The following is a 56576-nucleotide window of genomic DNA, read 5'->3' as shown; positions in this document are numbered from 1 at the left end:
CATTTCCATTGCGCGTTCCTCCATGCCATCAGTTTGCGTATGCTAACCACAATATACTATATCAGGCGCTTACGGACAAGTAATATATTCTCATTCAGGATGATATAAACTTGAAAATAGCCGAAATGTCAGGTACAGTTTATTCTGGTGAATTGTAGGCTGAGTTCCTCCTGAATGGCTGATTGTCAATATGGCCAGGCAGCAGACCTGGCAGGCGGTAAGCGGCCAGAGGCCGCCGGCATCATGCCGGCGGCCTCTGGCCTTTCTGCAACCTTCCAGAACGACGCCTAAAAAACCGATTATTCCAGCCGCCAGCCCTCAGCCTGCTCCCGGACCTGAACAAACCGGCGGTAGAGGCCGTCCTGAGCCATCAGCGCATCGTGAGTCCCCTGCTGAACGATCCGTCCCTGGTCCACCACCACGATCTGATCCGCGTCCCGGACGGTGGAGAGCCGGTGGGCGATGGAAATAAGCGTTTTGCCCGCCGTCAGCTCCCGGATGGCGGCCAAAAGCAGATGCTCGTTCTCCGGGTCCACACTGGAAGTCGCCTCATCCAGAATCACGATGGGGGCGTCCTTCAGAATGGCGCGGGCAATGGAGACCCGCTGCTTCTCGCCGCCGGAGAGGGTGGAGCCGCCCTCTCCCACCATCGTATGATAGCCGTCGGGCAGCGCCATGATAAAGTCGTGGCACTGGGCGCGCCTGGCCGCCTCCACCACCTGCTCGTGAGTGGCGTTGGGATTGCCGAATTTGATGTTGTTCTCAATGGAGTCGTGGAAGAGATACACATTTTGGAAGACCATGGAGAGGTTTTTCAGCAGGCTGTCGGCGGTGCAGTCCTTCACATCCGTGCCGCCCACGCAGACACTCCCCTCCTGCACATCCCAAAAACGGGCGATCAGGCTGCATAAGGTGGTCTTTCCAGAGCCGGACGGCCCCACCACGGCGCAGGTAGTCCCCTGGGGGATTTTGAGAGAAACATGGTCGATGACCTTCCGGCCTCCTCCATAGGAGAAGGATACATCCTTCAGCTCAATGTCGAAGCGGCCGGGAGCGAGGGCCTTGTCCGTCCGGTCCAGGGAGGGGATGTTGGTCACCGCCTCCAGCCGGTCCAGCTCGGTGGCGATCTTCTTGTCCAGGAAGGAGCCGTCCCCCATGACCTCCATCTCGGAGTAGAGGATAAAGGACGCCACCAGGAACAAAAAGCAGTAGGTCAGGGAGATGGCCCCCTGCAGATAGAGGAAGGTGGACAGGAACATGAGGGCGCAGCCGGTGAGCTTGAACACCAGAATATAGAGCCGCAGGGCGGGCAGGGCTGCCTTCTCCTGATCCAGCGCCGCCTTCTGCCGCCGGCGGAAGGACTGATACACTGCGCTGTCCTGCCCTACCGTCTGGGAGAAGGAGCGCAGCACCGCGATGCCCCGGATGTACTCCAGCGACTGGGTGACCAGCTCCTCCTGCGCCTCCTGCACCTTTGGGGTGTGCTCCGCCGCGGCTTTCTGCACCATTCCCAGCACATAGAGGCCCACCAGCAGGCCCGCCAGGGACAGCAGGGAGAACCAGGGGCTGAAAAACAGCATCATTACAATGATGATGACCGACATGGACACGCCGCCGGTGATGTCCGTGATAAACAGCATGGAATACTGCTCCAGCTCCACCACCGTGGAGGTGAGGGTGGTCTGGATGGTGCCCAGGCGCTGGTCGGAGAAGTAACCCATGGGGGCGCTTTTCATCTTCTCGCCGATAGCCAGCCGGTAGTCCCGGAAGATGTCGAAGCCCTTGGCGCTCATGGAGATGTCCTCCAGCCACTGGAACAGGAAGCGGCCGAACACGCTGGCGATCAGGATGCCGAGGCCCTGTCCGATCACCTCGGCGGTGAGGCTGTCCAGATGGGAGATCACCACATAGACCGCCATGAGCATCATGGCCATGGAAAAGGTTTTCAGGATGTTGCAGACAATGCCCGCATAGATGTATTTTTTCTGGTCTCCGGCAATATCCAGAATCCGTTTGATGGTATGGAACATTCAGTTGGCCTCCTTTCCGGCAAAAGCCGCCGTGCTTTGATACTGCTCCCACATGGTCCGGTACAGGGGGCAGGTGTTAAGCAGCTCCTCCTGCCGGCCGCAGGCTGCAAGGCGCCCCTGGTCGATCACCAGAATTTGATCCGCGTTCTGGATGGTGTTCAGCCGGTGGGCCACCACGATCAGGGTCTTGCCCCGCACCAGACGGGAGATGGCCTGTTGGATCTGCGCCTCGCTCTCGGGGTCAGCGAAGGCGGTCGCCTCGTCCAAGATGATGACGGACGCCTTTTTGAGCATGGCCCGGGCGATGGTGATGCGTTGGCGCTCTCCGCCGGAGAGCCGGTCCCCGGCGTCTCCGGCCAAGGTATCGTACCCCTGCTCCAGATTCATGATAAAGTCATGGCAGTTGGCGGCCCTGGCCGCGGCTTCCACCTCCGCGTCAGTGGCGCCGGGGTCGCCCATGCGGATATTCTCCCGGATGGACCTGTCAAAGAGGAAGTTGTCCTGGGCCACATAGCTGATCTCCCCCATGAGCTGGTCAAAGGGAATATTTTGGATGTCCTGCCCGCCAAAGGAGACCGTCCCGCCTGTGGCGTCCCAGAAGCCGGCCATCAGCTTGGCAATGGTGGATTTTCCGGAGCCGGAGGGCCCCACAATGGCGGTGATCTGCCCGGTGCGGGCGGTAAAGCTCACATCGTGGAGGACCTCCTTCTTCCCATCATAGGAGAAGCACACCCGGTCAAAACGGAAGGAACGCTCTCCCAGCTTCACCGGCTTTTCAGGCCGGCGCTGCTCCGGCGTGGCGAGAAAGTCCTGAATGGGGTCCAGGTTGGGAGCCATGTAGGAGAGCTGGCCCAGGGCAAAGCCGAATTTGATGAGCCCGGCCATAAAGCCGAAGGGGATGATGATGCAGGCCAGGAACAGAGGCAGTTCCAGCGTGCCCCGCATATAGAGCCACGCCCCCACGGGCAGCGTGCCCAGCAGGGTAGACGGCAGCACCGCCTTGAAGCCCGCCATCCAAAACCAGCTCTGCCGCCACCAGGCCAGGGTGCTGTCGTGGAAAAAGTTGACCGACCGGGAGAACTCCCCGAAGCTCTTGCTCCCCTGCCCAAATGCCTTGATGACTTGGATGCCGCCCACATACTCCACCAGGGCGGCGTTCATCTCGTTGCCCGAGCGCAGGTAGACGGCCATCTTCTCCTTGTACCCCCGCATCATGCACACAGCGAACACCAGGCTCAGGGGGACGGTAATGAAGGCGGCCAGCCCCATCCGCCAGTCCAGAACGAACACCAGGATGATGCTGAAAACCGGCCCGGCCAGGTTGGAGGGCAGCTCCGGCACCATGTGGGCGATGATGTCCTCCAGCCGCCCCACATTGTCTACCATCAAAGTCTTGAAGGTGCCGGAGGGGGTCTCCAGCATGACGCCCATGGGGACTTTCGCCATTTTATCCGCCAGAGCGCACCGGATGTTCTTCAGGATGGTGAAGGAAACTGTATGGCTGCGCATGGAGGACAGGCCGGTAAGCCACGCCCGCAGGCACATGCACACGGCCGCCGTCACCGCCATGACCGCCGCCCGTTCCACCGTGGCAGTGCCCTCATAGAGCTCCTTCGCCAGCAGGGTCACCACAAAATAGGGGGCCATGCCGAACATCTCTCCGATAAAGGCCAGGATCACCGAGCCAGTCATTTTTCCCCTGGCCTCTCCAGAGAAGGAAAAGAGGACTTTCAGGGGATTTTCCCGTTTTGTTTTCATTCTGCACTTCCTTTCCGCCGTATTCCGATACGGCTCATGCTTTTCTGATATGGATTCGGGCCTGACCGCATTTCCAAAGCGGGCTCCCAAGCCATGCGCCGATGGCGGCTCCCACGATGATGGCCGCCAGCATCAGGACCAGCATTCCCGGCGTGGCAAGCCCCTCCACCGCCGCGGCATAGGCTGGGGACATCTCTTCTGCGGCGCTGGCTGCCGTCCGGGCCGGGTCGATCCAAATGTAGAGTGGACTCCCGCTGGAGCTGAAGGCCAGCGGGAGAAAGCTCCAGCGGGCGGCCCGCAGGCTCTCATACCCGCTCAGCCGCCGCACCAGTTCCGCCAGCACCGCTCCGGCCGCCAGCGTCACCGCCATCCAGCCGGACAGCTCACCCGCCGCCAGGAACAGCAGAAGCACCACTAAGTTCATGAGTACCGGTACCCCAAACCGGGGCGTTCGGGCCGCCAGATACAGATACAGCCACCCCGATGCGGCGGCGGTGATGGCCGGGAGAAAGACCCAGAACAAGGGCGAAAATGACCCACACATCATCACCAGCACCGTGATCAGGAAATAGAGCAGGGACCCGCCGAGCACGGCAGCAAGGCTCCTGGCCGTCCATACACGCTTCATTTACATACGCACCTCCTGTTGTGGATTTTAGTTAGTTTTCGCTAACTCAAATGCAGAAAAAAGGGGCTGTTCAAAGCCCCAGGATGGCCCGCCAGCCGGGAATGAAGAACTGGTGTATCGTATCCAGGTAGTGCAGGGCCTCCTCCTTGGTGAAGTCATGGACTACCACTTCAAAGAGGGCGTTGGTATAGGCGGTCATAAGCAGATGGAGCTCTTTGGGGTCCACTTCTTTTACCGGGACGCCATGCTTCTTCGCTTCCTCCATGTAGGCCAGCGTCTCCTGCTGCTCCATAACCACAATATCGTGGAGAAACCAGGCGTACTTGGTCCCGGCGGAACAGCAAAGCAGCAGCTTGAACTCGTTGAAATGGGAATAGATCTGTTCCACCACCAGGCCCAAATCATTGCCTGAATTCCACATGGCATCCAGGTCGCCCTGCTCCAGAAAGTCATAGTCCACCTGCCGCGTCCGCTCACACCACTTCTGAAGTTCAGAAAGCACCGGCTCCACCAGGGCAGCGAACATGGCCTCCTTGTCTACAAAGTGACGGTACAGTCCGGCGGCGGTGATGCCCGCCTCCTCCGCGATCTCCCGCATGGTGGCCTTTTCAAAGCCTTTTTCCAGAAAGATCTTCATGGCGGCCGGTATGATCCGTTCATGGGTTTCTGTCTTGTCCTTCGGCATACTTGCCTCCTTTCTTTGTTATCGTTGTTCGCTAACGATGTTTACAATATAGCACGCAGTGTTCAGCCTGTCAAGCCTCTTGCTCTCATCACCATACGCAGACAGATAGACACGATGAAAAACCGCAGGCACCCATTTAGGGCAACTGCGGTTTTTAAGAAGAAATACTATTACAGCAATCCATCATCAATCAGAAGGACCTGTTTCCACATCAAATTTCCCCCTCGTCCTCTATTGACCTTGCATTTGAAGGTCTCCTCTGATACAGGTTGGCCAATTTCTGAAAACTGTCCTCGCTGATTACATGCTCTATTCGGCAAACTTCCTGTTCTGCTATTTCTGGCTCCACGCCAGCCTCCATCAGCAGGAGGGTGAAGAAGCAGTGCTTTTCATAGGTCTGCTCTGCCACTCCACGGCCTATATCGGTCAAGCGGAGAAAGAGGTCCTCATCCGTGGTGAGAAAACCACCCCTTTTCAAGATAGCCACCGCATGGCACACGCTGGGCTTGGAGACTCCCATATGCCGGGCCACATCCACAGAGCGCACCATACCTTTTTCTTTTTGGAGCACCAATACAGCCTCCAAATAGTCCTCTCCAGACGCTGTGGCAGATCTTTTTTTCTCCATGTAGTCCTCCTTGAAAATGCTATGCAAGCGTAACGACATCATCGCAGCAACGGTGCATCAGTTCCCTGTCATGGGTAATCACAAGAATTGTTTTTCCGGCTTCCGCTTCTGTACGGAACACATCTGCGACAATCCCCATATTGCCGCCATCAAGCCCGCTGGTTGGCTCATCGAAGATAAGAATACCACGATCCGACAAAATGCCGCAGGCGATGGAGAGCCGCTGTTTCTGCCCGCCGGAAAGAGCGGCTGGGTGTGTGTCCTTGTACGCATACAAGCCCAGCTTTTTCAGCAATGTTCTGGCCCGCTCCAGCCGTTCCGGAGCGTAGTCTGAATAAAGCAGCAGTTCTTCCGTGACGCTGTTTGTAAAAAATTGCGTGCCCGTATCGTTGGAGCTGTACCATACGGCTCTGCGGCGCTTTCCTGCCGCAAGGCGTTTCCCCTCGATTTGGATTTCTCCAGAGCTCTGTTTCCAAAGTCCCGTCAGCACCATGGCCAAGCTGGTCTTCCCTGCGCCATTTTTCCCAGTCAAAGCAGTGATTTGTCCGCTGTACAGTGAAAAATTCAGCTCTGAAAAAATCCAGTTTTTCTTCCGCCTGCAGGACAGGCGGAGCGCCGAGAGCATAGGATTCTGCTCCGGTTTTACAGGTACAGGCGGTGTCCACTTTCCTTCGGTGATCTCCCGCAACCCATAGGTTTGGCGTTCTTCCCAGGTAAGCGCCTGCATCTGCGCCGCAGTCTTTTCCCACTGGATCGCACCATCGGAAATGTAGATATATCGGTCGGTAATCCCCTGAAGCCAAGCCAGACGATGTTCAGCAATCACGAGCGTATTGCCCTCCGTCTTCAACTTCCTCAGGATTTCCGCAAGCTGTGTAGTCCCCTCATTGTCTAAATTTGCCGTTGGCTCGTCACAGACATAGATTCGGGGCTGCAGTGCGTAAACGGAAGCGATGGCCGCCCGCTGCTTCTCCCCGCTGGACAGAATATCCAGTGGCCGCTCCCGCAGCCGTTCCAGTCCAAGCGCAACAATGGCTTCATCGGTGCGCCGCCGTATTTCTTCCGTGGACATACCGCAGTTCTCGCAGGCAAAGGCAACCTCTCCCGCCAGTTCTGAGGAGAAAAACTGGCTTTTCGGGTCCTGAAACACACTTCCTATTTCCTGCCCTATGCGCCAGCTTGGCATTGTGGTGAGCTCTGTTTCATCCAGCCGGAGGCTTCCGGTTAGCTTCCCCGGATAATAGGCGGGAGCAAGGCCGTTGATCAGTCTGGTCAGCGTTGTCTTTCCTCCACCGGAGGGACCGGTCAATACAACACATTCCCCGTCGCGGATGGTGAGGTCTATATTCCTTACCCCCTCCTCGCAGCCCGCATATTGAAAGGTCACATTCCCCAGACTTATCATATGCGAACACCCCCTACAGCGAGAAACACGGCGGTTGCGGCCGTCCAAACGCCAAACCAAATATAGTCGGGCGCTCCGAGTCTTTTCCCATAATAACTGCCCCGCTTGCCCGGATACTCCGCGCCCCTGGCCACGGCAGAAACCGCCAACTGGTCGGCAATCTGCAGGCATCGCAAAAGTAGGGGGACAAGCACATACTCACAGGATACCGCCGGATGGCGTACAAGCTGCGCCGGAGCCGTCAGCCCACGGTTGCGCATGGAGCGCCCCACGCTTTTTACTTCACTCCTCATGGTAGGAAAAAAACGGAATACGACTAAGAGTCCAAGGATCACAGGCGTGGGCATATGAATGCGGGAGAAAAACGCCGCGAGCTCACCGGGGGGCGTGGTAATGAGATCCCAGGCCGCAAGGAAAACCGGAGACAGGTTCCAGAGCATCAGCACATAGAATTCCGAGAAGATCGCCATATGGAATCCGTGGAAACGAATCAGATACAAGAGAACTGCCAACAGGAGATAAAACACCCCGAAGGAACGCAGAAGTCGCCAATTTCGCTGAAACCCCAGGTATGTAAAACCGAGCAGGGTCAAGGTACAGGTCAGTACAGCGTTGGAGGTCAGAGATACTCCAACCATCACACAGAGCAACGCCCATAATTTTGTCGGGACGGCAAGGTGGCTGCGCCGCATCAGAGTACGCCCGCCTTTTTGAAGTGCTTCTGAATCAATTTGCCGCCAATCATACTGCCGAGGAAGCCGCAGATAACCGTGAAGAGAATGATCGCCGCAAGCCATCCCGCTGAGGTGTAATAGCGGACAAAGGAATCAATGTAACTTTGCTCCATGCCGCTGGAGAGGGCGAAGGCTTCATAAGTGTCCCAGAAGAACCAGATGGGCAGAAGATTGACTCCATTGTACAGAAGGCTTGAGATCGTCCATGCAGCCGTCATTTTCCCCTTCGACTCCCAGCCGTTTTTCCAAAGGATCGCCTCGCAGATGAGGCCGACGACGATGTAATAGGGCAGCAGATACCAGTTGCCCATGATTAGGAATACGCAGCCTAGGATCGTCATGTAGATCAAGGAAACAAAACGCTTATGGATCCGGCTGACCATCAGGAAATAAACCGGTGCGCAGAGCAGCATTGTGAAGCCCACCGACAGTACCATGCTGACGAAATCATTTACCATGCAGACCATGTTGACGACCATCTGGATGACAATGAGCAGTACGGTCAGCAGCACCGTTGTGATTACATCCTTGACCGTCCATTTATTTGCCTGTTTCATTTTGAAGGCCCTCCTTTTTCTCGTTATAAAAGCAGAAATTGCATACCTTATCTCCTCCGCCGATGGTCTGGTCCCTGCCCCATCGAACACCGGGGATGTTCCCATACATTACATCATCACTTTCGCAGAAAATGGGCGCCAGCTCCGGCACACTGTATCGGCGAAACACATCGACATACAGGCAGGAGCGGCAGTCCCATTCGATTGCATACGCATCATTCCGTTTCCACTCAAATACCCATCCTTTCGGGCCAAAGCTGTGTTTCGTGGAAATAGAGCACATGATACGGAAAATTGAGAAAAAGAAAGGCAGTCTTCCCATCCCCTGAAAAATATTTGCCATGGGTTTGGCAGTTTTCAATACCGCAGCACGAATTGCCATGAGGGAGGCAGATTGGGTATATCCATATTCTTGCAGACAGCGGTGGAATGCAACGGCCGGAAGAATGGAAGTCCTGAGATGTCCGGCCAGCATTGGATCAGACAGATCGTTTTCTCCTAACAGCCTCCCATACTCTATAGCAATCGCCCTCCTCAGTTCTGGAGAAGGAAGCATCGCATACGCTGAGGCCAGTTTGCTTTTCTTCAGCAACTTTTCTATACTTTTGTCATCCATACAGTTTCCTCCATCCGCCAGCCAAATGCCTAATCCGTATTTTTTGTATGCTCTGCTGGTCGCTTTGTCCCTGCATCAGAACTGTGATTGGGTTCGTATTTCGGCTGCGGGAGATAATATGGGTATTCATAACAACTCCTCTCCAAAGGTTAGTTATCTCTAACTTTTCTATAAAAAGTTAAGGCTCATTTGAGCCTTAACAGGCCGCTCCAGCCACAGTTAAAAAAGACTGCCAGTTCATTGACATACCCTATTGCCTGTTCCCGACTCATGTCGTGGACGACTGTTTCAAAAACAGCCGTAAAATAGGCACTGGTAATCATGTGATGCAGATCGTGATTGACTACGCCTTCCGCCTTGCCGAGTCGCCGGAGCTGCTGATAATACTCTTCCGTCTGGGACACTTCAAGTTCCACAAGCTCATGGACATAGTTGCTGTACCGAGTCCCTTCAGAACAACAGAGCACCAGTTTGAATGCATCGAAATTGTCATAAATGTAATTGATAAAATAATTCAGATAATTGGTCGACAGTTCCTGGCTCTGCACTGTTTTTTCCTCTGTAATCAGATCATAATGCGCCCGCTGGGCCGCCTTGAACTGTTCCATCAGCGTATCTGCGGCCTCGGACACCAACGCATCAAAGAGAGCCGCCTTGTCTGGATAGTACCCATAAAATGCACCTTGGGTAAAACCGGCCGCCTTGACAATTCCACGAAGAGAGGCATCTTTGAAGCCTTTCGCTAAAAATTCTTCTTTTCCTACTTCAAGGATTTTGCGTTGTGTTTCTGTGTACTTAGTCATATTGAAACCAACTCTTTTCAATATATCGCCGCTATATATCATTGATATATTATCATAAAGTATGTAGTTTGTCAATGCGGCTCTGTAGATGCTTTGGGCTATGGCGGCTCGTCTTACCAAGTAAAGCCATATGTCCTTCACTTAATAAAATTGCCCTGCCTTGGCAGGACAATTTTATTTCTACAGATATTTTTATTCTTATAGCCGCCAGATGCCAGCCCGGCTCTGCTCTGCCCATAGATTCGCATAAATTCTGCCCGCGGCCAGAAGCTGCTCATGAGTTCCCGACTCGGCCACCCGGCCATCCTCCAGCACAAGGATGTTGTCCGCGCTCATAATGGACTGAAGCCGGTGGGCGATGACGATGACCGTCTTTTCCGCTACCAGGGCGGAGATCGCCTGCTGGATCAGCACCTCATTCTCAGGGTCAAGGGATGCGGTTGCCTCGTCCAACAGGACGATGGGCGCGTCCTTCAAAAGCGCCCTTGCAATCGAAATGCGCTGCTTCTCACCGCCGGAGAGTGTAGAGCCGCCCTCTCCCACGACGGTCTGATAGCCGTCGGGCAGGGCCATGATGAAGTCGTGGCAGGCCGCCGCTTTTGCCGCCTTGATGATCTCCTCCATGGTGGCATCCGGCTTTCCCATGCGGATGTTGGCCTCTATTGAATCGTGAAAGAGGTACACATCCTGAAAGACCACGCTGATCCGTCCCAGTATCTCGTCCGTTCTCATATCCCGCACATCCACACCGCCCAGCCGCACAGCGCCCCCCGTCACATCCCAGAATCGGGCGGCCAGCCGGGTAACGGTGGACTTGCCGGAGCCGGAGGGCCCCACCAGGGCAGTGACGCTCCGGGCCGGGAACTGGAGGGAAATGTCATGGAGCACTTCTTTTTCCCCGTAGGCAAATGAGACATGCTCGAAGGTAATATCCGTCCCCTGTGGGGTCTGGCTGACCTCCGGCTCCGGCAGAGGCCTCTCCTGGAACAGCGCCTGGATGCGCTCCCCGCTGCGGCGGGTGCGGGAGAAGTCCGCAATAAAGGTGAACAGGGTCAGCACCGGCTCATAGATAGTGAGTGTCAGGATCAAAAACGCCAGGTAATAGAAGGGCTCCAACTCCCTGCGGGTCAGCAGAAACACCCCCGTCAGCATCACGAGGCCGATGCCGCAGCTGAGGACAAACCGCCCCAGCATACTCACCGGAGCCGCCGCCCCTGTCTCCATGTGGATGGCTGCACTGCGCTCCCGCTCAAAGGAACGCTTCAGGCTCTGGAACTGGGCGCCCGCCATATGGAAGGCCCGCAGGGTCTGGATGCCGCTGACATATTCCAGGATTCCGGACGCCACTTCCCGCTGGGCATTTTGCAGGTCCGCGCTGATTCGTCCCATCCGGCGCAGGCTCAGGAACGCGAACGGGAGCGCCAGCGGGATGACCAGAAAGACGGCCAGCGTCATCCGCCAGTCAAACACCGCCAACAGCACAGCGGCCAGAACGAAGCGGATCAGGATGACCGCCACCTGGGGGAGCATCTGCTGGGACAGGTCTCCCACCGTCTGGTAGTCCCGCAGCAGGACAGTGGACAAGTCCCCCGCATCGCGGGCGGAATAAAAGCCCATGGAAAGCTGCCGCAGGTGTTCGCCCAGGGTGATCTGGGAATCCCTGATGATGCCGGCATAGCCGGTGCTGGCGTCGATGTAGGTTTTCTGCCGGATAAAGAAGTAGGCGATCAACTGGACCAGGAAACCTCCCACCAAAAGCCAGAGGGCGGTTGTCGGAAGAGCCGTCCCCGGCTGGGCCAGGGGGGCCAGCAGATAGTAGACCGCCCCCAGCATCAGGCCGTAGGGAATGGACATCACAATACTATCAAGCAGACACCAGAGCATGAGCCGCAGATATTTATACGGCTGGCCCAGGGTCATCATCTGAAACCATTCTTTGATTTTCATGCCCGCACCACTCCTTTCCCGATACTCCAGCGGTCCCGCCGCTGATTGGCCTCCACCAGCTTTTGATAGGTCGTACAGGAATCCAACAGTTTTTCGTGGGTGCCGGCGCCCACCAGCCGCCCCCGCTCCATGACCAGGAGCTGATCCGCCCGCTCCACAGTTTTCAGCCGGTGCGCAATCATCAGCACGGTCTTGTTCCGCGCCAGCTTTGCAAAGGCGGCCTGGATCTTGGCCTCGTTCTCGGCGTCGGCGTAGGCGGTTGCCTCGTCCAGAATGACGATGGGCGCGTCCTTCAGAAAGACCCGGGCGATGGCAAGGCGCTGTTTCTCTCCGCCGGAGAGGTAGGCGTTGTCCCGGCCCACCACAGTCTGATAGCCTTTGGGAAGCGCCTGGATCACCTCGTGGATGCCTGCGTTCTTTGCCGCCTGTTCTACCTCCGCCGTGGTGGCTGCGGTGTTGCCCATACGGATATTGTTCTCAATGGTGTCGGTGAACAGCACGGAGTCCTGAAACACATAGGCCACCAGGTCGGCCAGCCGGTCCGGTGGGATGTCCCGGATGTCCACCCCGCCGATTCGGATGCTTCCCGCCTGGGGCTCATAAAAGCGCAGAAGAAGCTGGGCGAGAGTGGACTTCCCGCCGCCGGAGGGGCCGACCAACCCTGTCACCGTTCCTTGGGGGAGACGGAAAGAGACATGATCCACCGCCGGGATGCCTTTGGTATAGGCAAACTCCACATTGGAAAATTCCACATCGAAGGCAGTTGGATTTCCGGCTCCCTCCTGATCCGGCTCCGGCTGACGGAGGATGTTGTCCATGCGGCGGACGCCCTCCAGGATGCGGCTGGAGAGGATCACCATCTGCATCATGTTTTCCAGCGGCTCCTTCAATCCGCCGCCCACCAGAAAGAACAGCAGAATGACGGGCAGGAAATCCAGATAGCTGTCTGCCGTGGGGATGAGCAGCAGGGCCGCCGGAAGCAGGAACAAAAGCTGCGCTCCAAAAAAGGCGTAATAGGCGCCCATGGGCCTGGCGTTGGCCCGTGCCGTCCGCTCCACCACATCGGTGAAGTGATTCAGGTCGCCCTCGTACCGGCGGAAGGCGCTGAGGGTCCGGTTGAACACCTTCACCACACTCATGCCGTGGATGTACTCCACCACGGTGCCCTGCATCCGCTCCTGGGCTTCGTGAAGTTCTACCTGAAGAGCCGCCTTGTCCTGCTGTCTGAGACAGGAGGACAGCATCCAGAGGGAGATGCAGATGGGCAGCAGCGTCACCAGCGCCAGTCTCCAGTCCATGAAAAACAGGTACAGCAGGGTGAACACCGGCGTGGCTATCGCCGCAGCGATCTCGCACAGATGGTGGGCCAGAAACGCCTCAATCTGGTCGGAATCATCAGAGACAATCTTTTTGATGGCCCCCTGGGTGGTGCCGGTAAAGTAGCCGGAGGAGATACGGGAGAGCTTTTCCATCAACTGGAGGCGCAGTTCATAAATGATCTCATAGGCCGCCGTATGGGAGATCGCTGAGGAAGCGTAAGCGCAGACGCCATAGACCAGCGCCGCGCCGAAGGTAATGGCACAGAGGGCAAGAATTTTCCCCTGGTCTGCCTCCGCCGGGGCCGTGTAATGGGCCAGCAGCTCCACCACCACGCCGTAGATGGTGAAAAACGGCACAATCCGCGCCGCGGAGGAGAGGACAGACAAAAGGCAGGCCAGCGTCAGCTTGTTTTTCCGCGCACCGGCCAGCTCAAACAGGCGGGCAAGGCCCTGTTTTTCTTTTTTCGTTTTTTCTTTCATATTGGTCGCTCCTTGATTAGCAATAACTAACTTCCGCTGAAAAAGAAAGACGCGCTCAGGCGTCCTCCTTGAAAATCAAAGAAAACAGCAGTTCGTAGATCCGCTCCAGCGTGCGGTCCAGGGCGTCGGTATGCAGGGACTCCCGGTTGACCTTAGCCATAGCCATGATTTTGATGAGATTGGCTGCTACATGGAGGTCCACATCCTGCCGCACTCCCTCCATGTGATCCAGCAGGCCGTGCAGGATTTGGGCCTCCCGCTGGTCATAGTCGGCATCATCCGGGGTCACGCATTCCGGTGAGGATGCACGGCGGAGTTTTTCCATATCCTCCACAGTTAGGTACTGGTAGATGCTGTTTTGACTGAACACAATCAGTTTCAGATACTCTTTTCCCTCGGCGGCGGTCATCTTCTCCCGGCCGTTCAGAAGGTTTTCAAAATGCTGCTTCACCCGGTCCCTCTGGTACTCCATGATGCCGGTGACAAATTCCTCCTTGGAGGAAAAGAAGTTGTAAAAGGTGCTCTTGCCCAGCCCGGCGGCTTGGGTGATCTTCTCCACCGAGGCGTGGGTCATGCCATACTGCTTGATAAGCTCGAAGCCCGCGTCCAGCATTTTGACACGCAGCTCCTCCCTATCGGTGATACTGAAAATTTTAGGTGACATTGTGCCCCTCCTTTGCGACCATTATTTTATATTTGGTCACAAAGCAAGAATAGCAGACATGGATGCAGTTGTCAACAGAATAGAGAATATTTTTTACAAAACGGTCTTTATTTTATAAGTCTCACGCCTGATATACATAAAAAAACCGCAGCCATCTGAGACAGCCGCGGTTTTATAAATCAGCCGTTATTGTAACAACCGGTTATTCCAATTCAGGATCAGGTCCAGGATATATTGAGGATTTCCCATATTGCAGTGGGCTTGGCCGTGGATGGCTGCTCCGGGCACTGCGAACTCCAGTGTGCGAGCGCTTTTCAGCAGGTCAATTTCTTCTTTATAGAGATCAAAGCCAACCATCAGATCTTCTCTGGCGCTAATGAGCAATACATCCTGCGTAATCTGGTCGGCCACAGGCTCAATGGTAAATGCCTTAGCCCTTTGCAAATACTCGTAGACATCCGCCGTCCCGTAGGCATAGTTCGCGTGCTGGATTGACCAGCGAAAGAGTGGATTTTGCTCGGAGAGCCCTGTATAAAGGGCAAGGACCTTCTCACGCTGTTTTTCAGACAGCAACTGTTCCAGTGTTGTACGGATTTCTGCCGGCTTGTCCGCCATCAGCGCTCCATAGATGCTGGGCAGGACGCACCAGGCAACAACTCTCCGGATACGCGGTTCCATAGCAGCCGCCCGCATGGCGAGTTCGCCGCCCAGGGAGACGCCCACAATGGTGACATCCTCCGCACCGTAAAAGTCCAATACCGCGCCCACCGGCTTCTCCCACTCCGGCGTAAAAGTCAAACCGGACTTCCGCAGTGCAGCCCCCTGTCCGGGGCCCTCAAAGGCCAGAATTTCATAGCCACCCCGGGCCAGATAGAGCAGGAGGTCTGTGAATTCCTCCAGAAGCGAGTCGTTGCCGCCGTGGAACAGGATGGTCCCCCGCTTGTCTCCGGAGGGCGTGATCCGCCAGCATGGGAGTGTGCCGCTTTCATAGGGAACCTCATCCCGGTGAATGGGGCCGCCCTGGGGGCTGAAAAGGTGGGCAAAATTGGCATAGAACAGTTCCTGGGCCCGGTCATAGACATCTCGGCTCTCCGGCGTGTCCGGCACCATAAAAAACTCTGCCATACGGAGGTAACCCGCCGCCGCGGCCCAGTCCTTCCGCCGTTCTGCCTGATAGGATAACTCCTTTAACACTCGCTCCCAGGATGCAAAATCTGTGATCTCCTTTCCCCTGGCCGCCACCTCTGCCAGATCTCCGTGGTTCCACAGGACAACCCGATTGAGTTGAAAGTTATAGAGCGGACTGTTATTGAACTGATAACTGCCGCTGAGGAATTCGTTTGACATGAAAATACCCCTTTCTTGGATCAGATGGGGGCATTGTATCACAGCAGGTCCGCAGGGTACTTCTGTCTATCTGCTGTTTTGTGGTCCAGGGTATCGTAGGAGCCCGAAACAATCTCCTTTACATAGGACATGGAGAGCCCCAGCAGATTTTGACTGGTATCTGCCATGTGGGAAGGTGTGGCAAAGCCCGCGGCCATGCAGGCTTCTGTGAGGGTCATCCCCTCCTGCATCCGGTAAAAAGCCCGTTCCAGTTTCAGGTTTGCCAGATAGAGTCGCGGGGAGATCCCGGTCTCCTGGTGAAACAGATGAGTCAGACGGCTGGGTGACAGATGAACAGCTTGAGCCACCTCCTGGATAGTTACCGCCTCCAGTGCCTGAGCCCGTTTCATATAGGCTGCGGCAGCCAGCACTCGGCTGTCCTCCTCTGGCGGCACCAGTTTCTCCAGACCCAGCAGATTCCCGGTACCCTTCGCCGCCCGTACAGCCTCCTCCTCTGTGCGGACATTCTGCCATAAACCGCTGACTGCAGCCGCAGTTTCCTTTCCCAAGGAACGGCAAGACATTCCCTGCAGGAGCACGTACTTGACGAATCGGGCCATGGGGGTCAGTTCATCGATGAAAATCACAAGGAGGTCGGCGTCTGTACGGACTGTATGGACGACATTGGAGGCAATGGCAATGCCTGTGGCCTGCATGTGTTTTCCGTCTATCTCGGTGATGAAAGGCCCATCCAGCCCGATCAAAACATGGGCGGCGAAGTGCCGGTGCGGACGGGGATTTTGATAGGCGGCCCGAATATAATAGCAGTCCTGTATGCAAAAAACAAATGGAGGCATGGTGTCCCTTCTCAGCGCAATAGCCCTATAATTTCTTCGCGGGCCTGACGCCCCTCTGGAAACCACTCCACCATTGCATAGCAGTGGCACATTCCCGGGGCGATGGTCATGGTGTAGGGGACATTCGCCGCTTTGCAGGCATCGGCAAAAGACTCCGCCACTACAGAGAGAACTTCATCCCCACCATAGTAGAAGTGAACCGGCGGCAAGCCGGTAAAATCCCCCTTGGGACCAGAGAGCATATAGACAGGTACCGGCTGTCCCTTTGTCATAATCTTCCGATCCGTCTCCATAAAGGCGGCATCCACCATCACGTCGCGGCTGTTCAACGCCTGCATCTCCGCCCGCTCCTTTTGAGAACTGGGAATACTGCCGGGCGACACCGCGATAACCTGTCGGGGCATCCCCGTCGGCCTGTTCAGCGCATTGAGGTGAAGCGGAAGCCCGACAGCCAGTGCGCCGCCGGAGGAAAAGCCCACCAGCGAGATGTGCTCCGCCCCGTAGCACTCTGCCATCTCCCGGTAGCATTGAAGCACCATCTCATAGGTTTCTGTGATACAGTGGTCTGTACAGAGCGGATAGTATGGGAACCAGCAGTCGGAGCCGCTGCGGACAGCAAAATCCCGCGCTGTCTTAATATCGCCCTGGTCAGGACCGACGATCATCCCACCTCCGAACAAGTACAGGATCGCCTTTTTTGTCCTCTTTTGTCCCAATTGAATGGTAAGGCAGTGATATTGCCCCAGGATCAAGCGATCACCGTAGACTGCTTTATGATCTTTTGGCATCTGGAACTGCCGTCTGCGGTTCATCCCGCGCACTTTCTCCAGCAGTTCTTCCTCCGGCAGCGCGAACAGCTTTTTCGTCCCGGCGGCCCGGAGCGCTGCAGAAGCCAGTTTGTATCGAATGCTCATATCAACTTTCTCTCCTTTTATACATTGTCCGACTGGAGCAATTCCGCCATCAATCTGTCCGTGATTGCGGGAGATGCGTGTTCTTCCCCCTCCAGTTTGATGATGCGGGCATGGGGAAGCCTTTTGACGGTCTCCACCATGGCGCCATAAGGTACCTCGGAATCAGCTGTCCCGTGTAGTAATACTACCGGACATCGCACCTCAGATAACTCAAATCCCCAAGGTGCTTCCTGTAGTTTAGCTTCCTGACCGATATTCCGGAGATCGCCGCCCATAGAGTCCCGGAAATCCCGCCCTTGCAAGGCCGCCTCGGGAAAGAGGGGAAGATAACTGTCATATAAAGCCTGCCCCACCTCTTGCCGTGACATGCCGCGGAACGCATGATAGAGCGCCGCATCCTGAGCCGGATACTGCGCCAGAACATTTGGGAAGCAGACCGCAGGTATGCCGCTGTTGATATAGACAGTACCGATTCGATCAGGGTAGAGGGCCGCCAGACTATACGCATAAGGTGCGCCGGCGGAGATGCCCACGATGTCAAAGCTCTGGAGACCCAGGTGATCCCAAAATTCAGTCAGCAGCCGGCCCCAGTCGGCTACGCAGTCCATATCGAAGTAGTCGGAGTCTCCATAACCAGGGCGGGCAAGAGCGATTACCCTCATGGGCAGTCTGCAAAGAGACCCCTCCATTCCCTCTGAACATATGCTTCCCACCAAGCCGTGAAGCAAGAGTACCGGCTTGCCCGTTGATGTCCCATATTCCGCATAGGACAGACTTGCATCATTGGGAAGCTGAAAAGAGCCTAAACGCATATCGTTCCTCCATTTCCCTGATTGTAAATTAGCGCTTCTATGTAGTTTGCTATGGCTAACCGAAGTATAACACGCAAACTGTGGAGCGTCAATCACATACCTTTCCTTTTTATCTGCTGTAAATCTCTGCCCGCTCAAAAACGCAATTACCCATCAAAGATAACTGCGTTTTTTGCGGAAGGGTTTCTTGGGTGCATGAGGCAACTCGAACTTACCATATTTTGAGGAAATTTGATTGACAAAGGATCTTTGCCGCATTATCATAAACATATCTTCTGATCACGAAAGGATGTACCTCTTATGGCTGCTCGTACTGTAGAAGAACGCATCGCAATCATCGATGAAAAAATCTCCAAAAAGAAAGCTGATATTAAAGTTCTGGAGGCCCAAAAGCAAAAGTTGCTCCATCCTGTTACCATGAAAACTGTAATGGAAAAAGCAAAAGCCTCCGGCCTCTCTCCAGAGGAGATCGCAGAAAAACTCGGTCTTGAAATGTGATCCGAAAATATTGAACGGCTGACGCCTTCTCCGCGTCAGCCGTTTATGTATATGTAGGTGCCAGATATGTGTCCGTATTAGTGTCAAGCCGGTGGATATAAAAATCCAGCAGGGGCTTCCCCTTGCTGGATCTCTTGTTTCAGTCAATGGCTCAGTCCGCTCCGCAGACGGTGTCCCGCTCCCTCTCTTTTGATGGAAAAATAATCACAGCTACTCACAGAGCATTAAAAAGTCCTCTGCGACCATAGCTTGTACAATCTCGTGGAAACGCTGATCCCCCCATTCGTTGGAGAGAACCGGCCGGCCGAGCTTCTCTTGGACATATGCTTCTATCAAATCCATGTCACACATCCGGATGCCGGTATATGCAGAAACGATTACGCGCTCTTTTGTTGTCATAAACGGCTCTCACTCCCCGCTCAGTCACAAATCTCTAATCATTTTTGGGAACTAGTAGCCCCGGATGCTCACTTTGATATTCCAGCACCTGCTCCGTGTAGTCGGCCAGTACCAGCTTCAAATAGTCCTCGTCTGTTTCCCAGGAGTCGTTATTCAAAATGACTTCCAAAGCACCCTTTTCCGCTGCCTCCCGCTCCTCAGCGGTGCAGGATTCCAACGTCTGGCCTTCCAGCCGATCCAACAGCTCTTGTTCATAGGTCTTTCGACAGCCGATCAGAACGTCGTTTACAAAGTGCAGATCAAGCTGGACGCCCCCATACACAAAACTGAGCTGCCGGTCCGTGATCCCGGCGCTGGTCGCGGTGATCCCGTCCACATATCCGGTCTCCGAATTGTATTTGACCACATGGAGCTCTAAATTATCGGGATTGGAGCCGCCCTGCTGTTCTTCCGATTTCGCATCAATCATGGCCTGCTCAATGAGGTCGATATATACGCCGTCGTAAGTCAGGTCTGCGTTCACCACTGTAAATGGTTCGGCTGGATCCGGAGTCAGGTCCGCCACAGCCCTCCAATACACAAATGTTCCGCCAGCCACTACGATAAGCAGAAAAAGCGCCACGGCAAGCAGAAAAAGCGCCACGGCCAACAAGATTTTTTCTTTTTTCATAAAGGTCTCCTTATCCACTTGAAAATTCTAATAGATGGATTATAGCATCGCTGTGCAAAATACGTCCAATAAATTTCCTTCATAAAAGATTCCATTTATGCCATGGGTTCACACCGCCTCTTGACAGGTGTCCGGGAGCCTCTTATATGCACGAGATGCAAGAAAAAATTGCGGTGGACACGTTGAGCAGGAAGAAATCTTGATTTTCTGCCGGTCTTTCTATATAATCGCATCGGTGATTGTCATGTACAGGATGAGCCTGAAATGCTGCCCGAAGTGCAAGAAGGTTTTTATTGCGGAGCCTTATCAGAAGATCTGTGGGGAGTGCAAGGAGCAAAGACGAATAAAGCAATATCTCAGGACGCATAAGCAGCTGGCTCCATTTGAAGATTATACAAAGCCGCTGCTCAAAATCCAATGTATCATCTGCGAAACAGAAACGCCGCTCCGTAAGTCGCGCTACAGGTTGTACTGCAGGAAATGCGGAGCGCTCATCTATGATCCCGCTATCGATAAGGTTCCGGTTTAGATGTTTCCAGTTTTGTTTTCAGGATGCCAGGGTGAAAGATTGATGGGAGGAGTGCAGGTGTCTGATGGACGGGTTTTTCTCAGAGCAGCCGTGCTACCGTATTGAAATATTGGAATGGATCAATGAAGAGGATATTACCGACGAATGGCGTTATATCTGGAAGCATGACCCGCCTGAGCCGGTCTATGAAGTTATGATGGGCGGCTTTGTTGAGTCCCTAAATCTCGCCTTTGTGTACGAATCAATATATACCAGATCCGAGTATGAACAGATCCGGCAAAGCGGTTTCGATTACCAACCGCTGTTGTGGAGAACCCATATTCTCACGGACTGCCCAGACGATGATGCTAACTATGAAAAGGACGAGAACGCGGGAACTGGAGTTGCGGCCAAGCGGCTATCTAAATTTACGCTTTTTCCACGGTTGTGGAGGTAGCAGTCGGGGCGCTCATGCAGACGGAACCATAACCCAACTCCTGCCAGAGATAGGTACAAAATGAGCCCGAATAAACTGTTGTCCGGGTAAATTGGTTATGAAAAAAGCAGGCATGGAAGATCTCCCCCGTAGTATTTTCCGTGCCTGCCTTTATCATTTATATTTACATTCACATCTGACTCGCCATTTTCAAATATATAGGCTAAGAATCAGTTTCCCGGTCAATAGTAGCGTGTCCCGGGGCTGCCAGCAGAGCGGCAAGTCATCATCAATCAGCAGGATCTGTTTTCGCATGAAACCGCCTCCCATCCCCGGTTGGATCTGTATTTGGGTGGGCCTTCTGGTACAATTCGGCCAACTTCTGAAAACTTTCTGGGCTGATCACATGCTCCATGCGGCAGGCGTCCTGTTCCGCTGTTTTGGGATCGACACCTGCCTCTACCAGTAGGCGTGTGAAGAAGCAGTGCTTCTCATAGGTCTGTTCTGCTACTTCCCGGCCCACATCGGTCAGGCGGAGAAAGAAGTCTCCGTCCATGGTAAGAAGTCCGCCCTCTTTCAAGGTAGATACCGCGTGACACACGCTTGGTTTAGATACCCCCATGTGCCGGGCCACATCCACAGAGCGCACCATGCCTTTTTCCTTTTGGAGTACCAGCACGGCCTCCAGATAATCCTCGCCCGACGCATGAAGTTTCATTTTGCCTCCTATCCCATCTCGTTCAGAAAAAAGCGCAGCAGGCGTTCCCTGCCCTCCGGCTTACAGAGGGAGTAACTTTCCTGAATCTCGCCGTGCTCCATGTGGATAACAAAGTTACAGCACCGCAAAATAAATTCCGGGTCGTGCGTCACCACAACCACTGTTCTCCCATGCTCCGCAACTCTGTTCACCACCTCCGCCACCTGCCTCATGTGAAACAGGTCCAGCCCGCTGGTTGGCTCATCAAATACGATCAGCGGCCGTTCCGATGCAATCGCAGAGGCGACGGCCACCCGCTGCTTTTGTCCCCCGGACAGCCCCATGGGATGGCGCTCACGATATGGGAGCAGGTCCATCTCAGCCAGTACCGCCTCCGCCTTTGCCTGATCTTCTGTACTCATACTCAGGAATAGTTCATCCAGCACGCTTTCTGTGAAAAGCTGGTGGTTTACATCCTGCATCACCATATAACAGAGCTTCAGCCGTTCTCTTCTGGAATAGATCTTATCCTGATTCCGCACAATGCCGCCACACCGCTTTTCCAGCCCGCACAGGCAGCGGGACAGGGTGGATTTTCCCGCTCCGTTATGCCCAATGATTGCGGTTGCACCGCCAAAGGGGAATACAGCCTCGTCAATGTGCAGGGTTTCCGGCTGATGCTTGTATGCAAAGAAAAACTGACGGATTTTCCATTCGGAACCCCCGCCCCTGTCACAAGGCGCCGCTATGTTCCTTAAAGAGTTTAACTCCAGCGGCCGCAGCCCCATCTGGTCCCTCTGCTCTGCGGGCAGGCTTTGGAATTCCTCGGCGGTGTAGTCGCCCCGGATCTCTCCATCTTTCATATAGAGGACACGGTCGGCCAGGTCGCGTAAATAATAGAGCCGGTGTTCTGATATGACAATGGTTTTCCCCTGGGCCTTCAAGAGCATGAGCAGTTTTCGGAAATCCGCAATCGCGTAAGTGTCCAGATTGGAGGACGGTTCATCCAGGACATAAATATCCGGCTCGATTGCTGCCGCTGACCCGCAGGCGATTTTCTGCTTCTCCCCGCCGGAGAGGGAGAAGATGCTTCGCTCAAGCAGAGATTCCAACTTCAGCTGCTCCGCCACCCGGCGGACCCGCTCGCGGACGGCCTTCTCGGGCAATCCGTGATTTTCCGGGCCAAAGGCCAGTTCGCTGGTCGTGTCCACATTGAAAAACTGGGAGCGTGGATTTTGGAACACAGAGCCTACTTTTTGAGAAATCTCAAAAAGCGACAGTTCGCGGGTATCTTTCCCATCCAGATAGACCGAGCCTGTAAAAGTCCCCTCGTGGTAATGGGGGATCAGGCCGTTCAGCAGGCGGGTCAAGGTTGTCTTGCCGCAGCCGGAGGCCCCGCAGAGAAGAACAAAGGAGCCGTCCTTAATCGTACAGGTGATATGCTTCAGCGCCCCTTCCGTCAGGCATTCCCCATCCACAGGGCCGCTTGCCGGATAGGAAAACGACACATCTCTGCACTCAATCATGGCATTCACCCCCTTGCAGCCCACACATAGACTTGCGCGGCAAATGCCCCAAGGCAGATCAGGAGCAACACAATGTCCTGTGCGCGAAACCCGATTTTACAGATGTTGGTCCGCTTGACCGGTCCGCCCAGGCCGCGGGTCAGTGCCGCCGCACTCAACTCTTCTCCAATCTTGACGGAGCAGATCATCATGGGAACCATGCGGTATTCCAGAATAGAGCCGGCCTTTCCACCGCCAAAGCGGACGCCGCGCATCCGCATGGCATCCCCAATGGCGCTCCATTCTTCCGCCACCGTCGGGAAAAAGCGGAACATGACCGACATTGGGATCGTGATCTGCTGCGGCAGGTGAAGCCGCTCCATGGCGGCCACGAATTCGCTGACGGTTGTGGTCGTGACTACGAAGTACCCCATGACAATTCCCGGCGTAAACCGGAGGAACAGCCCCACAATGGCAACCGCGATAAAATTTGCAACCCCGGTCAGATAGGATAGTCCAAACAGTTCCAAGCAGAGGCTTCCCCCAAAAATCAGGAGATAGAGGACAGCGCCTTTCCATTTTCCTGCCGAGAGCAGAATCAGCAGGGGGATCGCCGCCAGCACAATGATGTAATACTGCATGACGCCTTCATACGAGCCGCCCAAAATGAAAACGGCTATGGTGGTCAGCACCGCCAATTTTGTGCGGGGATCTAAAACAATCCCACTGTGGTTTTTCTGACTGGCAAGAAGCTCGCGGCTCATTATACAATTCCCGCCCGTTCAAAGTGCTTTTTGAAAATTTTGCGTCCAATCAGGCCGCCCACCAGCCCGCTGACAAAGGCCGCCACCAGAAGCACCGGCAAAATCCAGTCCGGCATATAGGCCATGAGCGTGTCTACATATTCCTGTCCATAGCCGGGAAGGAGATTTTGATAGTAAGCGTCCCGTGTCACAACAATAGGGATGAACGCGCCGATCACCCACATGGAGAAAACGCCGTGAATCAGGACTTCGCGCTTGGCGTTTTTGTAGCCGCAGCCCCTCATCATGAAATCAGAGATCAATCCAAAAATCAGGCCGGTGGGGATGCACCAGTAGCCCATTCCGGTAAGCAGCATAATAATACCGAGCAGCAGACCGCAGATAGTCAGCATACCAAACTTTTTAATTTTGGAGAAAAACAGCATCATGGGGATGCCGCCGACCAGCGGAACGATCACACTGATGAGCGGAATGAAAATAGGGATAAAGCCAATAGATGCCGCGGCAAAGATCACGATAAAGTAGATCGCCGTAAAAATACCGATGTTGATTAAATCTTTCCCTTGAAGCCTGTTCATTGAGAATCCTCCTACACATGATTGATTTTCGGATTAGACAACGCTAACCGTCGTAATAGTAGCACAGATCAAATCACGCTTCTATGCACATATCGGCAGTTTAGGCCCGAATAGCAAGGAGTTTTCTCTTTCCTGTTGTTTGATGATTGACCCCTAAAAGGGGACGGCCTATAATAAACTCAATCATTTTGCCGCGAAAGGGGGAAAATTTGTTGCGCGACATGATGGAAAGCATCCTGAAAAACAGTGATACCGTTTTGGGCGTAGAGTGGAAAAGCGGCCCAAATAGCAGCGAACTTCTTTTGGAGCAGGAGGACGGCCGCGGGAGAATGGTCTTCCACCCGCTCTTTCCCGGTGTGACCCTGGCGTTTATTCAGGTAAACGCGTCAAACTGGCCGGAGTCCGAGGCCAATGCCGAGCTGCGGCCCCTGCTGATCAATTACTGCGTTGCAGGAAGAAGTGAGCTTCTTCTGGATGACGGAGCCTACATATACCTGAAGGAAAATGATTTTGCCATCAGTGAGCAGACGGCCCAGGACGGCTATATTTTCCCAACAAGGCTTTATCAGGGCATTAAAATCTATTTTGATATAGAACAGCTCTCTCATCACGCCCAGGAACTGATGTCCGCTTTTGAGCTGGATTTTACTCTGCTGCGTGAGAACTATTGCCGCAGACAAAAGACCTATATCAACGAGGCGGACAGCACACTTACCGCCATTTTCCACAAACTCTGGGCACTGTCGGAGCAGCCGTCTCTCTTTTATCTGCGCATCTATACGCTGGAACTGATTTACGAACTGCTCCATACAGAGCCGCGCCCTTCAAAAACCTGCGGCTTTTATACGGAACTTCAGGTGGGGATCGCCAAAAAAGCAGAACAAATCCTCACCGCGGATCTCCGGAAACATATCCCCGTGCGTCTGCTGGCGGAAAAATTCTCCGTTGGAGAAACCAGCTTGAAAAACTACTTCCGTGGGGTGTACGGCCAGAACATCTCCACCTATCTGCGGGAGGTCCGTATGAAAGCCGCCGCTGAATTTTTAGCGGACACCAGCCGCCCCATTGCGGAAATCGCGGAGCAGGTTGGCTATTCCAATCAGGGAAAGTTTGCAGCGGTATTCAAGAAGCAGTTTGGCATGTCCCCGTTGGAGTACCGGCGCGCACAGAAGCTGGCCGCACTTTAGGCGCCGCTTCCCATAAAATAAGCGCAGACCCTTGAAAGGCCGCCCGCATCCATAGGATATTGGCCGGCAATGTTTCCCTGGGCGAAATGGATGATGTCCGTGCAGCAGTCCAGCAGCAGTTCCAGATCGTGTGTGATCACATAAACAGTGACGCCTTCCGTGCTGAGCTGCCGCAAAACAGCGGCGACCTCTTTCATGTGCCGGTAATCAAGGCCGCTGGTGGGTTCGTCAAAAAAGAGAATAGACCGCTTTGACGCAATGGCGGATGCGATGGCCACCCTCTGTTTCTGCCCGCCGGAAAGCGACATGGGGTGCCTGTCTCTGAACGGGAGGAGATCCAGCCGGGGCAGGTAAGCCAGCGTAAAGAACTCCAGATGCGTAAGGTACAGGGAGCGGCCCCGTCACTTTACCGTCTGTTTGCGAAGGTGCAGTTCCATGCCTGGAAAGGTGAGGATATGCTTTGTGGTGGGCGGCTCCACGACCTCGATTCCAGGCTCTTGCGCCAGGAAATCCTTGAGCTTGTTCAGGAGCTGTTCCTCGCCATCTGTAATGGATAAAATCAGCAGCTTCCCCACGCTGGCTCCTCCCTTTCAATATTTCTACATCCTCCGTTAGTTCTCCCGCATATATTAGGGCTCTGATTATCAGAGGTTATCGTTTTTTCGATAGAATAGCGCCGGCAGGACAGACCAGTTTACATTTCCCGCAGCGAATGCACTCGGGGTCGTTTGCGTTTTTCACCGGGTCCACGTGCATCTTGCAGACTTTGGCGCAGGCGCCGCAGTGGATGCACTTATGTTCATCCACCCGATACCGGAAAATTGAAATGCGATTAAACAGGGAATAAATCGCGCCCAGCGGGCAGATGTACTTGCAGAATGGCCGGTAAATCAGGATGGACAAAAGGATGGTGGCCACTAAAAGCACATTCTTCCAGGCATAGAGCCAACCCAGCGCGCTGTGCATGGCGGAATTCAGCAGGACCAGAGGGATGCCGCCCTCCAGCGTTCCCACAGGGCAGATCAGCTTGCAGAAGTATGGGGCACCCTGTCCCAGCAGATCGACCAGGAACATGGGCAGCAGGATCACAAAGACCACCAGAATCACATACTTCAATTTGCGGAGAAGTTTATCCCCCCGGAAAGTCGAGATTTTTTTGAAGAACGGGATCTTATGCAGCAGATCCTGGATCAATCCAAAGGGACACAGCCAGCCGCAGACCAGCCGTCCGACCAGAGCCCCCACAAAAATGAGAAATCCAGATACATAAAAAGCCAGCTTAAAGTTCCAGCTCCCAATGACAGCCTGGAGCGCGCCGATGGGACAGGCTCCCAGCGCCCCGGGGCAGGAATAGCAATTCAAACCGGGAACACAGAGATTTTTCAGCTTTCCCTGATAGATTTTGCCCTGCAGGAAGCCGGCTAAATAGCTGTTTGTCAAAAAGGCCCATACCGCCTGCACACCATGTCTGGGCCAGCCGCTTATTTTTTTCTTAGCCAATTCCGATACACTCCAGACAAACTTTTACCGCTTTGGAGAAAACCACGGCCATCTCTCCGCGGCAGATCCCATAAGCCATGAACGCGATCCCCAGAACAGCGGCCCCGGCACCGAACCAGCGCGGGTCGATCCTGCGGCGCTCCATTACGCATCTCCTCCCAGGCGGCCCAGTTCCTGCTCCACAATGGCCTTCCATTCGTCATAGGTGTGGCCGCCCAGATAGGTTTCGCCCACGATATTTCCCTCCCGGTCCACAAAGAAGGTCTGCGGAACTGTGTCGATGCTATCCAGCAGGCCATGAAGCGCCGTCTCGTCAGGAATGAGGAACGGGAACTGGGCGCCAGACCGTTCCGCCAGGATCTGCGCCTTTTGCAGCGCTTCGCTGTCCTGCTCTCCGGCCTCGTTCCGGGTGTCCATGACGATGCCGATTACGCCAACGCCCTGCTCGGCCATATCTGCCCGCAGCTTCTCCAACTCGGGGATTTCTTCCACGCAGGGGCTGCACCAGGTCGTAAACACATTGACCAGAGTGAGCGTATGCTCCTGGAAGATTGTCTGGTCAACCGCTGTTCCCTGAATATCCGTGGTGGAAAATTCCCCTACGCTCCCGCTGATGCTCTGCGGCAAGGCGCTGAAAAAGGACAGTCCCTCCTCCATGTTTACCATATCCTTCAATGTAACCTCGATATTCTCAAGTTCTGCCTCCAGCCCCGCATCTCCTTTGGAGTTTGAGCTGAGGTAGTAGCTGTACGCACCGTCCGCGCTTTCGCCCAATTTCTGGTGCTGGTCGCATCCGGTCAGGGCGTTCAACTGCTCCTCCAGACCGGAGCGGTACACGCCAAGCGCGCCTGTGTGCGTCAATCCGCGTTTCCATTGTTCGATCCCGTCTCCGGCCAAGGGCGTCTCCGCATCCTTTTGTTCCTGGCTTAATGCGCTCCAGGAGAGAAGCGCGTAGGAGAGCGATCCATTGGCATCCACTTCCTCCTCGCTGAACTGGACCACATCGCAGGCTTGCATTTTTTCCACCAGACTGTCCGGCAACACGACATCCATGCCAAGGTAAGGGAATGAATGCTCCTTCTCCGGGTACATCCCCATTTCGGACGGCTTCAAAATCACCTCGTCCGTCGGGATGGTGACCCGGTTTCCGCCCAGGGTCATCTCCCCCATGCTTGCGGAGCCTTCCGGCGAGGCAGACGGCGAGGAAGCCTGTTCTCCTCCGGAGCAGGCCGCAAGGGAAACGAGCAGAGCCGCGGCTGCCAAAGCTGCGGCAGGCTTTCGGAAAATTCTGCGGCCCTCTCGATTGCCGCAATGGTTGTTCTTGTGCATATCCATGATCTCCTTCGATTTTTTAGACGGATGGCGCTCCATCATTGCGCAGGATAGCACACGGGGGATAAAGTCTTTGTTAACTCAACCGGCCCATCGAAATTTATTTCCGAACAGGAACGGCCAGTTAACACAAAGTTTATCGCTCCTGTGCTATAATCAAACTATCTGTTGATTGAAGAACGAATGGAGGCGGGGATATATGCGGTTGCTGATCGTGGAGGATGAACAGGACCTGGGCCGGACAATGGCACAGGTCCTGCGGTCGGATGGTTATGAAGTGGACGCCTGCGGGGACGGCGGGACAGCGCTGGAACTGGCTACAGTGGAGTCCTATGATCTGATTTTACTGGATCTGAATCTTCCCGTCATGGATGGGATGGAGGTTCTGCGCCGCCTGCGCATGGAAAATGCCGAGGTGAAAATTCTGATCCTGTCCGCCAGAACCGAGCTTCAGGACAAAGTGGACGGACTGGACTTTGGAGCCAATGACTACCTGACAAAGCCATTTCATTTCGCGGAATTGGAGGCCCGCATCCGCAGCCTGACCCGCCGCCGTTTCGTACAGGAGGACACGGTCTTATCCTGCGGGGGTATTTCCTTTGATACGGTTTCCCGCACGGCAACAGCGGGCGGCCGGGTTCTTGACCTGCCCCGCAAGGAGGCGGGGCTGCTGGAATATCTTCTGCTCCACCAGGGGCGTGTGGTGAGCGCGGAGGAATTGATGGAGCACCTATGGGATGGAAGTGTGAACAGCTTCAGCAATGCGGTCCGTGTCCACATCTCAGCACTCCGCAAAAAACTCCGGTCGGTCCTGGGGTATGATCCGATCCAGAATAAGGTCGGCCAGGGGTACACATTGGCCGTAGGGAAGGAGGACGGGAGCCGGTGAAGTACAAGTCCAAACGGCACGGCCTGACGCTGCAATGGAGGCTGGCGCTGACCTCCGCAGCGATCCTGGCCGCGGCCTGCCTGATCTTGACCCTGGTGTTCAACCACTCGGCCGGCACCGAATTGGACGATCTGGAAATCCAGGTCATCCAGCTCCAGCCCAACACCGGGGACGCGGCGCAGATCTCTGGAGGAGCTGCCGCACCGGAGCAGATGCAGATACCACAGCATTTCAGCAACAGCCGCTCCACGCTTCGGATGGAGAGCGCCGCCGCCATGCTGCTGGTCGTTTTGCTGTCCGGCGCCGTGACCTACTGGCTGACAGGGAAGGCATTATCGCCCTTACGGAAAATGGCCGGGCAAATGGAGACGATCCAGGCGCAGAATCTTGCCCAGCCGGTTGAAGTACCCGGAACAGAGGACGAGGTAGCCCATTTAGCAAAGTCTTTCAATGCGATGCTCTCCCGTCTGGAGAAGTCATTTAAAACGCAGAAGCGGTTTTCCGCCAATGCTGCCCATGAGTTGCGGACGCCGCTCGCAGTCATTCAGGCGCGGTTGGATCTGCTGGATCGGAAAAGTAAGGAACTTCCCGGAGACTGCGCGGAAAGCCTTGAGATCCTGGCGGCGCAGACGGAGCGGCTGTCCCATTTAGTCGAGGAACTGCTGCAAATGGCCCGTCTGGAAACCGTACAAAAATCAGATCAAATATCCCTTCCCGCGCTACTTGAAGAAATCCTTTGTGATTTAGAGGAAATTGCGCAGAAAAACGGGGTGAAAATGATTCAGCACCCCAGCGAAGGGGAACTTGTGGGGAATGACGCCCTGCTGTACCGTGCGATCTATAATGTCATCGAGAACAGCATCAAATATAATCATACCGGCGGGCAGGTCAGCGTCCAGTCAAATGTAGAGAAAGGGCAGATTATTATTACGATCTCAGACAGCGGCCGTGGCATCCCGGCAGAAGATCAGAAGCAGGTCTTTGAACCGTTTTTCCGCGTTGACAAGTCCCGTTCCCATCAAATAGGTGGATGCGGTTTGGGTTTGGCGCTGACAAAGGCGATCATAGAACTGCATGGCGGACAGATCGGGATTGTTTCCAGCTCTCCCAAAGGAACGACGATCCGTATCATGCTGCCGCGGCAAGGTAAGTAGAAGGAGTGTGCTTTATGAAAACAGGAACAGGATTTGTATTTCAGAACATAACGGCAGAGAGAAATGAAGAACTGCTGAAAATGTGCATCCAAATGGCCGCAGCGCTAAAAGCTCGGGGGGATGCTCCGTTTGCCGCGTTGCTGGCCGATGAAAACGGCGATGTTCTGCTGGAGCAGGACACGCTGGTATATAAAAATGGTGACAATACCGCCCATGCCGAGTCTGTACTGTCGAGCAGGGCTTCCCAAAAGTTCTCAGAGGAATTTCTGTGGAAATGCAGCCTATATACCTCGTGTGAACCGTGCTGTATGTGCACAGGGGCCATCTATTGGGCCAACATTGGCAGGATCGTATTCCCTGTGACAGAGAAAGCCGTGCTTGATGTCTCTGCGGAGAGTGGGCATCCCGATTTTCCAATGTTTCATTTGGGGTGTCGGGAGGTCCTTGCCAGAGGCCAAAAAGAGATCATTGTAGACGGACCATATGACAGTTTGGCGGAGAAAGCGTTAGAAATACACAAATAGTCTGGGAACGGCCTCAAATTTCTCGAAATTGGCAGGTAAAACTTGTGGGTTGGACCAATTTACTATATAATATTTCTGCCTAAACTGTTTCCACTGTTTCACGTTTCAAATGGAATGGAGGTGTATGCCCGGGTGGCAGTTGACACAAAGGAGCTGATTGCAGAGGCCGTGAAGCGGCTTCTGATGCAAAAGAAGGTCAAAAAGCTGACGGTGAAGGACATCGTGGATGAGTGCAGCATCACCCGACAGACCTTTTACTATCATTTTGAAGATATTCCAGACCTGTTGAAATGGGTCTTGGAGCGCGGCACGAACAGAATGATCGAGGAAACGCTTACCCAGGGGGACGCGGAAAAGGGGCTGCGCTGTCTGTTCCTGCTGGCGCTGAACGCCCGCCCCTATGTGGAGCATGGCCTTCAAACCAACTACCGGGATGAGATCGAGCGGATGGTGGAGGAACAGTTTTTCACATTTTTCCTGCGGGTGGTGGAAAAACGCGGCCTGTACGCTCAATGCAGCCATGCGGACTTGAAACTTGTGATGCGCTACCACAGTCAGGCGGTCCTCGGCCTCCTCAAAAACTGGACCGAGGCTGACAGCGGCGATTTAGACCACATCGTTCATATTGTCCATCAGCTTGTTGTGGGGGAGATTTCCCCCAGACAATAACCCTCTCTTTCCACAGAAATGCCGGAGTGTAAAAAAGTTTTACACTCCGGCATTTCTGTCAATACACACTTCATTTTCTGGCTATTGTTCCAACCCCCCGCCCTGATTAAAATAAAAGCATGAAAAGGCAAGGGGTGCGGATTATGTCACATGAAATTCTGTCCGCAAAACTGTATGAGTTGGACCGGGAGTTCGGGCTGCTCCACGGGAGCATCCAGCTCAGCGAAACAGCTAGCCGCGAACAACTCGGCCAGGAGCTGACCCGCCTGCGGCAGAAAAATGAAGCGGACCGTCTGGCGTTCCAGACAAAGCTGAAGTTCAGCCGCTCTCCCATGGTCGGGAAGTTGGCGTCCTCCTATGAGACGATAGAGGCGTTCATCGACCGGGAGCGTGCGGAGCAGGACGGCCCGTTCTCCGAAGTCTGGCGCCGGGGGCTGTCCGCAGAGGAGGCCCTACTGTTGGCAGAATACTCACTGGATTTCGCGGCGCAGGCCGCCAATCACGCCCTGCTTCTCTCCCTGGAAGCAGTCAGCGCGCAGGATATACCGCGGGGAAAGGAAACGGAGGTTGAGCAAAATGAGGCGTCGCTCTAAATTTGGATGGATGGAACTGATTATCGGCATTCTGCTGATCGTGCTGGGCATCTTCACTTTTCTGAGGCCGGGCAGCGTGCTGACCGGCGCGGTGCTGGTCTACGGCGTGTTCGCCCTTATCACAGGGATTGCGGATATTGTGTTCTATGCGAAGATGGAGCGTCATACCGGCTTCGGGCCGGTAGTGGCTCTGGTCAGCGGCATTTTGAGCGTGATCGCAGGTTTGCTGGTGATGGTCTATCCCGGCGCCGCGGCCTGGGCGCTGACGATCTTCTTCCCCCTATGGTTCATCATGCACTGCATCTCCCGCCTGACCCACTTGGGGATCATCCGGTATGTGGCCGGCAGCGGGTACTACTATTTCAGCCTGGTCCTGAACATCATCGGGCTGGTGCTCGGCTTCCTCATGCTGCTCCAACCGGCCCTCGCGTTCCTGTCCATGGGCTTTGTCATCGGGGCCTATCTGATCCTGCTGGGAATCGACAGCCTTGTGCTGGCGTTCAGCGATGTGGGCTGTAAATGGTAAAACGCCCTGACGGTAAAACAGGGCGGTCCATCAAGACTCAAAAATTGGAGGGTTTCTTTTATGTGTACTGCAATCAATTTCTTAAATCAGCAGCATGAAAATGTGTTTGGCCGGACGATGGATTTCCACTACATTCTGGACCCGCGCCTTGCGGCCTTTCCCGCCGGCTCCATCTGGGAAAACACACTGGGCAGGGAGCTCACTGACCGGTACGCGGTCGCGGGGATCAGCCGCCACTTCAAAAATCTCTATGTCCTGTTTGATGGCGTCAACGAAAAGGGGCTTGCGGGCGGCGCGCTGTACTTTAAAGGATATGCCGACTTCCCGCCGTTCTCCCAGCAGAGCAGCAAGGCGCAGGTCCCGGCCCTGGACTTTTTACACTATGTCCTCGGCCTCTGCGCCTCTCTGGATGACCTCCGGGAGCTTCTGGCCGACATCACCCTGGTGGGGCTTCCGGACAAACTGACCGGGACCGTTGCGCCGCTGCACTGGATATTCACCGACCTGTCCGGCAAAAGCCTCGTGGTGGAGCAGACCAGGCAGGGACTGAACGCCTATGAAAACCCGGTGGGCGTTCTGACCAACAGCCCGGATTTCTCCTGGCAGATGACGAATTTACGCAGCTACATTGGGGCCGCGCCGGAGCAGACGGAGCAGGCAGATTGGGGTGGTTTCCGGATGGAGCCTTTTGGACAAGCCGCCGGAACGAGCGTCCTGCCCGGTGGCTACACACCGCCCGCCCGTTTCGTCAGGACCGCGTTCCAGAAGCTCCATATGGTGCAGCCGGAGACCATGCAGGAGGCCATCGTGGAGGGCTTTCACATCCTGGAGGGCGTCACCCTGCCCAACGGTGTGGTAAAGACGGCCAACGGGACCTTTGACTACACCCAGTACACTTCCATGATCGACCTTCCGAACAAGGTCTACTATTTCAAGACCTATGAAAATCCCCAGATCATCCAGGTGGACCTGAAGCCGGTCTGGGCGTCCGGGGAACAGACGGTGCGGGACCTGGGCAGCATCCATGTGCCGGTCCGCTACGGAACGATGGAGTGAATAAAAGCCCTCCGCTCTGTTAAAGCTGATTTCTCCACACACTTTAATTATGATAGCAAGGGAATGACGATGGAATTACGGATACCTACATCGGAACAACTCAAGTCTGTTTATGAGGGGCAGCTGAAACAGGCGTTTCCCGCCTCAGAATTGAAGCCCCTGCAGTCCATAGAGGAACTGTGGCGGGATGGACTCTACCGCCCCTGGTGCCTGTTTGACGGCGATGAGATTGTTGGAGCCTGTTTTCTGTGGCTGGGGCGGCCGGGCTGGGCCCTGCTGGATTACCTGTGCGTTTCCGCGGATCATCGAAACAGGGGGATCGGGGCGCTGCTCCTGTCCATGCTGCTGGAACAGGAGCCGGATCTGACTATTTTCGGGGAAAGCGAGCTTCCCTCCCACGCCCCCGATCCCGTGATGGCGGAGCATCGCCTGGGCTTCTATGCCCGCAACGGCGCAAAAACCGCCGGGTATGAGACCGCTTTATTCGGTGTGCCCTACAAGACGCTCTACTGGTCCCAAAAGCCGGTGGACGACAGCGTGCTGATGGAACAGCACCGGCACATTTATGAGAGCCGCTTCTCTCCAGAAAAGCTCGACCGCTTTATCCGGATTCCCTATGACCCAGCGGAGCCGTTAGTGGCAACACCCTGGGGTGAGTAAGGAACAGCCGTACTTTGCAGTGAATGCAGAGAATGCTGGATTTATCTGGTGACTGTAATCACAAACTGATTTTCATCCGCTATGTGAGCAACGGAGTTTAACAACAAGAAGGGACTGCCACACAGATCATTTAGTGCGGCAGTCCCTTTCAAATTTTAAGGCCTTTTTCGGTGTGCTTTCCTGTAAAACCTATTTCCCATCGTAAGGCCGGCAGTTGTTTACCATTTTGAGGAAATATTGCTGCGATATTCCATTTGAATTACCTCTATAAATTCTTAATTCCTCAAATTTCAATTTGCCATTCTGTACTTATCATTCTACCACAATTCAGAAAGCGTGGAAATGGGGAGTTTTCCGGGCGGATTTCCGACCTCCCTTTTAAATGCACCTGACGATGCAAAGGGTTAATAACCAATTCTGTCCCAAAGGTCAAGGTATAATATTTTTTCTCTGTATGTTCCGACTCCATATAGAAGCGGATGAGAGCATTGGCCTGATCAATCCATCGATTGGTTTCTGAGCATAGACCGTTGCCCCAGATGAAAGAATGGCAACTTCGTCTTCCGGCGATAGCGTATCGGTGAGCACCAGAATTGGGGCCGCCTTGGCCTGACGCATGGTCCGAAGCAGTTCCCGGCCATCCATGTCTTCCATCGTCGAGTCCATGATGACCAAGCAATACCGTTGCCGCATGAAACTGTCCAGGGCCTCCGCTGTGTCAATGAAATACCGGACCTCTGTGGTATCGTCCTGCAGGGCGTCCCGGAGTTGCCGGCAAAGGGGCAGGTCATCATCAATCAACAGAATCTGTTTTCGCATCAAACCGCCTCCCATTCTCGGTCGGCTCTGTATTTGGGTGGGCCTTCTGATATAGCTCAGTCAGTTTCTGAAAACTGGCTGGGCTGATCACATGTTCCATGCGGCAGGCATCCTGTTCGGCGGTTTTTGGCTCTACACCGGCCTCTACCAGCAGGCGTGTGAAGAAGCAGTGCTTCTCATAGGTCTGCTCGGCTACCTCCCGGCCCACATCGGTCAGGCGGAGGAAGAAGTCCCCGTCCATGGTGAGGAAGCCTCCTTCTTTTAGGGTAGCTACCGCGTGGCACACGCTGGGCTTGGAGACTCCCATGTGCCGGGCAACATCCACAGAGCGTACCATGCCCTTTTCCTTTTGGAGCACCAGCACGGCCTCCAGATAGTCTTCGCCGGAGGCATGAAGTGATGTGCCGTGTTGCCGTTTCACTCTTTTCTTCACGCCAATCTCCAGCCCTCGGCCTGTTCCCGAATCTCAATAAACCGCCGGTACAAGCCGCCCTGGGCCATCAGTTCCGTATGAGTACCCCGCTGGGCGATACGGCCATCCTCCACCACCAGAATCTGATCCGCGTGCTGGATGGTAGCCAGCCGGTGGGCGATGGTGAGGATGGTTTTCCCCTTTGTCAAAGCGGACAGAGCCTGTTGGATCAGGTGTTCATTCTCCGGGTCTACACTGGCGGTCGCTTCATCAAGGATGACGATAGGGGCGTCCTTCAAAATGGCCCGGGCGATGGAGATGCGCTGCTTCTCTCCTCCGGAGAGGGTGGAGCCGCCCTCTCCAATCACGGTGTCATAGCCGTTCGGCAGGGCCGAGATGAAGTCATGGCAGCAGGCAGCTTTTGCGGCAGCGACCACCTGCTCATGGGTGGCATCGGGGCAGCCAAATTTGATATTGTTCTCCACACTGTCCTGGAAGAGATACACATTCTGAAAGACCATTGAGATGTTCCGCAGCAGGCTTTCACAGGTGAATTCTTTCACATCGTGGCCGCCCACCGACACGGAGCCGCGGTCCGCGTCATAGAAGCGGGCTACCAAATTGCATATCGTGCTCTTGCCGGAGCCGGACGGCCCCACAATGGCGGTAGTGGTCCCCTGGGGTACGGTAAAGGTCACATCGTGGAGCACCTCGCGGCTCCCATACCCGAAGGATACATGGGAGAGGGACACATCAAACCGTTCCGGCACGACCTCTTTCCCGCCCTTGTCAATGAAATCCGTATGTTCCAGTTCCTCCAGCCGGTCCAGCACCGAGTCTGTCACCGACAGGATGTGGGCCGCGTCATTGATGGCCTCCACACTGCCGAAAATGGTGAAGGAAAACAGGGCGATCATCAGGAAATACGGAAGCGGTAAAGCTCCCACCAAAACCTGCTGGCCCGCGGCGAGCACCAGCCCCACGGATGCTGCCCGCAGAGCGAACAGATGCAGGCAGTTCCAGGGGACGAACCCAAACTCGTTTTTAATGCGGATGGCCTTATTGTCCCGGCAGGCATCCCGGAATCGCTGAACGGAAACCCCGTCCTGCCCAAAGGACTTCACCACCGGCAGGCCGTGGATGTATTCGACGGCCGCGCCGGACAATGCCTCCTGAGCCCGGTGGCTCACAGGAGCGGTGCGGGCGCTCTGACGGCCAATGCCCCGCAGGGCAAAGGCGGACACCAGCACACCGATCAGCGCCACCAGCGCGGCAGGCAGGCAGAAAATCGCCACGCACAGCAGGATCACGGCTACCTGAATATAACCGTTTACCACCGCGTCCACCATCTTCATACTCTGGAGTTCCAGCGTGCTCAGTTCCGTGGTGAGCGCCGCCAAAATGTCTCCCAGATTGTTTTTGGCAAAGTAACCAAGGGACACCCGTTTCAGCACATCGCCCAGTTCCATCCTCTGCTCTGCCGCCCGTTCCGTTCCGATGCTCTCCTGAAGCCGGTTTTTCCAATAGGTGAAGAAAAACCGCAGCAGGATCAGGACGATGATGCCAGATAAGCACAGCCATGGAAGAGAGCCGGAAAGCTCATTCTCTCCCCAGGCGTTCCCGATCATCCGCCCCAGGGCCCAGGCCGCCAGCATCACCGGCCCCGCAGTACACCATGTTGCAAAAAACGAGCACACAAAGCCCAGAATCATTCGCTTTCGATAGTTCTTTGCCCATCCCATAATGCGTCCTACGCTGTGAAACATCTCAATTCCCCTCCTTTTTGCCGGATGTGACCGCCCAGTTTCGTGCCCCCACATGGGCCGTCCAAAGGGTCTGATACAGCGGGCAGCGGCCCAGCAGTTCTTCCTGGGTGCCACAGTCTGCAACGCTCCCTTTCTCCAGCACCACGATCTGATCCGCGTTCTGGATGGTGGAGAGCCGGTGGGCGATGACCAGAAGCGTTTTCCCCCTGGAAAGCGCCATAATGGAGCGTTGGATCTTGTCCTCATTCTCGGGATCGGTGAAGGCGGTCGCCTCGTCCAAAATCACAATGGGGGCGTCCTTCAAAATGGCGCGGGCGATGGCGATGCGCTGACGCTCCCCGCCGGAGAGCTGCTTGCCCGCGTCTCCGGCCGTCGTATCCCAGCCATGTTCCAGCCGGCCGATGAATTCTTCGCACTGGGCCGCCTGAGCAGCCGCCAGCACTTCCTCGTCCGAGGCCCCCGGACGCCCCAGCCGGATGTTCTCTTTCAGGGAACAGTCAAAGAGGAAGTTGTCCTGCGTGACGAAACTGATGGACTGGGAGAGCTGCTTCAGCGGGAACTTGCGGATGTCCTGTCCGCCCAGGGTGATGGAACCTCCTGTCACATCCCAAAACCGGGCGGTCAGCCGGGCGATGGTGGACTTTCCGCCGCCCGACGGCCCCACCAGGGCGGTGAATTTTCCCTGTGGGATGGTCAAGTTCAGATGGCGAAGCACCTCCTTGCCCTTCGTCCCGCCATAGGAAAAAGATACATCCCGCATCTGGATGCTGCTGCCTTCCAGATGGACATTCTGCTCCGCTTGCGTGAGCTGGGGCAAATTCAGCAGTTCACGGGTGTCCTTCACTGCAAACTGCATACTTTTCATGGAGTTGATGAAGGCGGTGGCGCTCATCAGGGGGGACACAATTCCCAGGGCCAACATCAGGCAGAGCGTCACCTGGGCCGGGTCCAGTATTCCCGCCTGATAGAGCGCGACGCCCGCCGGCAGGGTCCCCAGCAGGGTGGTCGGCAGAATGGACAGGCACAGATTCATGGAAGCCCAGGTGCAGCGGAACCATCCCATGGTGAAGTCCCGGAAGGAGGCCACCGCCTGGGCGAATTTCTGATAGGACCGCTCCCCCTGGCTGAACGCTTTCACCACCTGAATGCCCTCTACATATTCCACGATCACGCTGTTCACATGGGCGTTGGCCTCCATGTAGGCGGCGTAATTCCTGTTATAGGTCCGCATCCCGAAGGTCATGGGAATGAGCGCCACCGGGATGGTCACCAGCAGGGCAAGGCCCATCCGCCAGTCGATGGCGAACATGGCGATGACCACGACCAGAGGCAGCAGAAGATTGGAACTGAGTTCCGGGATCATGTGAGCCAGAGGCGGCTCCACATCTTCAATACGGTCCACGATGGTGCTTTTCATGGAGCCAATGGGCCGGCTTTCCACCTCGCCCAGCGGCGCCCCCATCAGCCGGTCCGCCACCTGAAGGCGCAGGCCCTCCAAAATCGTGTAGGCGGATACATGGGCCAGCATGGTGGACAGGGCATATCCCGCCACCTTGACGGCATAGCCGGCCAGACACACGCCGCACCAAAATACAATGCCCTCCCAGTTCGCCTGACGCTCCAGGAAGAGCCGGATGATCTGGTAAACGCCGAGATACGGTACGAAGCCCCCGGCCACACTGAGAATAGCCAGTACCACAGACCCGGCCATCTTCCCCCGGCAGGGTGCGGCGAAGGAGAGCAGGATACCGAGCCAAGTTCGTTCCTTCATGTGCAATACTCCTCTCAAAGAAAAATCGTTGTAGTTTGCTTGCGCTAACTACAACGATTATAAGAAATTCTTCTTCCTCTGTCCGCTCCGTCCTGCCGGTCTGGTCCCGTTTGGACGGAAAAATTTATTGGCTTTCCCGCCGGTACTCCAGAGGCGTCTTGCCCTTGACTTCCTTGAATGCGGCGGCAAATTTGCTGGAGCTGTCATAACCTACCCGTCCGGCGATCTCTGCCACTCCCATTTGAGGCTCCTGCTGGAGCAGAAGCGCGGCCTGGTCCATGCGGAAATTACGCATATAGGTGTTGATGGGCTGCCCATAAATCGACTTGAAGCACTCCTTCAGCGCCGTAGCCGGGACAGAAAACCGTTCGGACAATTCCGCAATCGTATAGTGGCGTTCCAGCTCCCCCGTCAATAACCGATGGATAGCCTTCACTTTTTCCACCTGGGATTTATAGAAGTAAGGCTTTTCCGCATCCTTTGGCAGCTCCAGCGCGTCCAGATACAGGAGCAATTCCAGCACCTTGATGCGGAAATAAGGGAGCTTGATCTGCTCCGGCACCGCGTAGAGCTCCTGAAAAATGTGATCAATAGAGGGCGCCCCATGGAGCACCTTGGGATGGCGGCTGGAGCAGAATTTATTCTGGAGCCGGGCCAGATCCACCGGAAATTCCCGTATCCACTCCTTCAGCGATTGGGCGGCCTGGGGGAGCGCAAAACCAACGGTGATCCCGTGATAGTGGGCAAGAGGGAAGGTAAAATGGCCCTGGTGCTCCAGCCGCCGGTCCAGCTTCAGGTCGCCCGCCTCCACATAGGAGTATGCATCCGGGCCGGCAGGGTACTCCATGCGCCCCTGGCGGCAGTAATCGATGCACAGCAGATCCTCCGTTGTACGGAACGCGGAGTCATAGCTCTCCATATGGAAATCGTTGTACATCAGGGATACGCCGGGGAACAGGTCGTATTGTGTCATGATCCCCTCTCCGGTACCGCTGTGAAATTGAAAGACCCGGCAGTTCCCACCCTCCACCAGCGGGACAGGGAATCCGTTGTCTGCCATTACTTGCTCCAGCATGAAATTTCTCCTTTTACAATCGCAGCGCCCGGTCACAGGCTCTCTGCATGAATTCCTGGTCATGGGTGACCACCAGAACGATCCGCCCATGCCTTGCCAGACTGCGGATCACCCCGGACACCTCCACCATGCGGGCATAGTCCAAACCGCTGGTGGGCTCGTCAAAAATCAGCACCGGTTTCTCCGACAGCAGCGCCGTAGCCACTGCCAGCCTCTGCTTCTGTCCCCCGGAGAGAGACATCGGATGCCTCTCCCGAAAGGACAGCAGGTGGAGGCTGTCCAGCACCTCCGAAATCTGATCGTCAGATGCCTCCGGCGCGGACATCCGGCACTCTCCCCACACGCTGTCGGAGAACAGCTGATGGTTTACATCCTGCATGACACAGAAAGCCGACCGCTGGCGGCCTTTTCGATCCAGATGCTTTCCATTCAGCAGAATTTGTCCCGCTTGTTCTTTCAGCAGCCCGCAAAGGCAGCGGGAAAGGGTGGTCTTGCCCACGCCGTTGGGTCCGGTGATTGCCACCACCTCGCCGGGGCGGGCGGAAAAGGACAGGTCCCGGAATACGGGAGCTCCTTTGCGGAAGCTGCAGGTCAAGCCCTCCACAGACAGCCCTTCTTCGCTGCCGGCCGATTCCACAGCGGGGAGCGTGCATACCGCCGGGGTCAGGGTACGCAGCCCCAGGGCCTCCCGCTCCGGGTCTGGCAGGCTGCGAAACTGCTCCCCGGTGAAGACGCGCTCCAGCACCCCGCTCCGAAGATAAAACGCCCGGTCAATGAGATCGGTGAGAAAGTACAGGCGATGCTCCGCCACCACGATTGTGCAGCCCTGCCTCTTCAAAGCGGAGATCTGGTCGTGAAGGCGGGCAATGGCCTCCTGATCCAGATTGGCCGTCGGCTCGTCCAGCACATAGATTTCGGGGCCCATGGCATAGACGGAGCCAAAGGCCAGAAGCTGCTTTTGCCCGCCGGATAGCGAAAAGATGTTTTTTCCCCGCAGGTCCTGAAGATGCAGCGTTTCTGCGACCTGCTCCACACGGCGGCGGATCTCTTCCGGCGGACGGCCCTCATTTTCCAGCCCAAAGGCCAGTTCGCTGTCGGTGTCCAGATTAAAAAACTGGGACTTTGGATTTTGAAACACAGAGCCTACCCGCTGGGCCAGTTCATACATGGGTGTTTCCCGCGGCGCAAGCCCGTTTACCATCACCCGTCCCTCCAGACGGCATCCGGGAGTAAAAGCCGGGATCAGGCCGTTGATCAGCTTCGTCACCGTGGTCTTTCCGCAGCCGGAGGCCCCGCACAGCAGGACGCACTCTCCGCGGGCAACAGTGGCGCTGACATGGGAAAGCGTTTCCTGTTTTTCTCCATAGCCAAAGGAAACCTGTTCCAAGCCTATCATTGTCATTCCCCCTTATTGTACCACAAATGAGCCTATCAGCAAGGCCAGGACCAACAGCATCCCCGTCAGGTCTGCCGGCATTAGACGCAGAGACACAGCGTTGGTCTTTCGGGCTGGATTTTCGATTCCTCGGGTCACGGCCGCCGCAGAGAGCTCCTCTGCCGTCTCCGTAGCGGACACCATGAGGGGCATCACCGTACACTCTAAACGGCTGAGTCCCCGGATATTCCGCAGCTTCATCGCGTCCCGGATGTGGCCGATCTCCTCCCGGATAGCGGGGAAGTACCGCAGCGTCACGGATATAGCCACGATCAGCTTCTGGGGAATATGTAACTGCCGCAGCCCTACGATCAGGTAGCGCAGAGGGGTGCATTTCAGCATCAGCGATCCGGTCATCAGGCAGGGGAACATCCGGCGGGTATAGGTGGCAAAGATAGTGAAGCTGGTGGCGATGATCATAGGCGACGCCGGCAGGATCACCTGTTGAAAGACCAGCAGGGCGCAGTATCCAACCGCCCATTTGACTGCCATTGTAAATCTTCTGTGGACGATCATCAGTGCCAGCAGCAGAGCGATCAGTGCCAGTTCTACCCACAGAGTATGGTCGCTGAACGCGATGATATTGGCGGCAATCAGAATCCACAGTCCGGCTCTCGGGTCAAAGATCGATTTCTTTCCGTTCCCCATCTTACACCAGGCCAGCCTTTTCAAAGTGCTTGCGGAACATGGCGCGGGCAAGAATGCCGCCAATGATCGCTCCAACAACAGGAGCCAGGAACAAAACGATCAGCATCCCATTGGAGGAAAGAGCCGCCAGAGTGTTCACATAGTCTGCCGGCATCCCCTGTTCTGTGATCTGCCGCAGGAAGTCTTCCCGCATCAGCCAGATCGGGAGCGGAGAGCCCACCATGCCCACAGAGAACAGTACAAAGGATACCAGGTTGCCGGCCATGCTCCGGTAGTGGGTAATGACACGGGTAATTTCAGCCAGGCCGCAGGCCAGAACAAAGGACACCAGGATCACAACGGTGAATTGCCCGGTGACATAGTAAATGAGGCCCGTGATGAGCCCCATCAGCAGGACGGAGCCCACCTTCTGCACCTTGGCGCACATCATGAGATATGGAATGCCGGTAAACAGAGCGATAAAGCCCGGCATCAGGATCCACAGCAGCGGGTGCAGCCCACCCAGAAGCATAAAGGCAAAGTTGATGACAAAGTAAATGGCGGAGAAAATCCCCACGGTAATGACATCCTTGCCGCTCATCCCGCGGCTCTTGACTGGTTCAGACATAATGTTCTCTCCTTTTTGGTTAGATTATGCTAACTTTGTTCGTGAAAAATAGGACGCCGGGCGTCCATCTCACATGGTGTATTTTACCGAGGACTTCCCTGCCTGTCTATTCCGTTTAGACGACTTTATTCCGTTTGGTTGGAGTTATTGATGTTTTCCTACCCGCACAAATCGAAAACGGCCCTTGCTATAAACAAAGGCCGTTTTCTTGCGTGTTTCCTTACTTTTCAAAGCGATAACCATATCCGTGTACAGTTTGAATCACATTGATATTTAGTTTTTCCGTATCTTGTAGATCCTGCTGGTAACACTTTCAAGGCCGGAAGCAAAATCATCGGACATTGCATACTGGTAAAGCTGCTCCCGCGTAAAAGTCCAGCCGGGGGTGCAAAGCCAGATAATATAGAATATTGAACTCCATCGTGGTCAACTTCACAGCTCGCCCGCTCACAAAGACCCTACGCTGGTTTGGGTCAATACACAGATTATCATATTGTAGAACAGCCTGCCCAGTCAATGCTTCTCCCCCAAAGTTATACTGTCCAGCCAAGGCTTTCCTGCTGAATATGGAACAGCTTGTGGTACAATCCGTTCTTTTTCATCAGCGCATCGTGTGTCCCATGTTCTACCAGTCGGCCATTGTCAAGAACGAGGATCTGATCCGAGTCTACAACTGTACGGAGGCGGTGGGCGATCATAATAACCGTCTTGCCTTCCACCAGTTTGGCAATCGCCTTTTGAACCAGAATTTCATTCTCCGGGTCAAGGGATGCTGTTGCTTCGTCAAGCAGAATAATGGGCGCATTTTTCAGCAAGGCGCGGGCGATGGAAATACGCTGGCGCTCACCACCGGAAAGCGTACTGCCGTTTTCACCGAGGACCATCTGATACCCGTCCGGCATCTCCCGGACAAATTCATCACAATAGGCGGCTTTGGCAGCAGCAATTACCTGATCGTCTGTTGCGTTTGGATTGCCAAGACGGATATTATTCATAACCGTATCATTGAACAGGGTCACATCCTGGAACACGAATGACATATAAGACATGAGGCTTTCCGGCTCCATACTCTTGATGTCTTTTCCTCCCACGGTGATCTTGCCCTGCTGGACATCCCAAAACCGGGCAATCAGTTTGGAAATCGTGCTTTTACCGGAACCGGACGGGCCAACGAGGGCAGTCACGCTCCCCTGGGGGATTTTGCAGGAAACATCTTTAATGACATCTTCCCGATTGTGGGCAAAGGTCACATGGGATAGCTCAATGTCGCAGTTCGGGACCGTTTTCTCCTTGCCGTTCATTGCGGGAGTAGTGAGCAGAGTACGCATACGGCTTGTGACCACATTCAAATTCAGTAATGAGGAAAGATTTGCCAAGATTGACAAGATTGGGCCGTAAATCCGCGTTACCATCAGAAGGAACATAAGCAGCGGAAGAAGCTCAATCTGCCCATTCGTCAAAAGGATAGCGCCGACAAAGATTGTGGTACCAACGCCTGCCTGCAAAATCATACTGGCACTGGACATGAACACGCCGACAGCCATTTCTACCTTGATGGCGATTTTTTTCATCGCCACTAGAGCTTTATCCAACGCGCTGAAATGAGAGCCGGACAGCCCGCAGGACTTGATGATCTTCATGCCTTCCAGGTATTCCTGTACCTGGTCAGAGGCAGCCAGCTTTGCGTCAACCTGCTTTTCAAACAGTTTCTTTTGCTGGTTCCGGCTGAGCCAGATAATAAGGAAGGCAATCGGAACCGTGATGAATACGCACAGAGCAAGCCGCCAATCAAAGAAGGCCAGCAGGATGCAGGTTAGGGTCACCGTGATACCGTTTGCAATCAGCGGAGGAATCGTGCTACTGAGCAGGGACTCCATGCTGCTGCAATCTGCCATCATATTCGTGGTCAGTTCGGAAAGGTCCTTGGTGTTAAAGAAATTCATAGGGAGTTTCCGAAGATGCTCCGCAATCCGCAGCCGTGTCGTGTTTGACTCCTTATACGAGGCAATATAGGTTTTGCGGTAATCGTTTTTGGCGGCCAGAAATACCAGGATGGCCGAAATAATACCCGCACCCCACAGCATCCAGATATGGTTCCACTGGATGGAGCCACCACTGACAAAGGGCGTCAGGATTTCACTGAAGATCATAACAGTTACACAGAACGGCAGAAGCATAGCGAGGTTTGTCAATGTGCAGGCGAAGATTGCTTTTTTCAGATCTGTGTAACCCTTGTCTGACAAAAAGAGAGCTTTTTGTAATCTGCTCATAGTTACACCGCCTTTCCGCTGATTTTCCAGCCAATCGCTTCTGTATAGTGGTTCCACATCTGTGCATAGCGCCCGCCTGTAGCCACCAGCTCGTCATGATTTCCTTCTTCAATGAGATGGCCTTTTTCCACGACGATAATCTTATCCGCATTGCGGATCGTGGAGAGGCGGTGTGCGATGATAATAACTGTCTTATCCTGCATCAGCTTTTCAAATGCTTTCTGGATTAGGTATTCATTCTCCGGGTCGCTGAAGGCCGTTGCCTCATCCAACACGATAATGGGAGCATCTTTGATGATAGCCCGCGCAATCGCAATCCGCTGACGCTCACCGCCAGAGAGATGGATACCTTTGGAGCCAACCACTGTATGATACCCATCCGGCAGTTTGGAGATAAACTCGTGGCATTGCGCCGCTTTCGCCGCTGCGATTACTTGTTCCTCACTGGCCGAAGGGTTGCCCATACGGATATTATCCAAGACGCTCTGCTTGAACAGGAAAATATCCTGAAACACAAAGCTGACTTGGCGCATCAGATCGTCTTCTGCCACATCACGCACATCTACACCGCCAATGGTAATGCTGCCAGAGGACACATCCCAAAAGCGGGAAATCAGATTGGCAATCGTACTCTTGCCGCCGCCGGACGGGCCGACAATGGCTGTGATCTGTCCCTGCTTTGCTGAAAAAGATACATTTTCCAGTGCTTTCTCGGAATTATCCCCAGTGTAGGAAAAGCTGACATCATGGAAAACAACATCGTCTCCGACAGGTTTCTTAGGATGAGCCGTTTCCGGCATTTCTGGAATGTTCAATATCTCGTCCATCCTGGCCACATTCCCGTTGATCTGTATGAACGACTCTGAAATATACATGATTTTGTTCAGCACACCGGAAATTGCTGGTATAAAAAGCAGATAAAAGATAAAGGTCATCGCAAATCCGGCAAAATCATCTGTTCTGGTGCCAATCAGGATGCCCACAGGGACAAGGATCAGGTAAACATTATTGATGATTGTGGTAAAGGCAGGCATACAATTCTGCCAGCCCAGGGAAAACTTGAGAACCCATTCCGTATAGCCGGTGATTGCCTCTTTGAGTTTTTTGAACGAAGATGCCGTCTGGTTGAACGCCTTTACAACCGACATTCCCCGGACATACTCCACAGAAGCGTTGTTCATTTCCTCCAGGGCTTTTTGATACTTGCCCATGTTCTCTTTCATCTCGCCGCTACCAAAGCCAATGAACTCCGCAATAAACGCCAGAATGATACCGACCAGAGATGCAAGACCGAACCGCCAGTCAACAGCCAGCAGGATGATAACCATGACAATAGGGGCGGTAATAGAAGCAACAAAGTCAGGAAACTGGTGAGCAATAAAACCCTCCACGCTTTCAATATTTTCATCCATGATCTTGCGTAGGCGGCCGCTACCAATTGTCAAGTGATACCCAAGTGGGATTTTGGTAATATGGTCTGCAAAGAGAACTTTCAGCTCGTACAGTGTTCCAAATGCCGCCATGTGAGAGCTGAAAATAGCCAGAAAATACAACAGGATATTCGCCACGATTCCGGTAAGCGCCAACCAGCCATAATTCATGACCATTCCCATATCCAACTGGTCAAGATTCGGGAAAACACCGATAATTGAGCGGATCATGAAATAAATCGCTATGTACGGGATGAACGAAGCAATGGCCGCCAGTGACGAAAGAACCGCAGCTAAAAATACAAGGCCCTTTCTGTCAGAAGCCAATTCCATACATCGTGCCAAACCCGTCTTTGGCTTTGCCTGTTTCGACTTTGCATTTGACATGGCATGAACCCTCCTTAAATTGAAAAACGGAGAGGTTAGTAAATGCTAACCTCTCCGTTCATTCTACCAATCCTTGAAAGTATCTGCTACTCCATATCTCCGCGTTTAGACTTAAAATAGCCCAAAGATACCTACAAGTTCATGGATGCTACTTTGTCTTAAACAATGTCTGCCTTTGACTAGCTGTTTTTTCGATAGTCCTTTGGCAATATTCCATATACTGATTGGAATGCTTTCGCAAATTTACTTGCATTGCTATATCCCAGTTCCAAAGCAATATCACCGATTTTCATCTTATTTTCCGAAAGCCACTGGGCCGCTAAATTCATTTTATATTTTTTGAGGTATGCGTATGGAGTGTCCCCATATATATGGGAAAATATCAAGTGGAAAACCGATAGGTTCAAGTGTACCTCTTTCGCCAGCTGCTCCAGAGAAACTTTTTCATCCAGATGGGAAATGAGATATTCCCGGATCACTTTTGTCGCTTGTATCTGCTTCTTATCAAAATACTTTGAGTCGCACCCGTTAACCTGGGTAAGCTGTTCCATGTGGTACAGCAGTTCCAGGGCCTTAATTTTAAAATAGCCGGTTGTCTCCGCTTCGACGGCTGTATATAATTCTAAAAACAAGTGTTGCAATTGTGGTGGAGTATCGCTGACATACCATCGTGTTTCAAGTCCAAGCGTTGCGCCTATTTTATCAAGGTTGATGGGAATTGTCTGCATGATCCGGCGTGTTTCCTCCGAAAGCGCCTGACGGTCTATGACAAGACTGACGCCATAATACTTCCCCAAGGGAAAAGAAAATGAAGCCGGTAAATACGCTGTTGCTGCAATGCTAAAATAGCCCTTCGGTAAATATGCCACAGTATGATTGGTAAATTCACATTCGTACCGTCCGGTCTGGCAGTGAGTAACCTGGATAATATCTGGGTTGAACTTCTGGGCTTTCATAGATTCATCTGTTTCAAAATCGAGAAAGCAAAGTTGTATGCCATCAAACAATTTATAACTTTTAACGATACCACGACCATTACAGCCATAATCTACAACCATCTGATCTTCATTGCTCGTCAGCACTTTCGCCTGTGCGCCGTACCATTCTGGATTAAAATCGGTCCTCCCCATTATCATCACTCCGCAAAGTTAGTTTTGTCTTGCCCCGTATTATGGTAACATAAACTACCATATTCTTCAATAAAACCATCTCTTTTCTATTTATGATACAGCAAAATCTGCGGTATGTCCCCTTATTAGGAATATACCACAGATTTCTATTAGCGACAATTTCTTCGACCGATAATATGAACAATTTCCCTATTATATCACCCTCAATGGTCTCGAAGGATAGGCCGCCTTTTACTTGTTCTGTAACCCCGCCTTCATTTTCTGAAAACTGTTGTCGCTGATAGCGTGCTCCATGCGGCAAGCGTCCTGCTCGGCGGTCTTTGGCTCTACGCCTGCGTCTATCAGCAGGTGGGTGAAAAAGCAGTGCTTCTCATAGGTCTTTTCAGCAACATCTCGCCCCACATCTGTCAAGTGGAGAAAGCGATCCTCGTCCATCACGAGGAAGCCTCCATCTTTCAGGCTATTGACTGCATGGCACACGCTTGGTTTAGATACCCCCATGTGCCGGGCCACATCCACGGAGCGCACCATTTCTTTTTCCTTTTGAAGCAGTAATATGGCCTCCAGGTAGTCCTCGCCGGACTGGTGCAACGCCAAACAAATCCGCCCCTTTCCTTTGGAAACATTTCCTTTGACAAGGAGCCGGTCTTAGCAGGCCGGCTCCTTGTTGTATATTCTGTTGCCTTATAATAGATACTGTGATTCGTTACTCTGCGGGCTGGATCAGCCGCACATCAAAGAACATGGGCGTGCTGGAAAAATCATAGCCCGCGATCTTATCCGTGTTGTAGACAATCATATCCTTGACGAACAGCAGGGGCAGATCCAGCACATTGTCGTTGTCGAAGTTCAGCAGCTGATTAAAAATCTCCTGGACTCTGGCGCTGTCATCCGTAGTCTGGAACTCCTCAATCAGAGCCAGGAACTCGTCGCTGCCTTCCACAGCGGGGAGGCTGGGCACATGGGGAGAGCGGGACAGCATGGGAATGAAGTAGTTGTGGGGGCTGGTATAGGGCTGCTCGGTGTTCCACATGATAAGGTCGTAGTTGCCGGCAACGCCCTCCTGCCACCAGGTCATCATCTCTTGGCCTTCTGTCTCCACATTGATACCTACCGCCGCCAGCTGGCTCTTGACCGCTGTGGCCAGAGACTTGTTCAGAGCGTCTCCGGAGTCATAGGTGTATTTCAGGGACAGCACCTGCCCATCCTTTTCCCGGATGCCGGTGGACTCATTCAGCATCCATCCAGCTTCATCCAGAAGCGCGTTGGCTTTTTCAGGGTCGTAGGTACGGACCACATTCAGCTCTACATCTGTATAGGGGATGCCGTCGGGGAACAGATGGTCGGCGGGAGTTTCCTCGCCGTAGGTCAGTCCTTCGGAGAGGGTTTCCTTGTCGATGGCGTAGGCCACGGCCTCGCGCACCTTCAAGTCGGACAGAACGCCGGAGGCATTAAGTACCAGGTTGCGGGTCTTGGAGTCGCTCTCCGCCACCGCGCCGGCAATATTGGGGAGGGAAGTAGCCTGCTGGTAGTCGTCCCAGGTCAGAAGCGCACTGCCGTAGATCAGGTCGATCTCCCCGTTCTGGAGTGCCTGAAGCCGGGCAGAGGCATCGGGGATGTACTTGACAATGACTTCATCATAGTAGGGCTGCTCTCCCCAGTAGTTTTCGTTGCGGACAAAGCGGACATAGTCGCCGTCCACGATCTCCTCATACACATAGGGGCCGGTACCCACCACGCCATTCATAGACTGGTAGTTCCCTTCCTCCAGTACAGCAGGAGATACCAGGACCATAACCTCCGGATAGCAGAAATCCATCAGATAGGCAAAGTAGGCATTGGGATAGTGGAAAGTCACCGTGTACTCGTCCACAACCTCAATGCTCTCCACATTGGCAACGGCGGAGATGTTACTGAAATTGGGATTGGGGTGCGCAAATTCAAAGTCTGTCTTGACCGCCTCCGCATTGAACGGCGTTCCATCGTGGAAAGTGACTCCCTCCTTCAGATGGAAAGTCAGGGCCTTTCCGCCATCGGAAAACTCCCAGCTCTCCGCCAGGCAGGGGACGATCTCCCCATTTTCATAGTTAACAAGGCCTTCATAGCACAGCTTTGTGCCGATATTGTTCTGCACATCCATGTTGAGGGGGTAGAGGGTGTTCAGCTCCGCGCTGACCGCCGTGGTCAGGATCTTGGGTTCCTCCGCCGTCTGGCTGGAGGAGGGTTCCTGCGAGGTGGAGGGCGTTTCATTTCCACCGCAGCCTGCCAGTGCACCGCAGAGCAATGCGCCGCACAGAGCAAGAGAAAGCAGTCTCTTTTTCATGGGTTTCTTCCTTTCATTTACTGTTTTATGCCAACACGGACAATCTGCCCGGCTTGCATCGTGAGAATGGTGTCGGACAGGCGGTAGGCGCTGTCCATATCGTGAGTGATAAGCAGAAAGGCACAGTCGAACTCCTGGTGGTATTGTTCCAGGACACGCATGACGGCATCGGCGGAAATCAGATCCAAGCCACTGAGCACTTCATCCAGAACGAGGTACTTGGGGCGGATGGACATGGCCCGCACCAGGGAGAGCCGCCGCTGTTCCCCTCCGGATAGCTGCCGGGCGGGAACTTCCAAAAGCCGCTCCTCCATGTGGGTCAGCTCCATGAGCTCACCAATGCGCTCCCGGCGCTGCCGCTTTGAGAGGGAGGTAAGGTTGACCATCGCCTCCTCCACATTGCTGCGGACAGAACGCATGGGATTCAGCGTCCCGCTGGCATCCTGAAAGACCGCCTGGAGTTTTGTACGCCGTTTTCGCCAGTCCCCGGTGCTCCAGCCGGAGGTGTCCTCTCCATCCAGAGAGATCGTCCCCTGATCTGGGGGCTCCAGGCCGACCAACAGGCGGGCCAGGGTGCTTTTCCCGGAGCCGGACTCTCCCACCAGGGAGGTGAAGGAGCCGGGCTCCAGGTGAATGGACACATCCCGGAGCGCGGCAAAAGAGAGTCCATGTGCGCCAGCGTAAGTTTTGCTAATATGTTTGGCAATCAGTCCGTCCATGTCCATCCCTCCCTGTTCACCGGGCGGTTTGCCGCGGCATATTCCTTGGTCCATACCTGTTTTGGGTATTCCAGAAGCTCCTGCATCGTCCCCTGTTCCGTCAGCATTCCATGCTCCATCACATAGACCGTCCCGCAGAGGGTACGGAGTGCGGCAACATCGTGAGAGATAAACAGGATGCCTGCGGTCTCCTTCTGCTTCTCCAGCAACTCCAGCAAAAGCGTTCGATTTTCCGCGTCCAACGCAGAGGTGGGTTCATCGGCTAAAATGTATCTGGGGTGCAGGGCCAACAGCAAAGCGGCCGCTGCCCGCTGGAGCATCCCGCCGGAGAGCTGGGCAGGATAGCTATCCAGCACCCGCCGAGGCTGAGACAGGCCCAGTTCCCCCAGAAGCGATTCCGCCCGCTCCACCGCCTCTTTTCCGGAAATGCCTGTTCTCAGCCGCAGGGTCTCCTCCATCTGCTGCCCCAGCTTGAGTCTGGGATCAAAAGCAGTCATTGGATTTTGCGGGATAAAGCCCAGGGTCGTTCCGCACAGTTCCCGGCGCTTCCGAGGGGACAGGGCCCACAGAGATTGTCCATCCACCTGGATTGTGCCGCCGCTGACCTGACAGCCGCCGCTTAAAATGCCAAGCAGGGCTTTGAGCAGCGTGGTCTTGCCCGCTCCGCTCTGCCCAGTCAGACCCACCGCCTCTCCAGTCTCAATCTGAAAAGAAATCTGCTTCAAAAGCTGGGCGCCGTTCCGGGCTGTCACAGATAAGTTTTGTACCTCAAGCACGAGCAGACACCCTCCTTTCAATCCAGCGTCCCAGCGTATGGAATGCCATGGTACACACCACAATCATCAAGACCGGGTATAGCGTGAGTCCGGGATAGGAGAGCAGATAGTGGTGTGTTTCCGACACCATGCTGCCCCAGTCCACTACATTGTCGCCCATTCCCAAGCCAATGAACGAAAAGCTGACGATGGACAGCGTCATATCCGCGCAGGAAAGGCAGATAAAGTGAAGGACATCCCAAACCAGGTTTGGGAGGATATGGACAAACAGGATGCGGCGAGGTTTCGCACCACAAGCCACCGCACACATCACATAGGCTTTCCCTTGCTCAATTCCGGCCCGTGTCTGAACCAGTTTAATGACACGCAATAACAGGGACGCCGACACCGCCACCACCATGGTGAACACGCTGTTGCCCCAGGCGGCGATGAAGATGATCAGATAGGCGATGGGCGGGATGGCGGTGACTGCGTTCAGCACCCCCTCCAAAACCATGTTTTTGCCGTTCTTTCCACCGCCCATGAGCAAACCAACCAGCGTTCCCAGCACGGAGACTGTAACAGAGCCCACCAGGACGATCCCCAGTGTGGTCCGTCCGCCATAAAGCAGACGGGACAGCACGCAGCGCCCAAGATTGTCCGTACCGAGAGGAAACTCCGAACAGGGGGATAGAAATTTCTTGGTCAGGTCCACCAAATCTGGATCATTGGGAGCAAGCAGAAATCCAAAGGCACAGACACAGAGTACCAGGAGTGGTAGAATCAGCCCAGCCGTTGCCGCAAAAGAATGTTTTCTCATGCCCGGCCTCCCACGGCCCGCATATCACTTCTCAGGCCATATTGTAAAAGCTCCGCCGCTGTGTCCAAAAGCACCAGTGTCAGCGCCAGCACCAGAACTGTGGCATGAATCACCGGCGAGTCCCGCTTCACCACTGCGTCAATAATCAGATAGCCCAAGCCGGACAGGGAGAACACCCGCTCCACAATGGCTGCATTGGCGAGGCACAGCCCCAGCATCTGAGCAAAACTGGGCAAGAGGTCCACCACAGCGTGAGGAAACGCATGGAATAGAAGGATGCGCCCCTCCCGCAGTCCGCGGCATCGTAAGTACATGGCGTAGTCCTGTTCCATCTCCCGTTCCAGTGAGGCCGCCAGCATCTGCCCATAGAAGCAGATCCCCAGAACCGACAGGCAGAGAGCCACCGGAAAGTAGCGGGCAAATCCGCTGTTTCCCGACACGCTGATCCAGCCCAGCCGCACCGCGAACAGGTCGATGAAGGCTGTGCCCAGATAGAAACCGGGCACGGAAATACCAAGCATAGTTAAGAACGAGAGGATCATGCCTCCGGCCTTCTGCCGCCAGAGATACCCCAGCATTCCTACCCCCAGGACCCCAAGGGACATGATTACGGCGGAATAGGCCACCACCGTCAAGGTAACAGGTACCGTTTTCGCCAATTCCTCTGTCACCGGGTTTCCAGTCCCCAGAGAAATCCCGAAGTCCAGGTGGAGCGCGTCCACCACCCAGTCGAAATACTGCACCGGCAACGGCTTGTCCAGGCCCAACATGACGCGGGCCTCGTCGATTTGCTCCTGGGTAACAATGGCGGAATTACGCTTCACATACGCTGTGGCTGGATCAATGGGAGAGAGACGCATCAGCAGGAAAGAAAGAAGCGTGACCACAAACAAAGTCAGCAGGACAACAACGACTCTCCGAATGAGATAGAGTCTGGTCCGCTGTGCCATAAGATCACCTCCAGAAGTTAGTTATTGCTAATCATCTGCCAAGGAAAAAGCGCACCGAACTCGATGCGCTTTCTGGCAAATGTCCTCGCGTACAAGGGCATTATAGACGATTTTCTGTTGTTTCACCACTCCCGCAGGACGCTGTCTGCTCCTATAAGACAAAAACTTTTGCGGTACTCTGTGGGGGTGTGCCCTGTATGCTGCCGGAACACCTCGGAAAACTTGCTGGCGTTTTGGTATCCCACCCGGCCGGCAATCTCCGTCACATCCAGTTTCGTCTCCCGCAGAAGCCCCGCTGCTGTGTGCATACGGTAGGCTTGCAGATAAGCATTGATGGTGGTTCCGTACACCTCCTTGAAGCACTTTTTCATAGAGGTCAATGGAAAGGAAAAGGTTTGGGAGAGCATCTGCAGGGTAATGCGGCGGTCCAGGTGCTCTATCAGATACTGCCGGACTGATTTGATTTGTTCTACTTGGGCCCGGTCTACATACGGGCGTTCTTCTCCGTGTGCCGTGATCTCCGGGGAGCCGAGGAAGAGGAACAACTCCATCACCTTGAGTTTGAAATAACCTGCCCGCAAATCCTCCGGCGCGTGGTAAAGCTCGGAGAAGATGTGCTGGATGGACTCAGTGGCCCGCATGATGAAGCAGGAGTTGCAGGCACACAGACGATCCCGCATAGCAAAGAGGTCACAGTACAGCCCTTCTCCCAGCGCCTCCGATACCTGACGCAGCACCCTGTCCGCCACCGGAATATCCACCGCGATGGTGATGCCGTGGTAGTGGGACAGGGGAAACCAGGTCTCACGGGTCCGGTTGGTCATGACATTGACGGCCAGATCACCCTCTCCCAGATAGACCGCGCTCCCGTCTGAAAATTCGCACTCAAACCGGCCAAGCCTGCAGTGATTGATCTCCAGCAGGTCGGCCCGGGGGTCCTCCCGGTGCGCCACCCCGCAGGACATATGAATATCGTCATAGAGCAGTTCAATCCCAGGGAACACTGGGTATCGGGTGATGACGCCCTCTCCGGTCTCGTTTTCCATCTTGTAGACAGAACAATTCTTCCCCTGAATGATAGTCTGAGCCGCCTCCCCCTGCAGGACCTGGGTTTTAATCAGCTCCTCGTCCGCAAAGCGGACATGACTCAAGCTGTCTTGTTTCTCTTGGCTGTTGTACTCAATCAACCACACCACCTCCTCTATCGCTCTGCGAAAACATGCCTCGGCGCTCCTGGGTTAAGTTCGCTTGGGATTTTGGGGAAACCACCCCCACTCTACCCGCCGCGTCTGTTCTTTCAGTTCCCGGATGCTCCAAAGAAAAGCCACGCCCACAAGTTCCAAAAGAACAGAGAGCAGCCCCCGCACAAACAGCGCCAAGCCCAGGCAGATCAGCCCGCACAGGAGAAACAGCGGCCAAATCTTTTGAGAAAAGTGGTATTCACACCAGATTACCAGCGGATGAAAGGCCCCAATCACCAGCAGAGAGGCCCCTCCAACTGCAATCCCTTCCAAATTCAATTCCATAGAAGTCCCTCCCCAGCCCATGATACAACGGAGTCCGGCAGGCGGACAAGCCGCTGTATCAAGCCTCCAGCTTCCAGCTGTTGGCCTGGGCCCGGACATGAACGAAGTCAGCATACAGGCCCGGCTGGGCAATCAGTTCCTCATGAGTCCCCCGCTGGACAATGTGCCCGCCGTTCAGGACCAGGATCTGGTCGGCATTGCGCACCGTTTTCAGCCGGTGGGCAATCAGGATCAGAGTTTTTCCCTTTGTCAGAGAGGAAATCGCGGCCTGGAGTTCCGCCTCGTTTTCCGGGTCCACGCTGGCCGTTGCCTCGTCCAAAATCACGATGGGCGCGTCTTTGAGCATGGCCCGGGCGATGGAGAGGCGCTGCTTCTCGCCCCCGGAGAGGGAGCCGCCGCCCTCTCCCAAAACCGTGTCGTAGCCGTCCGGCAGGGCTGTAATGAAATCGTGACAGCAGGCGGCTTTGGCGGCAGCCACCACCTGCTCATGGGTGGCGTCCGGGCGGCCGAACTTGATGTTGTTCTCCACCGTGTCGTTGAAGAGATACACCGACTGGAACACCATGGAGATGTTCTTCATCAGGCTGTCCAGCTTATACTCCCGCACATCATGGCCGCCCACGGTGATCCTGCCGCCCTGAACATCCCAGAAGCGGGCGATGAGATTGCACAGAGTGGTCTTTCCGCCGCCGGAGGGCCCCACCACGGCGATGGTGCTGCCGGAGGGGACGGTGAGACTTACATGGTCCAGGATAGTCCGCTCCCCATAGGAGAAAGAGACATCCTCAAACCGGACAGAGGCATCCTCCGGTTGGAGTTCCGCCCCGTCAATATCCATCACCGGCGTATCGTCGATGGAGTTGGCCTTATCCATGGAGGCGCCCAACATCTGGAGATTGTCCGCCATATTGCCGGCGCTCTCCAGCTCCGCATAGAGCATGAAAGAGGCAACAAGCATCAGCAGGCACCGGGTCAGGGGCAGGCTCCCACCAGAATAGAGCGCCAGAGCGCACACGGCCAGCACCACGGCGAACAACCGCACCGTAATCTGCCGCAGGCCCATCCAGGGGGCTACGGAGTGCTCCAGCCCCAGGGCCTTTTCACAGCTTTCATCCACAGTTTTCTGCACGGCCTGGCCGCTGTCCTTGTCCAGTCCATAGGCCTTGACCACGCTCATACCCTGGATGTACTCCAGCACTGCCTCCACCAGCTTCATCTGGGCGTGCTGGCGGGCAGGGCCGGTCTTGAGCAGGGACCGCTGGCTCAACTCCGTAACCAGCAGATAGGCCAGGATGCCCGCGATAGCCAGCAGACCGAGCCTCCAGTCCACAAGCAGGATCACCAGACACATAGCCAGGGTGTTGAGGAAACCGCCGATGACGCTGACCAGGCAGCGGGCGGCGTTGTTCTCCACATCCCCCAGTG

Annotated in this window: 60 protein-coding genes (2 of these 60 only partly in view); 11 read left to right on the top strand and 49 right to left on the bottom strand. The window is 54.7% G+C overall.

Going from position 1 to position 56576, the window contains the following annotated elements; all coding sequences use genetic code 11:
- From BN1969_RS11005 to BN1969_RS10920, 18 genes are all read right to left on the bottom strand, one after another.
- Positions 1-9 carry the beginning of a LysR family transcriptional regulator gene (locus tag BN1969_RS11005; protein ID WP_050624324.1) on the bottom strand. Its footprint begins 894 nt before the window's first position, so the window shows 9 of its 903 coding nt (coding positions 1-9); the start codon lies at positions 7-9; its stop codon lies off the left edge, out of view.
- A 290-nt stretch (positions 10-299) separates the two neighbouring features.
- The gene (locus tag BN1969_RS11000; protein WP_050624323.1) at positions 300-2030 is read right to left on the bottom strand and encodes an ABC transporter ATP-binding protein; all 1731 of its coding nucleotides are present in this window, start codon (positions 2028-2030) and stop codon (positions 300-302) included.
- Positions 2031-3788 carry an ABC transporter ATP-binding protein gene (locus BN1969_RS10995; protein WP_050624322.1) on the bottom strand — a complete coding sequence of 586 codons (1758 nt, stop codon included), beginning with the start codon at positions 3786-3788 and terminating at the stop codon, positions 2031-2033.
- Between the two features lie 34 nt (positions 3789-3822).
- Complete coding sequence (locus BN1969_RS10990) at positions 3823-4416, bottom strand: MptD family putative ECF transporter S component (protein ID WP_050624321.1); 594 nt, start codon at positions 4414-4416, stop codon at positions 3823-3825.
- Between the two features lie 70 nt (positions 4417-4486).
- Positions 4487-5101, bottom strand: coding sequence for a TetR/AcrR family transcriptional regulator (locus BN1969_RS10985; protein WP_050624320.1), 615 nt, complete (start codon positions 5099-5101; stop codon positions 4487-4489).
- A gap of 211 nt (positions 5102-5312) precedes the next feature.
- Positions 5313-5729 (bottom strand): metal-dependent transcriptional regulator, encoded by a 417-nt coding sequence (locus tag BN1969_RS10980; RefSeq protein WP_050624319.1) that lies wholly within the window; start codon positions 5727-5729, stop codon positions 5313-5315.
- A gap of 19 nt (positions 5730-5748) precedes the next feature.
- On the bottom strand, positions 5749-7134 hold the full coding sequence (locus BN1969_RS10975; protein ID WP_050624318.1) for an ABC transporter ATP-binding protein: 1386 nt from the start codon (positions 7132-7134) through the stop codon (positions 5749-5751).
- Positions 7131-7826, bottom strand: a complete 696-nt coding sequence (locus tag BN1969_RS10970) for an energy-coupling factor transporter transmembrane component T family protein (RefSeq protein WP_050624317.1) — start codon at positions 7824-7826, stop codon at positions 7131-7133. The genes BN1969_RS10975 and BN1969_RS10970 overlap by 4 nt, the downstream gene beginning before the upstream one ends.
- The gene (locus BN1969_RS10965) at positions 7826-8425 is read right to left on the bottom strand and encodes an MptD family putative ECF transporter S component (protein WP_050624316.1); all 600 of its coding nucleotides are present in this window, start codon (positions 8423-8425) and stop codon (positions 7826-7828) included. The genes BN1969_RS10970 and BN1969_RS10965 overlap by 1 nt, the downstream gene beginning before the upstream one ends.
- Positions 8409-9041 carry an L-2-amino-thiazoline-4-carboxylic acid hydrolase gene (locus BN1969_RS10960; protein ID WP_050624315.1) on the bottom strand — a complete coding sequence of 211 codons (633 nt, stop codon included), beginning with the start codon at positions 9039-9041 and terminating at the stop codon, positions 8409-8411. The genes BN1969_RS10965 and BN1969_RS10960 overlap by 17 nt, the downstream gene beginning before the upstream one ends.
- A 185-nt stretch (positions 9042-9226) precedes the next feature.
- Entirely contained in the window at positions 9227-9844 is a 618-nt protein-coding gene (locus BN1969_RS10955) for a TetR/AcrR family transcriptional regulator (protein WP_050625467.1), read from the bottom strand.
- A 198-nt stretch (positions 9845-10042) separates the two neighbouring features.
- Entirely contained in the window at positions 10043-11791 is a 1749-nt protein-coding gene (locus BN1969_RS10950) for an ABC transporter ATP-binding protein (RefSeq protein ID WP_187120345.1), read from the bottom strand.
- The gene (locus tag BN1969_RS10945) at positions 11788-13590 is read right to left on the bottom strand and encodes an ABC transporter ATP-binding protein (protein WP_050624314.1); all 1803 of its coding nucleotides are present in this window, start codon (positions 13588-13590) and stop codon (positions 11788-11790) included. Before BN1969_RS10945 ends, BN1969_RS10950 begins: the two co-directional genes overlap by 4 nt.
- 55 nt (positions 13591-13645) lie before the next feature.
- A complete protein-coding gene (locus BN1969_RS10940; protein ID WP_050624313.1) occupies positions 13646-14254 on the bottom strand; it encodes a TetR/AcrR family transcriptional regulator in 609 nt (202 codons plus the stop codon).
- Positions 14255-14440: 186 nt separating this feature from the next.
- Positions 14441-15601, bottom strand: coding sequence for an alpha/beta fold hydrolase (locus BN1969_RS10935; RefSeq protein ID WP_050624312.1), 1161 nt, complete (start codon positions 15599-15601; stop codon positions 14441-14443).
- Between the two features lie 38 nt (positions 15602-15639).
- On the bottom strand, positions 15640-16437 hold the full coding sequence (locus BN1969_RS10930; RefSeq protein ID WP_050624311.1) for a helix-turn-helix transcriptional regulator: 798 nt from the start codon (positions 16435-16437) through the stop codon (positions 15640-15642).
- Between the two features lie 11 nt (positions 16438-16448).
- Entirely contained in the window at positions 16449-17351 is a 903-nt protein-coding gene (locus BN1969_RS10925; protein WP_050624310.1) for an alpha/beta hydrolase, read from the bottom strand.
- Positions 17352-17368: 17 nt separating this feature from the next.
- Entirely contained in the window at positions 17369-18163 is a 795-nt protein-coding gene (locus BN1969_RS10920) for an alpha/beta fold hydrolase (protein WP_050624309.1), read from the bottom strand.
- Positions 18164-18463: 300 nt separating this feature from the next.
- Here BN1969_RS10920 and BN1969_RS10915 point away from each other — a divergent pair, with 300 nt between their 5' ends.
- Positions 18464-18661, top strand: coding sequence for a hypothetical protein (locus BN1969_RS10915; RefSeq protein ID WP_050624308.1), 198 nt, complete (start codon positions 18464-18466; stop codon positions 18659-18661).
- 210 nt (positions 18662-18871) lie between these two features.
- Here BN1969_RS10915 and BN1969_RS10910 read toward each other — a convergent pair whose 3' ends face one another.
- A complete protein-coding gene (locus BN1969_RS10910) occupies positions 18872-19060 on the bottom strand; it encodes a DUF7736 domain-containing protein (protein ID WP_050624307.1) in 189 nt (62 codons plus the stop codon).
- Between the two features lie 34 nt (positions 19061-19094).
- Positions 19095-19730, bottom strand: coding sequence for a hypothetical protein (locus BN1969_RS10905; protein WP_050624306.1), 636 nt, complete (start codon positions 19728-19730; stop codon positions 19095-19097).
- A 593-nt stretch (positions 19731-20323) separates the two neighbouring features.
- Between BN1969_RS10905 and BN1969_RS10895 the strand changes: the two genes are divergently transcribed.
- On the top strand, positions 20324-20695 hold the full coding sequence (locus BN1969_RS10895; protein WP_050624304.1) for a hypothetical protein: 372 nt from the start codon (positions 20324-20326) through the stop codon (positions 20693-20695).
- Between the two features lie 268 nt (positions 20696-20963).
- Here BN1969_RS10895 and BN1969_RS10890 read toward each other — a convergent pair whose 3' ends face one another.
- Genes BN1969_RS10890 through BN1969_RS10875 form a run of 4 tightly spaced genes read right to left on the bottom strand, consistent with a single transcriptional unit; the run spans position 20964 to position 24218 of the window.
- Entirely contained in the window at positions 20964-21392 is a 429-nt protein-coding gene (locus BN1969_RS10890; RefSeq protein ID WP_050624303.1) for a metal-dependent transcriptional regulator, read from the bottom strand.
- A gap of 8 nt (positions 21393-21400) precedes the next feature.
- Positions 21401-22897 (bottom strand): ABC transporter ATP-binding protein, encoded by a 1497-nt coding sequence (locus BN1969_RS10885; RefSeq protein WP_050624302.1) that lies wholly within the window; start codon positions 22895-22897, stop codon positions 21401-21403.
- A gap of 5 nt (positions 22898-22902) precedes the next feature.
- On the bottom strand, positions 22903-23640 hold the full coding sequence (locus tag BN1969_RS10880) for an energy-coupling factor transporter transmembrane component T (RefSeq protein ID WP_050624301.1): 738 nt from the start codon (positions 23638-23640) through the stop codon (positions 22903-22905).
- The gene (locus BN1969_RS10875) at positions 23640-24218 is read right to left on the bottom strand and encodes an MptD family putative ECF transporter S component (protein WP_050624300.1); all 579 of its coding nucleotides are present in this window, start codon (positions 24216-24218) and stop codon (positions 23640-23642) included. Before BN1969_RS10875 ends, BN1969_RS10880 begins: the two co-directional genes overlap by 1 nt.
- 221 nt (positions 24219-24439) lie before the next feature.
- On the opposite strand from BN1969_RS10875, the gene BN1969_RS10870 reads away from it, so the two are divergent.
- Entirely contained in the window at positions 24440-25405 is a 966-nt protein-coding gene (locus BN1969_RS10870; RefSeq protein ID WP_050625465.1) for a helix-turn-helix transcriptional regulator, read from the top strand.
- Here BN1969_RS10870 and BN1969_RS17200 read toward each other — a convergent pair.
- From BN1969_RS17200 to BN1969_RS18905, 5 genes are all read right to left on the bottom strand, one after another.
- A complete protein-coding gene (locus BN1969_RS17200) occupies positions 25402-25746 on the bottom strand; it encodes an ATP-binding cassette domain-containing protein (protein ID WP_336454719.1) in 345 nt (114 codons plus the stop codon). The genes BN1969_RS10870 and BN1969_RS17200 overlap by 4 nt on opposite strands.
- Positions 25747-25806: 60 nt before the next feature.
- Positions 25807-25980, bottom strand: coding sequence for a hypothetical protein (locus BN1969_RS10865; protein ID WP_242850331.1), 174 nt, complete (start codon positions 25978-25980; stop codon positions 25807-25809).
- 76 nt (positions 25981-26056) lie between these two features.
- The gene (locus BN1969_RS10860; protein ID WP_050624299.1) at positions 26057-26905 is read right to left on the bottom strand and encodes a 4Fe-4S binding protein; all 849 of its coding nucleotides are present in this window, start codon (positions 26903-26905) and stop codon (positions 26057-26059) included.
- Positions 26898-27050 carry a CD1871A family CXXC motif-containing protein gene (locus BN1969_RS10855; protein WP_050624298.1) on the bottom strand — a complete coding sequence of 51 codons (153 nt, stop codon included), beginning with the start codon at positions 27048-27050 and terminating at the stop codon, positions 26898-26900. The genes BN1969_RS10860 and BN1969_RS10855 overlap by 8 nt, the downstream gene beginning before the upstream one ends.
- Entirely contained in the window at positions 27050-28234 is a 1185-nt protein-coding gene (locus tag BN1969_RS18905) for a TlpA disulfide reductase family protein (protein ID WP_050624297.1), read from the bottom strand. Before BN1969_RS18905 ends, BN1969_RS10855 begins: the two co-directional genes overlap by 1 nt.
- Positions 28235-28436: 202 nt before the next feature.
- Between BN1969_RS18905 and BN1969_RS10845 the strand changes: the two genes are divergently transcribed.
- From BN1969_RS10845 to BN1969_RS10810, 8 genes are all read left to right on the top strand, one after another.
- Positions 28437-29126: a response regulator transcription factor gene (locus tag BN1969_RS10845; RefSeq protein ID WP_050624296.1), complete on the top strand. Its 690-nt coding sequence runs from the start codon at positions 28437-28439 to the stop codon at positions 29124-29126.
- Entirely contained in the window at positions 29123-30280 is a 1158-nt protein-coding gene (locus BN1969_RS10840) for a sensor histidine kinase (RefSeq protein ID WP_050624295.1), read from the top strand. Before BN1969_RS10845 ends, BN1969_RS10840 begins: the two co-directional genes overlap by 4 nt.
- 14 nt (positions 30281-30294) lie before the next feature.
- On the top strand, positions 30295-30804 hold the full coding sequence (locus tag BN1969_RS10835) for a nucleoside deaminase (RefSeq protein ID WP_050624294.1): 510 nt from the start codon (positions 30295-30297) through the stop codon (positions 30802-30804).
- Between the two features lie 132 nt (positions 30805-30936).
- Positions 30937-31473, top strand: a complete 537-nt coding sequence (locus BN1969_RS10830) for a TetR family transcriptional regulator (protein ID WP_050624293.1) — start codon at positions 30937-30939, stop codon at positions 31471-31473.
- Between the two features lie 143 nt (positions 31474-31616).
- The gene (locus tag BN1969_RS10825; protein ID WP_050624292.1) at positions 31617-32066 is read left to right on the top strand and encodes a hypothetical protein; all 450 of its coding nucleotides are present in this window, start codon (positions 31617-31619) and stop codon (positions 32064-32066) included.
- Positions 32050-32592: an HdeD family acid-resistance protein gene (locus BN1969_RS10820; protein ID WP_050624291.1), complete on the top strand. Its 543-nt coding sequence runs from the start codon at positions 32050-32052 to the stop codon at positions 32590-32592. Before BN1969_RS10825 ends, BN1969_RS10820 begins: the two co-directional genes overlap by 17 nt.
- 60 nt (positions 32593-32652) lie before the next feature.
- Positions 32653-33648: a linear amide C-N hydrolase gene (locus BN1969_RS10815; protein WP_050624290.1), complete on the top strand. Its 996-nt coding sequence runs from the start codon at positions 32653-32655 to the stop codon at positions 33646-33648.
- A gap of 63 nt (positions 33649-33711) precedes the next feature.
- Entirely contained in the window at positions 33712-34308 is a 597-nt protein-coding gene (locus tag BN1969_RS10810; RefSeq protein WP_082203565.1) for a GNAT family N-acetyltransferase, read from the top strand.
- 429 nt (positions 34309-34737) lie between these two features.
- Here the strand turns inward: BN1969_RS10810 and BN1969_RS10805 are convergent, their stop codons facing one another.
- From BN1969_RS10805 to BN1969_RS10710, 20 genes are all read right to left on the bottom strand, one after another.
- Positions 34738-35127: a response regulator transcription factor gene (locus tag BN1969_RS10805; protein ID WP_050624288.1), complete on the bottom strand. Its 390-nt coding sequence runs from the start codon at positions 35125-35127 to the stop codon at positions 34738-34740.
- The gene (locus BN1969_RS10800) at positions 35102-35548 is read right to left on the bottom strand and encodes a metal-dependent transcriptional regulator (RefSeq protein WP_050625464.1); all 447 of its coding nucleotides are present in this window, start codon (positions 35546-35548) and stop codon (positions 35102-35104) included. Before BN1969_RS10800 ends, BN1969_RS10805 begins: the two co-directional genes overlap by 26 nt.
- A gap of 8 nt (positions 35549-35556) precedes the next feature.
- Entirely contained in the window at positions 35557-37305 is a 1749-nt protein-coding gene (locus tag BN1969_RS10795) for an ABC transporter ATP-binding protein (RefSeq protein WP_050624287.1), read from the bottom strand.
- A 1-nt stretch (position 37306) separates the two neighbouring features.
- Positions 37307-39076, bottom strand: a complete 1770-nt coding sequence (locus BN1969_RS10790; protein ID WP_050624286.1) for an ABC transporter ATP-binding protein — start codon at positions 39074-39076, stop codon at positions 37307-37309.
- Between the two features lie 124 nt (positions 39077-39200).
- The gene (locus BN1969_RS10785) at positions 39201-40151 is read right to left on the bottom strand and encodes a helix-turn-helix domain-containing protein (protein ID WP_050624285.1); all 951 of its coding nucleotides are present in this window, start codon (positions 40149-40151) and stop codon (positions 39201-39203) included.
- A 13-nt stretch (positions 40152-40164) separates the two neighbouring features.
- Positions 40165-41547 (bottom strand): ABC transporter ATP-binding protein, encoded by a 1383-nt coding sequence (locus tag BN1969_RS10780; protein WP_050624284.1) that lies wholly within the window; start codon positions 41545-41547, stop codon positions 40165-40167.
- A 12-nt stretch (positions 41548-41559) separates the two neighbouring features.
- Positions 41560-42234 carry an energy-coupling factor transporter transmembrane component T gene (locus BN1969_RS10775; RefSeq protein ID WP_050624283.1) on the bottom strand — a complete coding sequence of 225 codons (675 nt, stop codon included), beginning with the start codon at positions 42232-42234 and terminating at the stop codon, positions 41560-41562.
- 1 nt (position 42235) lies between these two features.
- The gene (locus BN1969_RS10770) at positions 42236-42841 is read right to left on the bottom strand and encodes an MptD family putative ECF transporter S component (protein WP_050624282.1); all 606 of its coding nucleotides are present in this window, start codon (positions 42839-42841) and stop codon (positions 42236-42238) included.
- A gap of 533 nt (positions 42842-43374) precedes the next feature.
- Entirely contained in the window at positions 43375-45111 is a 1737-nt protein-coding gene (locus BN1969_RS10765; protein ID WP_050624281.1) for an ABC transporter ATP-binding protein, read from the bottom strand.
- Between the two features lie 2 nt (positions 45112-45113).
- Positions 45114-46928 (bottom strand): ABC transporter ATP-binding protein, encoded by a 1815-nt coding sequence (locus tag BN1969_RS10760; RefSeq protein ID WP_050624280.1) that lies wholly within the window; start codon positions 46926-46928, stop codon positions 45114-45116.
- A 179-nt stretch (positions 46929-47107) separates the two neighbouring features.
- On the bottom strand, positions 47108-48058 hold the full coding sequence (locus BN1969_RS10755) for a helix-turn-helix domain-containing protein (RefSeq protein WP_050624279.1): 951 nt from the start codon (positions 48056-48058) through the stop codon (positions 47108-47110).
- A gap of 231 nt (positions 48059-48289) precedes the next feature.
- Positions 48290-48655 carry a metal-dependent transcriptional regulator gene (locus tag BN1969_RS10750; RefSeq protein ID WP_050624278.1) on the bottom strand — a complete coding sequence of 122 codons (366 nt, stop codon included), beginning with the start codon at positions 48653-48655 and terminating at the stop codon, positions 48290-48292.
- Positions 48656-48764: 109 nt separating this feature from the next.
- On the bottom strand, positions 48765-50381 hold the full coding sequence (locus tag BN1969_RS10745) for a nickel ABC transporter substrate-binding protein (RefSeq protein ID WP_050624277.1): 1617 nt from the start codon (positions 50379-50381) through the stop codon (positions 48765-48767).
- 17 nt (positions 50382-50398) lie between these two features.
- Positions 50399-51100, bottom strand: a complete 702-nt coding sequence (locus BN1969_RS10740; RefSeq protein WP_242850330.1) for an ATP-binding cassette domain-containing protein — start codon at positions 51098-51100, stop codon at positions 50399-50401.
- Positions 51088-51876, bottom strand: coding sequence for an ATP-binding cassette domain-containing protein (locus BN1969_RS10735; RefSeq protein WP_050624275.1), 789 nt, complete (start codon positions 51874-51876; stop codon positions 51088-51090). The genes BN1969_RS10740 and BN1969_RS10735 overlap by 13 nt, the downstream gene beginning before the upstream one ends.
- Complete coding sequence (locus BN1969_RS10730; protein WP_050624274.1) at positions 51869-52675, bottom strand: ABC transporter permease; 807 nt, start codon at positions 52673-52675, stop codon at positions 51869-51871. Before BN1969_RS10730 ends, BN1969_RS10735 begins: the two co-directional genes overlap by 8 nt.
- A complete protein-coding gene (locus BN1969_RS10725) occupies positions 52672-53625 on the bottom strand; it encodes an ABC transporter permease (protein ID WP_050624273.1) in 954 nt (317 codons plus the stop codon). The genes BN1969_RS10730 and BN1969_RS10725 overlap by 4 nt, the downstream gene beginning before the upstream one ends.
- A gap of 122 nt (positions 53626-53747) precedes the next feature.
- Positions 53748-54812, bottom strand: a complete 1065-nt coding sequence (locus tag BN1969_RS10720) for a helix-turn-helix domain-containing protein (RefSeq protein WP_242850329.1) — start codon at positions 54810-54812, stop codon at positions 53748-53750.
- Positions 54813-54863: 51 nt separating this feature from the next.
- Complete coding sequence (locus BN1969_RS10715) at positions 54864-55151, bottom strand: DUF4491 family protein (RefSeq protein ID WP_050624272.1); 288 nt, start codon at positions 55149-55151, stop codon at positions 54864-54866.
- A gap of 58 nt (positions 55152-55209) precedes the next feature.
- Positions 55210-56576, bottom strand: partial view of an ABC transporter ATP-binding protein gene (locus BN1969_RS10710; protein ID WP_050624271.1) — the 3' portion only. The gene runs 364 nt beyond the window's last position; only the last 1367 of its 1731 coding nucleotides appear in the window; the start codon falls outside the window, past its right edge — the gene reads right to left on this strand; the stop codon is at positions 55210-55212.

It is taken from the genome of Clostridium phoceensis (assembly GCF_001244495.1).
Lineage (GTDB): Bacteria > Bacillota > Clostridia > Oscillospirales > Oscillospiraceae > Lawsonibacter > Lawsonibacter asaccharolyticus.
This window is presented reverse-complemented; position numbering and strand designations above follow the sequence as displayed.

Excerpts from the sequence above, each read along its gene's own strand:
- BN1969_RS11000 (WP_050624323.1), bottom strand. The coding sequence starts at position 2,030 with ATGTTCCATACCATCAAACGGATTCTGGATATTGCCGGAGACCAGAAA.
- BN1969_RS10995 (WP_050624322.1), bottom strand. The coding sequence starts at position 3,788 with ATGAAAACAAAACGGGAAAATCCCCTGAAAGTCCTCTTTTCCTTCTCT.
- BN1969_RS10990 (WP_050624321.1), bottom strand. The coding sequence starts at position 4,416 with ATGAAGCGTGTATGGACGGCCAGGAGCCTTGCTGCCGTGCTCGGCGGG.
- BN1969_RS10985 (WP_050624320.1), bottom strand. The coding sequence starts at position 5,101 with ATGCCGAAGGACAAGACAGAAACCCATGAACGGATCATACCGGCCGCC.
- BN1969_RS10980 (WP_050624319.1), bottom strand. The coding sequence starts at position 5,729 with ATGGAGAAAAAAAGATCTGCCACAGCGTCTGGAGAGGACTATTTGGAG.
- BN1969_RS10975 (WP_050624318.1), bottom strand. The coding sequence starts at position 7,134 with ATGATAAGTCTGGGGAATGTGACCTTTCAATATGCGGGCTGCGAGGAG.
- BN1969_RS10970 (WP_050624317.1), bottom strand. The coding sequence starts at position 7,826 with ATGCGGCGCAGCCACCTTGCCGTCCCGACAAAATTATGGGCGTTGCTC.
- BN1969_RS10965 (WP_050624316.1), bottom strand. The coding sequence starts at position 8,425 with ATGAAACAGGCAAATAAATGGACGGTCAAGGATGTAATCACAACGGTG.
- BN1969_RS10960 (WP_050624315.1), bottom strand. The coding sequence starts at position 9,041 with ATGGATGACAAAAGTATAGAAAAGTTGCTGAAGAAAAGCAAACTGGCC.
- BN1969_RS10955 (WP_050625467.1), bottom strand. The coding sequence starts at position 9,844 with ATGACTAAGTACACAGAAACACAACGCAAAATCCTTGAAGTAGGAAAA.
- BN1969_RS10950 (WP_187120345.1), bottom strand. The coding sequence starts at position 11,791 with ATGAAAATCAAAGAATGGTTTCAGATGATGACCCTGGGCCAGCCGTAT.
- BN1969_RS10945 (WP_050624314.1), bottom strand. The coding sequence starts at position 13,590 with ATGAAAGAAAAAACGAAAAAAGAAAAACAGGGCCTTGCCCGCCTGTTT.
- BN1969_RS10940 (WP_050624313.1), bottom strand. The coding sequence starts at position 14,254 with ATGTCACCTAAAATTTTCAGTATCACCGATAGGGAGGAGCTGCGTGTC.
- BN1969_RS10935 (WP_050624312.1), bottom strand. The coding sequence starts at position 15,601 with ATGTCAAACGAATTCCTCAGCGGCAGTTATCAGTTCAATAACAGTCCG.
- BN1969_RS10930 (WP_050624311.1), bottom strand. The coding sequence starts at position 16,437 with ATGCCTCCATTTGTTTTTTGCATACAGGACTGCTATTATATTCGGGCC.
- BN1969_RS10925 (WP_050624310.1), bottom strand. The coding sequence starts at position 17,351 with ATGAGCATTCGATACAAACTGGCTTCTGCAGCGCTCCGGGCCGCCGGG.
- BN1969_RS10920 (WP_050624309.1), bottom strand. The coding sequence starts at position 18,163 with ATGCGTTTAGGCTCTTTTCAGCTTCCCAATGATGCAAGTCTGTCCTAT.
- BN1969_RS10915 (WP_050624308.1), top strand. The coding sequence starts at position 18,464 with ATGGCTGCTCGTACTGTAGAAGAACGCATCGCAATCATCGATGAAAAA.
- BN1969_RS10910 (WP_050624307.1), bottom strand. The coding sequence starts at position 19,060 with ATGACAACAAAAGAGCGCGTAATCGTTTCTGCATATACCGGCATCCGG.
- BN1969_RS10905 (WP_050624306.1), bottom strand. The coding sequence starts at position 19,730 with ATGAAAAAAGAAAAAATCTTGTTGGCCGTGGCGCTTTTTCTGCTTGCC.
- BN1969_RS10895 (WP_050624304.1), top strand. The coding sequence starts at position 20,324 with ATGGACGGGTTTTTCTCAGAGCAGCCGTGCTACCGTATTGAAATATTG.
- BN1969_RS10890 (WP_050624303.1), bottom strand. The coding sequence starts at position 21,392 with ATGAAACTTCATGCGTCGGGCGAGGATTATCTGGAGGCCGTGCTGGTA.
- BN1969_RS10885 (WP_050624302.1), bottom strand. The coding sequence starts at position 22,897 with ATGATTGAGTGCAGAGATGTGTCGTTTTCCTATCCGGCAAGCGGCCCT.
- BN1969_RS10880 (WP_050624301.1), bottom strand. The coding sequence starts at position 23,640 with ATGAGCCGCGAGCTTCTTGCCAGTCAGAAAAACCACAGTGGGATTGTT.
- BN1969_RS10875 (WP_050624300.1), bottom strand. The coding sequence starts at position 24,218 with ATGAACAGGCTTCAAGGGAAAGATTTAATCAACATCGGTATTTTTACG.
- BN1969_RS10870 (WP_050625465.1), top strand. The coding sequence starts at position 24,440 with ATGATGGAAAGCATCCTGAAAAACAGTGATACCGTTTTGGGCGTAGAG.
- BN1969_RS10855 (WP_050624298.1), bottom strand. The coding sequence starts at position 27,050 with ATGGAGCGCCGCAGGATCGACCCGCGCTGGTTCGGTGCCGGGGCCGCT.
- BN1969_RS18905 (WP_050624297.1), bottom strand. The coding sequence starts at position 28,234 with ATGCACAAGAACAACCATTGCGGCAATCGAGAGGGCCGCAGAATTTTC.
- BN1969_RS10845 (WP_050624296.1), top strand. The coding sequence starts at position 28,437 with ATGCGGTTGCTGATCGTGGAGGATGAACAGGACCTGGGCCGGACAATG.
- BN1969_RS10835 (WP_050624294.1), top strand. The coding sequence starts at position 30,295 with ATGAAAACAGGAACAGGATTTGTATTTCAGAACATAACGGCAGAGAGA.
- BN1969_RS10825 (WP_050624292.1), top strand. The coding sequence starts at position 31,617 with ATGTCACATGAAATTCTGTCCGCAAAACTGTATGAGTTGGACCGGGAG.
- BN1969_RS10820 (WP_050624291.1), top strand. The coding sequence starts at position 32,050 with ATGAGGCGTCGCTCTAAATTTGGATGGATGGAACTGATTATCGGCATT.
- BN1969_RS10815 (WP_050624290.1), top strand. The coding sequence starts at position 32,653 with ATGTGTACTGCAATCAATTTCTTAAATCAGCAGCATGAAAATGTGTTT.
- BN1969_RS10810 (WP_082203565.1), top strand. The coding sequence starts at position 33,712 with ATGACGATGGAATTACGGATACCTACATCGGAACAACTCAAGTCTGTT.
- BN1969_RS10805 (WP_050624288.1), bottom strand. The coding sequence starts at position 35,127 with ATGCGAAAACAGATTCTGTTGATTGATGATGACCTGCCCCTTTGCCGG.
- BN1969_RS10795 (WP_050624287.1), bottom strand. The coding sequence starts at position 37,305 with ATGTTTCACAGCGTAGGACGCATTATGGGATGGGCAAAGAACTATCGA.
- BN1969_RS10790 (WP_050624286.1), bottom strand. The coding sequence starts at position 39,076 with ATGAAGGAACGAACTTGGCTCGGTATCCTGCTCTCCTTCGCCGCACCC.
- BN1969_RS10785 (WP_050624285.1), bottom strand. The coding sequence starts at position 40,151 with ATGCTGGAGCAAGTAATGGCAGACAACGGATTCCCTGTCCCGCTGGTG.
- BN1969_RS10780 (WP_050624284.1), bottom strand. The coding sequence starts at position 41,547 with ATGATAGGCTTGGAACAGGTTTCCTTTGGCTATGGAGAAAAACAGGAA.
- BN1969_RS10775 (WP_050624283.1), bottom strand. The coding sequence starts at position 42,234 with ATGGGGAACGGAAAGAAATCGATCTTTGACCCGAGAGCCGGACTGTGG.
- BN1969_RS10770 (WP_050624282.1), bottom strand. The coding sequence starts at position 42,841 with ATGTCTGAACCAGTCAAGAGCCGCGGGATGAGCGGCAAGGATGTCATT.
- BN1969_RS10765 (WP_050624281.1), bottom strand. The coding sequence starts at position 45,111 with ATGAGCAGATTACAAAAAGCTCTCTTTTTGTCAGACAAGGGTTACACA.
- BN1969_RS10760 (WP_050624280.1), bottom strand. The coding sequence starts at position 46,928 with ATGTCAAATGCAAAGTCGAAACAGGCAAAGCCAAAGACGGGTTTGGCA.
- BN1969_RS10755 (WP_050624279.1), bottom strand. The coding sequence starts at position 48,058 with ATGGGGAGGACCGATTTTAATCCAGAATGGTACGGCGCACAGGCGAAA.
- BN1969_RS10745 (WP_050624277.1), bottom strand. The coding sequence starts at position 50,381 with ATGAAAAAGAGACTGCTTTCTCTTGCTCTGTGCGGCGCATTGCTCTGC.
- BN1969_RS10740 (WP_242850330.1), bottom strand. The coding sequence starts at position 51,100 with ATGGACGGACTGATTGCCAAACATATTAGCAAAACTTACGCTGGCGCA.
- BN1969_RS10730 (WP_050624274.1), bottom strand. The coding sequence starts at position 52,675 with ATGAGAAAACATTCTTTTGCGGCAACGGCTGGGCTGATTCTACCACTC.
- BN1969_RS10725 (WP_050624273.1), bottom strand. The coding sequence starts at position 53,625 with ATGGCACAGCGGACCAGACTCTATCTCATTCGGAGAGTCGTTGTTGTC.
- BN1969_RS10715 (WP_050624272.1), bottom strand. The coding sequence starts at position 55,151 with ATGGAATTGAATTTGGAAGGGATTGCAGTTGGAGGGGCCTCTCTGCTG.